The 55,711-nt window shown below is 69.7% G+C and carries 54 protein-coding genes and 2 rRNA genes (2 of these 56 cut by a window edge); 25 read left to right on the forward strand and 31 right to left on the reverse strand.

Features of this window, described 5'->3' with window-relative positions; genetic code table 11:
* From OG584_RS18350 to OG584_RS18360, 3 genes are all read left to right on the forward strand, one after another.
* Nucleotides 1-1,796, forward strand: a 23S ribosomal RNA gene (locus OG584_RS18350) (it extends 1,329 nt beyond the left edge of the window).
* 78 nt (nt 1,797-1,874) lie between these two features.
* Nucleotides 1,875-1,991 (forward strand): 5S ribosomal RNA (rrf, locus tag OG584_RS18355).
* Between the two features lie 145 nt (nt 1,992-2,136).
* Nucleotides 2,137-2,691 (forward strand): GNAT family N-acetyltransferase, encoded by a 555-nt coding sequence (locus OG584_RS18360; RefSeq protein WP_405779159.1) that lies wholly within the window; start codon nt 2,137-2,139, stop codon nt 2,689-2,691.
* Here OG584_RS18360 and OG584_RS18365 read toward each other — a convergent pair.
* Nucleotides 2,622-3,584, reverse strand: coding sequence for a hypothetical protein (locus OG584_RS18365; RefSeq protein WP_405779160.1), 963 nt, complete (start codon nt 3,582-3,584; stop codon nt 2,622-2,624). The two genes, OG584_RS18360 and OG584_RS18365, sit on opposite strands and share 70 nt — an antisense overlap.
* Nucleotides 3,585-3,589: 5 nt before the next feature.
* Complete coding sequence (locus tag OG584_RS18370) at nt 3,590-4,207, reverse strand: papain-like cysteine protease family protein (RefSeq protein WP_405779162.1); 618 nt, start codon at nt 4,205-4,207, stop codon at nt 3,590-3,592.
* Nucleotides 4,208-4,438: 231 nt separating this feature from the next.
* Here OG584_RS18370 and OG584_RS18375 point away from each other — a divergent pair, with 231 nt between their 5' ends.
* Nucleotides 4,439-5,410 (forward strand): hypothetical protein, encoded by a 972-nt coding sequence (locus OG584_RS18375; RefSeq protein WP_405779164.1) that lies wholly within the window; start codon nt 4,439-4,441, stop codon nt 5,408-5,410.
* A gap of 112 nt (nt 5,411-5,522) precedes the next feature.
* On the opposite strand, the gene OG584_RS18380 is transcribed toward OG584_RS18375, so the two are convergent.
* From OG584_RS18380 to OG584_RS18420, 9 genes are all read right to left on the reverse strand, one after another.
* Nucleotides 5,523-5,927, reverse strand: coding sequence for a hypothetical protein (locus OG584_RS18380; protein WP_405779166.1), 405 nt, complete (start codon nt 5,925-5,927; stop codon nt 5,523-5,525).
* Between the two features lie 133 nt (nt 5,928-6,060).
* Nucleotides 6,061-7,311 carry an MFS transporter gene (locus OG584_RS18385; RefSeq protein ID WP_405779168.1) on the reverse strand — a complete coding sequence of 417 codons (1,251 nt, stop codon included), beginning with the start codon at nt 7,309-7,311 and terminating at the stop codon, nt 6,061-6,063.
* A 217-nt stretch (nt 7,312-7,528) separates the two neighbouring features.
* Nucleotides 7,529-7,927: a hypothetical protein gene (locus OG584_RS18390; RefSeq protein ID WP_405779170.1), complete on the reverse strand. Its 399-nt coding sequence runs from the start codon at nt 7,925-7,927 to the stop codon at nt 7,529-7,531.
* 288 nt (nt 7,928-8,215) lie between these two features.
* Complete coding sequence (locus tag OG584_RS18395) at nt 8,216-9,991, reverse strand: type VI secretion protein (RefSeq protein ID WP_405779172.1); 1,776 nt, start codon at nt 9,989-9,991, stop codon at nt 8,216-8,218.
* Between the two features lies 1 nt (nt 9,992).
* Nucleotides 9,993-11,405, reverse strand: a complete 1,413-nt coding sequence (locus tag OG584_RS18400; protein ID WP_405779174.1) for an ATP-binding protein — start codon at nt 11,403-11,405, stop codon at nt 9,993-9,995.
* Nucleotides 11,406-11,415: 10 nt separating this feature from the next.
* Nucleotides 11,416-12,966: an SCO6880 family protein gene (locus OG584_RS18405; protein WP_405779176.1), complete on the reverse strand. Its 1,551-nt coding sequence runs from the start codon at nt 12,964-12,966 to the stop codon at nt 11,416-11,418.
* On the reverse strand, nt 12,963-14,315 hold the full coding sequence (locus OG584_RS18410) for a hypothetical protein (protein ID WP_405779178.1): 1,353 nt from the start codon (nt 14,313-14,315) through the stop codon (nt 12,963-12,965). The genes OG584_RS18405 and OG584_RS18410 overlap by 4 nt, the downstream gene beginning before the upstream one ends.
* On the reverse strand, nt 14,305-15,156 hold the full coding sequence (locus OG584_RS18415; protein WP_405779180.1) for a hypothetical protein: 852 nt from the start codon (nt 15,154-15,156) through the stop codon (nt 14,305-14,307). Before OG584_RS18415 ends, OG584_RS18410 begins: the two co-directional genes overlap by 11 nt.
* A gap of 155 nt (nt 15,157-15,311) precedes the next feature.
* Nucleotides 15,312-15,620, reverse strand: coding sequence for a hypothetical protein (locus OG584_RS18420; RefSeq protein ID WP_164265700.1), 309 nt, complete (start codon nt 15,618-15,620; stop codon nt 15,312-15,314).
* 474 nt (nt 15,621-16,094) lie between these two features.
* On the opposite strand from OG584_RS18420, the gene OG584_RS18425 reads away from it, so the two are divergent.
* The 5 genes from OG584_RS18425 to OG584_RS18445 all read left to right on the forward strand — a co-directional run bounded on the left by OG584_RS18425 (nt 16,095) and on the right by OG584_RS18445 (nt 21,758).
* Nucleotides 16,095-17,291, forward strand: coding sequence for a hypothetical protein (locus OG584_RS18425; protein ID WP_405779181.1), 1,197 nt, complete (start codon nt 16,095-16,097; stop codon nt 17,289-17,291).
* Between the two features lie 126 nt (nt 17,292-17,417).
* Entirely contained in the window at nt 17,418-17,768 is a 351-nt protein-coding gene (locus OG584_RS18430) for a TetR-like C-terminal domain-containing protein (protein ID WP_405779182.1), read from the forward strand.
* Between the two features lie 331 nt (nt 17,769-18,099).
* Nucleotides 18,100-19,779 carry a serine/threonine-protein kinase gene (locus OG584_RS18435; RefSeq protein ID WP_405779184.1) on the forward strand — a complete coding sequence of 560 codons (1,680 nt, stop codon included), beginning with the start codon at nt 18,100-18,102 and terminating at the stop codon, nt 19,777-19,779.
* 33 nt (nt 19,780-19,812) lie between these two features.
* The gene (locus OG584_RS18440) at nt 19,813-20,811 is read left to right on the forward strand and encodes an NlpC/P60 family protein (RefSeq protein WP_405779186.1); all 999 of its coding nucleotides are present in this window, start codon (nt 19,813-19,815) and stop codon (nt 20,809-20,811) included.
* A 242-nt stretch (nt 20,812-21,053) separates the two neighbouring features.
* A complete protein-coding gene (locus OG584_RS18445; RefSeq protein WP_405779188.1) occupies nt 21,054-21,758 on the forward strand; it encodes a phosphatase PAP2 family protein in 705 nt (234 codons plus the stop codon).
* Nucleotides 21,759-21,812: 54 nt separating this feature from the next.
* Here the strand turns inward: OG584_RS18445 and OG584_RS18450 are convergent, their stop codons facing one another.
* The 3 genes from OG584_RS18450 to OG584_RS18460 all read right to left on the reverse strand — a co-directional run bounded on the left by OG584_RS18450 (nt 21,813) and on the right by OG584_RS18460 (nt 25,187).
* Nucleotides 21,813-22,781 (reverse strand): YihY/virulence factor BrkB family protein, encoded by a 969-nt coding sequence (locus OG584_RS18450; RefSeq protein WP_405784134.1) that lies wholly within the window; start codon nt 22,779-22,781, stop codon nt 21,813-21,815.
* A 543-nt stretch (nt 22,782-23,324) separates the two neighbouring features.
* Nucleotides 23,325-24,923, reverse strand: a complete 1,599-nt coding sequence (locus tag OG584_RS18455) for an FAD-binding oxidoreductase (protein ID WP_405779190.1) — start codon at nt 24,921-24,923, stop codon at nt 23,325-23,327.
* A 99-nt stretch (nt 24,924-25,022) separates the two neighbouring features.
* Entirely contained in the window at nt 25,023-25,187 is a 165-nt protein-coding gene (locus OG584_RS18460) for a hypothetical protein (RefSeq protein ID WP_405779192.1), read from the reverse strand.
* Nucleotides 25,188-25,287: 100 nt separating this feature from the next.
* On the opposite strand from OG584_RS18460, the gene OG584_RS18465 reads away from it, so the two are divergent.
* Both OG584_RS18465 and OG584_RS18470 read left to right on the forward strand, forming a co-directional pair.
* Complete coding sequence (locus OG584_RS18465; protein WP_405779194.1) at nt 25,288-26,109, forward strand: hypothetical protein; 822 nt, start codon at nt 25,288-25,290, stop codon at nt 26,107-26,109.
* A 140-nt stretch (nt 26,110-26,249) separates the two neighbouring features.
* Nucleotides 26,250-26,435 carry a hypothetical protein gene (locus OG584_RS18470; protein ID WP_405779196.1) on the forward strand — a complete coding sequence of 62 codons (186 nt, stop codon included), beginning with the start codon at nt 26,250-26,252 and terminating at the stop codon, nt 26,433-26,435.
* Nucleotides 26,436-26,514: 79 nt separating this feature from the next.
* On the opposite strand, the gene OG584_RS18475 is transcribed toward OG584_RS18470, so the two are convergent.
* The gene (locus OG584_RS18475; RefSeq protein ID WP_405779198.1) at nt 26,515-26,862 is read right to left on the reverse strand and encodes a metal-sensitive transcriptional regulator; all 348 of its coding nucleotides are present in this window, start codon (nt 26,860-26,862) and stop codon (nt 26,515-26,517) included.
* A 222-nt stretch (nt 26,863-27,084) separates the two neighbouring features.
* Between OG584_RS18475 and OG584_RS18480 the strand changes: the two genes are divergently transcribed.
* Both OG584_RS18480 and OG584_RS18485 read left to right on the forward strand, forming a co-directional pair.
* Complete coding sequence (locus OG584_RS18480) at nt 27,085-27,705, forward strand: DUF47 domain-containing protein (RefSeq protein ID WP_164266361.1); 621 nt, start codon at nt 27,085-27,087, stop codon at nt 27,703-27,705.
* Nucleotides 27,706-27,710: 5 nt separating this feature from the next.
* Nucleotides 27,711-28,706 (forward strand): anion permease, encoded by a 996-nt coding sequence (locus OG584_RS18485; RefSeq protein WP_405779200.1) that lies wholly within the window; start codon nt 27,711-27,713, stop codon nt 28,704-28,706.
* A 113-nt stretch (nt 28,707-28,819) separates the two neighbouring features.
* Here OG584_RS18485 and pstB read toward each other — a convergent pair whose 3' ends face one another.
* From pstB to pstS, 4 genes are all read right to left on the reverse strand, one after another.
* Complete coding sequence (gene pstB, locus OG584_RS18490) at nt 28,820-29,596, reverse strand: phosphate ABC transporter ATP-binding protein PstB (RefSeq protein ID WP_405779201.1); 777 nt, start codon at nt 29,594-29,596, stop codon at nt 28,820-28,822.
* 24 nt (nt 29,597-29,620) lie between these two features.
* Nucleotides 29,621-30,685 carry a phosphate ABC transporter permease PstA gene (gene pstA, locus OG584_RS18495; protein WP_405784135.1) on the reverse strand — a complete coding sequence of 355 codons (1,065 nt, stop codon included), beginning with the start codon at nt 30,683-30,685 and terminating at the stop codon, nt 29,621-29,623.
* 11 nt (nt 30,686-30,696) lie between these two features.
* Nucleotides 30,697-31,692 (reverse strand): phosphate ABC transporter permease subunit PstC, encoded by a 996-nt coding sequence (gene pstC / locus OG584_RS18500; RefSeq protein WP_405779203.1) that lies wholly within the window; start codon nt 31,690-31,692, stop codon nt 30,697-30,699.
* A gap of 156 nt (nt 31,693-31,848) precedes the next feature.
* Entirely contained in the window at nt 31,849-32,985 is a 1,137-nt protein-coding gene (gene pstS / locus OG584_RS18505; protein ID WP_405779205.1) for a phosphate ABC transporter substrate-binding protein PstS, read from the reverse strand.
* 135 nt (nt 32,986-33,120) lie between these two features.
* On the opposite strand from pstS, the gene OG584_RS18510 reads away from it, so the two are divergent.
* Nucleotides 33,121-33,462, forward strand: coding sequence for a VapC toxin family PIN domain ribonuclease (locus tag OG584_RS18510; protein ID WP_405779206.1), 342 nt, complete (start codon nt 33,121-33,123; stop codon nt 33,460-33,462).
* A 34-nt stretch (nt 33,463-33,496) separates the two neighbouring features.
* On the opposite strand, the gene OG584_RS18515 is transcribed toward OG584_RS18510, so the two are convergent.
* Genes OG584_RS18515 through OG584_RS18525 form a run of 3 tightly spaced genes read right to left on the reverse strand, consistent with a single transcriptional unit; the run spans nt 33,497 to nt 37,154 of the window.
* On the reverse strand, nt 33,497-33,943 hold the full coding sequence (locus OG584_RS18515; protein WP_405779208.1) for an NUDIX hydrolase: 447 nt from the start codon (nt 33,941-33,943) through the stop codon (nt 33,497-33,499).
* Nucleotides 33,940-34,929 carry a CHAD domain-containing protein gene (locus OG584_RS18520; protein WP_405779209.1) on the reverse strand — a complete coding sequence of 330 codons (990 nt, stop codon included), beginning with the start codon at nt 34,927-34,929 and terminating at the stop codon, nt 33,940-33,942. The genes OG584_RS18515 and OG584_RS18520 overlap by 4 nt, the downstream gene beginning before the upstream one ends.
* On the reverse strand, nt 34,929-37,154 hold the full coding sequence (locus tag OG584_RS18525) for an RNA degradosome polyphosphate kinase (protein ID WP_405779211.1): 2,226 nt from the start codon (nt 37,152-37,154) through the stop codon (nt 34,929-34,931). The genes OG584_RS18520 and OG584_RS18525 overlap by 1 nt, the downstream gene beginning before the upstream one ends.
* Before the next feature lie 408 nt (nt 37,155-37,562).
* Here OG584_RS18525 and OG584_RS18530 point away from each other — a divergent pair, with 408 nt between their 5' ends.
* Nucleotides 37,563-38,126 carry a dihydrofolate reductase family protein gene (locus tag OG584_RS18530; protein WP_405779213.1) on the forward strand — a complete coding sequence of 188 codons (564 nt, stop codon included), beginning with the start codon at nt 37,563-37,565 and terminating at the stop codon, nt 38,124-38,126.
* A 64-nt stretch (nt 38,127-38,190) separates the two neighbouring features.
* On the opposite strand, the gene OG584_RS18535 is transcribed toward OG584_RS18530, so the two are convergent.
* The 4 genes from OG584_RS18535 to mshD form a co-directional block, all read right to left on the reverse strand.
* Entirely contained in the window at nt 38,191-39,132 is a 942-nt protein-coding gene (locus tag OG584_RS18535; protein ID WP_405779214.1) for a hypothetical protein, read from the reverse strand.
* Nucleotides 39,129-40,022, reverse strand: coding sequence for an ABC transporter ATP-binding protein (locus OG584_RS18540; RefSeq protein WP_405779216.1), 894 nt, complete (start codon nt 40,020-40,022; stop codon nt 39,129-39,131). Before OG584_RS18540 ends, OG584_RS18535 begins: the two co-directional genes overlap by 4 nt.
* Nucleotides 40,019-40,426 carry a GntR family transcriptional regulator gene (locus OG584_RS18545; RefSeq protein ID WP_405779218.1) on the reverse strand — a complete coding sequence of 136 codons (408 nt, stop codon included), beginning with the start codon at nt 40,424-40,426 and terminating at the stop codon, nt 40,019-40,021. Before OG584_RS18545 ends, OG584_RS18540 begins: the two co-directional genes overlap by 4 nt.
* Before the next feature lie 130 nt (nt 40,427-40,556).
* Nucleotides 40,557-41,504 (reverse strand): mycothiol synthase, encoded by a 948-nt coding sequence (gene mshD, locus OG584_RS18550; protein ID WP_405779219.1) that lies wholly within the window; start codon nt 41,502-41,504, stop codon nt 40,557-40,559.
* Between the two features lie 279 nt (nt 41,505-41,783).
* On the opposite strand from mshD, the gene OG584_RS18555 reads away from it, so the two are divergent.
* The 4 genes from OG584_RS18555 (at nt 41,784) to OG584_RS18570 (ending at nt 48,284) form a co-directional block, all read left to right on the forward strand.
* Nucleotides 41,784-43,694 carry a bifunctional metallophosphatase/5'-nucleotidase gene (locus OG584_RS18555; RefSeq protein WP_405779221.1) on the forward strand — a complete coding sequence of 637 codons (1,911 nt, stop codon included), beginning with the start codon at nt 41,784-41,786 and terminating at the stop codon, nt 43,692-43,694.
* Nucleotides 43,695-43,917: 223 nt separating this feature from the next.
* Nucleotides 43,918-44,655 carry a hypothetical protein gene (locus OG584_RS18560; RefSeq protein ID WP_405779223.1) on the forward strand — a complete coding sequence of 246 codons (738 nt, stop codon included), beginning with the start codon at nt 43,918-43,920 and terminating at the stop codon, nt 44,653-44,655.
* Complete coding sequence (locus tag OG584_RS18565; protein ID WP_405779225.1) at nt 44,655-45,380, forward strand: hypothetical protein; 726 nt, start codon at nt 44,655-44,657, stop codon at nt 45,378-45,380. The genes OG584_RS18560 and OG584_RS18565 overlap by 1 nt, the downstream gene beginning before the upstream one ends.
* Before the next feature lie 30 nt (nt 45,381-45,410).
* A complete protein-coding gene (locus OG584_RS18570) occupies nt 45,411-48,284 on the forward strand; it encodes a CHAT domain-containing protein (protein WP_405779227.1) in 2,874 nt (957 codons plus the stop codon).
* On the opposite strand, the gene OG584_RS18575 is transcribed toward OG584_RS18570, so the two are convergent.
* The 4 genes from OG584_RS18575 to OG584_RS18590 form a co-directional block, all read right to left on the reverse strand.
* Nucleotides 48,285-48,485, reverse strand: a complete 201-nt coding sequence (locus tag OG584_RS18575) for a hypothetical protein (RefSeq protein ID WP_405779228.1) — start codon at nt 48,483-48,485, stop codon at nt 48,285-48,287.
* Nucleotides 48,482-49,219: a DUF6338 family protein gene (locus tag OG584_RS18580; protein WP_405779230.1), complete on the reverse strand. Its 738-nt coding sequence runs from the start codon at nt 49,217-49,219 to the stop codon at nt 48,482-48,484. The genes OG584_RS18575 and OG584_RS18580 overlap by 4 nt, the downstream gene beginning before the upstream one ends.
* 4 nt (nt 49,220-49,223) lie before the next feature.
* Entirely contained in the window at nt 49,224-49,646 is a 423-nt protein-coding gene (locus OG584_RS18585; RefSeq protein WP_405779232.1) for a hypothetical protein, read from the reverse strand.
* A 78-nt stretch (nt 49,647-49,724) separates the two neighbouring features.
* On the reverse strand, nt 49,725-50,183 hold the full coding sequence (locus OG584_RS18590; protein ID WP_405779233.1) for an ATP-binding protein: 459 nt from the start codon (nt 50,181-50,183) through the stop codon (nt 49,725-49,727).
* A gap of 238 nt (nt 50,184-50,421) precedes the next feature.
* Between OG584_RS18590 and OG584_RS18595 the strand changes: the two genes are divergently transcribed.
* The 5 genes from OG584_RS18595 (at nt 50,422) to OG584_RS18615 (ending at nt 53,565) form a co-directional block, all read left to right on the forward strand.
* Nucleotides 50,422-51,273 (forward strand): helix-turn-helix domain-containing protein, encoded by an 852-nt coding sequence (locus tag OG584_RS18595; RefSeq protein ID WP_405779235.1) that lies wholly within the window; start codon nt 50,422-50,424, stop codon nt 51,271-51,273.
* 13 nt (nt 51,274-51,286) lie between these two features.
* Nucleotides 51,287-51,481 carry a DUF397 domain-containing protein gene (locus OG584_RS18600; RefSeq protein ID WP_405779237.1) on the forward strand — a complete coding sequence of 65 codons (195 nt, stop codon included), beginning with the start codon at nt 51,287-51,289 and terminating at the stop codon, nt 51,479-51,481.
* A 308-nt stretch (nt 51,482-51,789) separates the two neighbouring features.
* Nucleotides 51,790-52,161, forward strand: a complete 372-nt coding sequence (locus tag OG584_RS18605) for a hypothetical protein (RefSeq protein WP_405779239.1) — start codon at nt 51,790-51,792, stop codon at nt 52,159-52,161.
* 148 nt (nt 52,162-52,309) lie between these two features.
* Nucleotides 52,310-53,062, forward strand: a complete 753-nt coding sequence (locus OG584_RS18610; protein ID WP_405779240.1) for a hypothetical protein — start codon at nt 52,310-52,312, stop codon at nt 53,060-53,062.
* A 92-nt stretch (nt 53,063-53,154) separates the two neighbouring features.
* Nucleotides 53,155-53,565, forward strand: a complete 411-nt coding sequence (locus OG584_RS18615; RefSeq protein ID WP_405779241.1) for a DUF4190 domain-containing protein — start codon at nt 53,155-53,157, stop codon at nt 53,563-53,565.
* A gap of 148 nt (nt 53,566-53,713) precedes the next feature.
* Here OG584_RS18615 and OG584_RS18620 read toward each other — a convergent pair whose 3' ends face one another.
* Nucleotides 53,714-54,598, reverse strand: coding sequence for an RNA polymerase sigma factor SigF (locus tag OG584_RS18620; RefSeq protein WP_405779243.1), 885 nt, complete (start codon nt 54,596-54,598; stop codon nt 53,714-53,716).
* 313 nt (nt 54,599-54,911) lie between these two features.
* Between OG584_RS18620 and OG584_RS18625 the strand changes: the two genes are divergently transcribed.
* Nucleotides 54,912-55,711, forward strand: partial view of a PP2C family protein-serine/threonine phosphatase gene (locus OG584_RS18625; protein ID WP_405779245.1) — the 5' portion only. 553 nt of this gene lie beyond the right edge of the window; 800 of the gene's 1,353 nt are visible here — the first part of the coding sequence; its start codon is at nt 54,912-54,914; the stop codon falls past the right edge of the window.

Below are 55,711 nucleotides of genomic sequence, written 5' to 3' on the forward strand. Positions count from 1 at the left end.
AAGCAGCCGCGGAAGCGAGTTGTGGACGGTTCACGAGTGAGAATGCAGGCATGAGTAGCGATACACACGTGAGAAACGTGTGCGCCGATTGACTAAGGGTTCCTGGGTCAAGCTGATCTGCCCAGGGTAAGTCGGGACCTAAGGCGAGGCCGACAGGCGTAGTCGATGGACAACCGGTTGATATTCCGGTACCCGCTTTGAAACGCCCAATACTGAATCCTCTGATGCTAAGGCCGTGAAGCCGTCCTGGACCCTTCGGGGAAAGGGAAGTGGTGGAGCCGTCGAACCAAGGTGGTAGTAGGTAAGCGATGGGGTGACGCAGGAAGGTAGTCCAACCCGGGCGGTGGTTGTCCCGGGGTAAGGGTGTAGCCCGTTGTCCAGGTAAATCCGGATGACATTAAGGGTGAGACCTGATGCCGAGCCGATTGTGGTGAAGTGGATGATCCTATGCTGTCGAGAAAAGCCTCTAGCGAGTTTCATGGCGGCCCGTACCCTAAACCGACTCAGGTGGTCAGGTAGAGAATACCGAGGCGTTCGGGTGAACTATGGTTAAGGAACTCGGCAAAATGCCCCCGTAACTTCGGGAGAAGGGGGGCCATTTCTGGTGATCCGATTTACTCGGTGAGCTGGGGGTGGCCGCAGAGACCAGCGAGAAGCGACTGTTTACTAAAAACACAGGTCCGTGCGAAGCCGTAAGGCGATGTATACGGACTGACGCCTGCCCGGTGCTGGAACGTTAAGGGGACCGGTTAGTCACATTTCGGTGTGGCGAAGCTGAGAACTTAAGCGCCAGTAAACGGCGGTGGTAACTATAACCATCCTAAGGTAGCGAAATTCCTTGTCGGGTAAGTTCCGACCTGCACGAATGGCGTAACGACTTCTCGACTGTCTCAACCATAGGCCCGGTGAAATTGCACTACGAGTAAAGATGCTCGTTTCGCGCAGAAGGACGGAAAGACCCCGGGACCTTTACTACAGTTTGATATTGGTGTTCGGTTCGGCTTGTGTAGGATAGGTGGGAGACTTTGAAGCGGCCACGCCAGTGGTTGTGGAGTCGTCGTTGAAATACCACTCTGGTCGTGCTGGATGTCTAACCTCGGTCCGTGATCCGGATCAGGGACAGTGTCTGATGGGTAGTTTAACTGGGGCGGTTGCCTCCTAAAGAGTAACGGAGGCGCCCAAAGGTTCCCTCAGCCTGGTTGGCAATCAGGTGTTGAGTGTAAGTGCACAAGGGAGCTTGACTGTGAGACCGACGGGTCGAGCAGGGACGAAAGTCGGGACTAGTGATCCGGCAGTGGCTTGTGGAAGCGCTGTCGCTCAACGGATAAAAGGTACCCCGGGGATAACAGGCTGATCTTCCCCAAGAGTCCATATCGACGGGATGGTTTGGCACCTCGATGTCGGCTCGTCGCATCCTGGGGCTGGAGTCGGTCCCAAGGGTTGGGCTGTTCGCCCATTAAAGCGGTACGCGAGCTGGGTTTAGAACGTCGTGAGACAGTTCGGTCCCTATCCTCTGCGCGCGTAGGAATATTGAGAAGGGCTGTCCCTAGTACGAGAGGACCGGGACGGACGAACCTCTGGTGTGCCAGTTGTCCTGCCAAGGGCATGGCTGGTTGGCTACGTTCGGAAAGGATAACCGCTGAAAGCATCTAAGCGGGAAGCCTGCTTCGAGATGAGTATTCCCACCCCCTTTGAGGGGTTAAGGCTCCCAGTAGACGACTGGGTTGATAGGCCAGATGTGGAAGCCCGGTAACGGGTGGAGCTGACTGGTACTAATAGGCCGAGGGCTTGTCCTCAGTTGCTCGCGTCCACTGTGTTAGTTCTGAAATAACGAACGACCGTGTTGTATCCGGTGTTGGTTAATTTCATAGTGTTTCGGTGGTCATTGCGTTAGGGAAACGCCCGGTTACATTCCGAACCCGGAAGCTAAGCCTTTCAGCGCCGATGGTACTGCAGGGGGGACCCTGTGGGAGAGTAGGACGCCGCCGAACAATTTTTAGCCTCAGTCCCGGACCGTTATGGTCCGGGACTGAGGCATTTTTGCGTTCACGTGCGGTTCAAGTTCAAGCGGTGTGAGCGTCTGAAGCGGTGGAAATCGATGTGCGGGCCGGGTGGGCCGTCTGGCAGGATCCGCGCATGGATCACGTCATACGAGTGGTGCGCGCCGACGAGTGGCTCAAGGCCAAGGAGCTGCGTCTGATTTCTCTGCAGGACCCTGCGGCCCCTGTGGCGTTTCTGGAGACCTATGAGAACGCTGTCGCGCGCCCCGATTCCTACTGGCAGGACCGTGTGACCGGAGCCTCTGAAGGGGGCCCCGCACGGCAGTTCGTGGCGGAGGGCCCCGACGGGGAGTGGGCCGGCACGGTGGTCGTGCTGGTCGAACCGGTCGGGGCCGAGGGCATCTTCGGCGAAGTGAGCTCCGTATCGCAGGCGCATCTCGTCGCGGTGTTCGTGCGGCCGGAGTTCAGGGGGACCGGCCTCACCGAGGAGCTCTTCCGTGCGGCGATCGAGTGGGCCTGGTCGCTCGCCGAGCCGCGGCTGGATCGGGTACGGCTCTTTGTGCACCAGGGCAATGGCAGGGCTGCCGGTTTCTACCGCAAGTTCGGTTTCGTGCCGACTGGTTACGCCGTCCCGGGTCCCGGCGGCACGGTGGGGCGCGAGCTGGAGATGGCGGTTGAACGACCCGTGTGACGGGCCCTGCGGCGCACGGACAGGGCGCCGAGACCCAGCACCAGCGCCCCTGCCCCGCCTGCCAGCAGCGACGTTCTGTTCGGGCCGGGTGCTGCGGCGGCGCTCCGGGATGCCGCGGAGGCGGACCTCGTGGCCGGGCGCGTGGCGGTCCGCTGCGGGCCGGCGCTCTCGGCGTAGCCTCCCGCCTCGCCCTTCGTGGCGTACGCCGAACCGGGCAGCTTGTCGCCGTACGCCTGGTGCACCCGGTGCTGGTAGGCGGGGAGGGTCGTTCCGCGGGCACCGACAGCGCGTACGGCCTCGGCGTCCAGGGGGAGGACACGGGCGCCCTTCACCACGTACCAGCCGTTGATCTGCGGTTCACGGAAGACGGTGCCTCCGGGCAGCGCGGCGGCGCCTCTGGCCGCGTAGCGCGCCTCGTCGTCGCCGGTGGCGATGTTGACGACCTGCCAGGAGGAGCCGTGGGGGACTGTCCACACCGAGGCCTTCCGGCCGTCGGAGGCGACCGCGGTACTGGCGAGGAAGTCCAGCCGGGCAATGGGGGCGCCGGGCCGCCCGGCGACGAAAGCGGCGGAGAGCGTGTAGACGGGCACGGCCGGGCCCTCGATCCCCGGGGTTGCTCCGGCGGTTGACGCCGCTGGGCCGGGGTGAGCGCCGGAGGTGGCGAAGAAGTGTGCCAGCGTGTGGAGGGTGCCGGAGGTTTTCGCAGCGCGTTGCGCGGCGCTGCGCCCCGCCGGTGAGTCGGTGAGGCGCGGGGCGGGCCCGGTGGGGTGGTCGGCTGCGGACGCGCCGGGGGCGAGGGCGAGTACCGCTGTGGCCGCGGCTCCGGCGATGAGCGCTCGCAGGACGGTGCGGCTGTCAGGTGCGGGGGGTGTCTGCGGGAGGCGTCTGCGCATGGTGCTCAGGCCCCGATCCGGTAGAGCGAGTGGGTCCAGGAGAATTCGTTGTTGTTGACGTACCAGTCGTGCGCCGCCCAGTTGTAACGGTTGTCGGAGGGCCATGGGTCGCCCCAGTAGACCCAGTCGCTGCTCGTGTCATAGCCGTAGATCACGTTCATATGGCCGCCGCCGGAAGCCCACTGGATGCGGTCGGCGATGGGGCGTCCCGCGTTGATCTCGGTCTGCACGGTGGAGTACTGGAGCCAGCCGGTCACATATGAACCCGGAGTGATTCCAGCCCAGTTGAGGCCGTCCTGGACGTTGCCGAGCGTGGCTTGGCCGTTCGGGCAGGTGCCGTTCTGGCTGCGGCCGAAAGCCGCGTTGCAGAACTGGTTCTGGCTGTAGTTCCGCCCGTACCAGCTTGCGATGGTGTTTCCGCTCGCGGCCCAGCACCAGTTGGTCTGCTGCTGCTCCTGCATGGTGATGTTCAGACGCTTGGCGCCCGGGGCCGCGGTGGTCGCCGTGGCGAGGGCCCGGCCGTGGGCCGCGGGGACGGCGGCCGCCGCCGCGGTGGGCAGGGCGAACAGGGCTGCCATGGTGCCGATGGCGGCCAGTGACAGCCGTCTCCTGAGGGTGCGCATCGCGTTCCTCCCGTTGTGGGGGTCGGGTTGGAGGAGTGCGTCCGGACGCTGTGGTGAGCATCGGGTGTTGTTGAGTACGGGTCAACGCGGTTGAATACGCGGGGATACGGCACTGTGAATGGCGCGTGGCCGGTTGTGAACGGCCCCCCTCTCCACCTGCACGGGTCTGCTCCGCCGGCTGCGCTGCTGCGCCGTCCGCCGTGAATGTTCACCGGAACCGGAGGGGTGCTGATGGAGCGGATCACGGGGCCGGGTCCGGTGGCCGCGGGGAGCGAACTGGCCAGGGTGCTCCGTACTGGGCCGTTCCACCTCGCGCTGCGCGCCGCGTTGGCCGGACGAGGGCTGCCGTTGCACCGGGTCCAGCATCATCTGGCGAGCCGGGGGATCAAGGTCGGTGTGACGAGCCTGAGTTACTGGCAGCAGGGGGTGCGCAGGCCTCGGCGGGCCGAGTCGCTGCGGGCGGTCGGCGCGCTGGAGGAGGTGCTGTGGCTGCCCGCCGGTTCGCTGGTGCGGCTGCTGGCCCAGGAGGGCGAAGGCGCGGAGGGCGGCGGTCCGCGCGGGGTGGCGGACAGGCCCGCCACTCGTTCGTACCGTTCTCTGGTGACGGGTGCGGCCGTCCTTGAGGGGCTGCTGGCCGAGATGGAGAACCCGGCGGACGGTGGGCTGCATACGGTGGCCCACCACGAGTCCGTACGGATCGGGGCGGACCGGTGCCTCGTCGGGCGCTCCTCGCAGCATGTCGTCCGGGCGCACCGTGACGGGGTGGACCGCTATGTGGCCATCCACCACGGGGACGCCGGGTGCGACCCGGGGCAGGTGACGGTGGTGGCCGGGGAGAACTGCCGTACGGGGCGGGTGCGCTGGCGGCGGGAGACCGGGGTGGTCGTGGCTGAGCTGCTGTTCGACGCCCGGCTGCGGGTGGGGGACACGTACGTCTTCGGGTACGGGTTCGAGGACGGCACCGGCGGGCCGAGCAGTGAGCATGTGCGCGGCTTCAGCTTCGCGGGGGGCCAGTACGTCCTTCAGGTGCGCTTCGACGAGCAGGCGCTCCCCGTGCGCTGCCGGCGCTTCGTGCAGGCCACTGCGGGGGCGGTACGCGGGGCCCGCCGGGATCTGACGCTCAGCGGGCCGCACCATTGCGTGCACATCGTGGAGCAGGGGGTGGGGCCCGGTCTGGTCGGGATCGACTGGGACTGGGAATGAGGGGGCGGTCACGGGTCGGCTCAGGGTGCGTCGATGGCCGCCCGGAGCGGGCGGTCACGGGTCGGCTCAGGGTGCGTCGATGGCCGCCCGGAGCGGGCGGTCACGGGTCGGCTCAGGGTGCGTCGATGGCCGCCCGGAGCGCTTCTGCCGTCGGGGCCACGACAAGCGCCTCGCCCTGGAGGCCGGCCGGCAGGTGGCGGCGATCGTTCTCGTGGAAGATCAGGGCGCCTCCGCCCTGGGGAAGGACCGAGGCCCCGAGGGCTGCCGCCAGCCGGGCGAGTACGCCGTACATCGTGCCGCGGGCGAAGTGAGTCGCCGTGACACACGGCATTCCGTTCTCGCGGCTGGACTCGTGGTAGAGGTCCGCCTCGCCCCCGTCCGCCGCACGGAGCTGGGAGAAAGCCTCCTCCGGGCCGCCCGCCACCACGTACGGCTCGATCACCTGCCGGAGCCGTTCGGCATCCAGGGCGACGGTTTCACCGTCCACGAACCGGAGCATGAAAATGCTGTAACTCATGGGCGTAATCTGCCCTGTCGGCACCGCGGTCTTCAGGGCAGCCCCGGTCCCGCGTTCAGGAGCCCGCGACGGCCTCGGGAGCTCGTCCCGGCCTCGTGAGTGCGCCACCGGCCCCGTGAGCCCGGACCTTGGCTCAGGCGCGGTCGAGGGCTCCGGCTCCGGCGAGCCTGTTGTGAGGCGTGTGCTCGCGGCGGGGGAGGAGCAGCGGGGTGGCGAGGAGGAGGATCCCGGCGACTGCGATCGCGGTGCGCGGGCCGGTGAGAGCGGCGAGCAGTCCCCACAGGGCGGTCAGGGCCGCGATGGCGGCGCTGCTGCTGACCGACCACGCGGACAGGGTGCGGGCGATCCGGGTGGGGTCGGTGTGGTCGAGACGGTGGGTGGCGAGCACCGGGTTGAACACGCCGCAGCAGGTGACCAGGCCGAGCTGGACGACGATGATGAGTACGAGTCCTGGGATGCCGGGCTGGACGAACGCCAGGCCGACGGGCCAGCACGCACGGAGCGCCCCGACGGTGCGCATGACCGTGTGGTGCCCGAACCGGGCGACGAGCCGGCCTGCGAGGCGTGAGCCGACGAGTCCGCCGACGCAGGGTGCCGCGAACGCGAGGCCGTACTGCCAGGGCGCGAACCCGAGGTGGCCCAGCAGGAGTACGGCGAGCAGTGGCTGAGTGGCCATGATCAGACCGTTGACCGTGATCGCGTTGAAGAACAGCGGGCGCAGCGCCGGGTGAGCGAGGATGTAGCGCCATCCTTCGAGCAGGTCTCCTGCCCGCAGGCGTGGTGTACCGGTCCGGGCGGGGAGCGGTTCCGTTCCGCCGATGGCGCGGATGCCCAGTGCGGAGAGCAGGTAACTGACCGCGTCCGCCACGACGGTCGCCACCGGGCCGAACAGGCCGATCGCGGCCCCGCCGAGCGGTGGCCCGACCACCGTCGCGGTCCATGTGGTGGACTCGAAGCGGCTGTTCGCGACGAGCAGGTCCTCCGGTGGCACGAGCGCTTTCATATAGGCACCGCTCGCCGCTTTGAAGGCGATGTCGGCTGCTGCGATGACGACGGATACGACGAGGAGTTGGGCGAAGCTGAGCAGGCCCAGTGCGAACGTGACCGGGATGCTCATCAGCGCCGCGAAGCGGACCAGGTCCATCGCCACCATGACGGGACGCTTGCGGCGGAACTCGACCCACGGCCCGAGGGGTACCGCGATCAGCGCTCCCACTGCCCGACCGGTGGCGGCCAGCGCCGCGACCTGGGTCGGTCCGGAGTGCAGTACGAGGATCGCGACCAGGGGAAACGCGCCGAAGCCCAGCCCGGTACCGTACGAACTGACCGCGAACGCCGCCCACAGCCACCCGAACCGCCTGCCCAGTGCCCGCCTGCCCGTCATGTCTCATTCACCTCTCGCCGCCCCGGACCGTCACATGCCGCACCCCGTGCATCAAAGCGGGTGGCGGAGGAGGCGGGCAAACAACTGAGTCACGGGACAGACAGCGATTGGTTGTGTGAGGGGCGCGCCCGGTGTGGCTCTGGATGCTGTCGGGTGTCCGACGCCGGTCCTACGCGGTCGGGCTCCGCGCTCCCGGGCCTGCTTCCCCGGCCGGACGTCAGCTTGAGGGCGCGCGGGGAAAGCGGTCGCCGATGACGAAGGCTGCGGGCCAGGTCTCGGTCAGCACCTTGCCGAGCAGGGGGTCGCTGGACTCCAGAACGTCGCTGCGGCGGACCGAGCCGTCCTCGTTGGTCCGTTGGCCGCCGAGGATGACGGGGGCGCGCAGGACGTCCTCGCCCCAGGGGCCGATGGCGTTGCACAGCAGGCCCTCGAAGCGGTGGCCGGCCAGGTTGTCGTTGTGGACCCGCCGTACGAAGTCGTCGATCACGGCTGCCCGGAGGTGGACCCAGGCGAGGCAGACCACCGTGCGTCCATCGTCCAGACGGATGGGGAGGCGGACCTTGAGGAAGTTGCCGACGCCCTCCGCGACGATGATCGCGCCCGTGTGGGACGTCACGCGGCGCCTGCGCTCCTCCTCCGGGAGCTTGGCGACCAGCCCTTATTGCCGGCGATGTGCCGCAGGCCCTCCTGCGGGCCGGCGCCTCTGGTGGCGCACCTGGGAGGAGGGCACGGTCTCAGGTGCGCGGCGGCGGGACCTCGATCACGGTGGCCGTTCCGGTTCGGACAAGCAGGCGTTCTGATGCCGGAGGGATGTTCCGCACGCCGGTCGCGGCCGGCCTCGACGCGGTCGGTCGGCCTCTCGCCACGGGTCGCCGTAGGCCAGGACCATGGGGCAGGACACCGGTCAGAACGGCGTGGCGTCCGGGAGTTCCTGGTGCGGCCAGCGGCTGCGTGCCTGTTCGCGGGAGCGGAGGAGTGCCAGGGGGTGCAGGCCCTGCTCGTGGCCGGATGCCAGCAGTTCGGGCAGCTGCGGGAGGGGGGCCACGGCGGCGATGTCGTCGAGGACGAGTGTCATTGGTGGGTCGAGCCGACCGTCAGTTGACCTTGCGGCCAAGCGGCGGCCGTGCTCGACCACGCTTGATGCGAGTGCGGTGAGCAACGGCATCGCGCCGGGGTGCGTGCGCGGGTCCTCGATTGCTTCACCCACCACATAGAGAGTGCCCCCCTCGTGGATGAATGATTCCAGGGTGAGGGTGTCGGTTCGGTTCGGTGTGCAGGCTTCGCGGATGTGGACCGACGAGAGTACGGCGAGGGCGCGGACGGTCAGCTCCCGTGCGATGTCCCGGCGTTCGGGGTGGGCCGTGAGCGCCGATTCCAGGAGCCCGGCCGATCCTGCGGCTGCTCCGGCGTGCGTCCGCAGGATGCGTACGGGCTCATGGGCCGAACCGGCCCCCTGGGCCCAGCGGTGCACCTGACGGAACGGGCGGCCGTCCACCGCCGCCGCGTGCAGCCAGCTGCGCAGGAGGGTTTCGGCGGTCTCGGCCATGGTCGTGTCGATGCGGGCGGACGGCCTTACCGGCGCGAGCAGGGCGATGGCCCGCGCTGCCGCGGTGTCGGCGTTTTCGCAGCCGCTGGTGGGCGACCAGTGGAGGCGGGCCGGGGTGTCGCAGAGATGCCCGGGGTCGTGGACGAGTACGGGACCCAGCTTGGCCCGTGCGTCCTTCGTCTCCGACCAGACCGCGGGTGATGAGGTGACGACGAGGACGGGGCCTGCGGCGTCGCTCACGGCCTGGACAGCGGCGGCCCGGCGGGCGGGTGCGGGCCCGAAGCGGACCAGGGGCGCGGGCAGAAGGACTTCGGCGGCGGCCGGGACGGGGGCGATCGCGCCCGGGGCGGCGGTGGCCGGGGAAGCGGGGACGGTGGGAGCCGCCCCGGTGGTCCGGCCGGCGGCTGCCAGGGCGGCGGCCTCGCTCGGCTGCTCGTGCCGCTCGGGTTCGTACGGCTTCGCGTGGGCCGCCGGGCCCTCCGCTGAGGCACTCGGGGCGTGGGGCACCGCGGGGGACCGTGGTGGGGCGATATGGGGTGCGGTGGCGGGCTGCGGGGCCATGCCGGGGTCGGCGCCGCGCTGTTCCGTGCCGGGCTGCTCGGTGCCGTGTCCGGTGCCGGGGGCCGTGCCGTGTCCCGTGCCGCTGGGGTCGGCCGGCATCTCCGCGTGCTGTGCGCCCGGTCCGTACGGCGAGGCGGTCCCGGCCGTGGCCAGGGCTGCCCGCCGTGCGGTGCGTACGGCGCGCCAGCGGGTCACCGTGCCCAGGACGAAGACGGTCAGCACCAGCAGTACCAGGAGTTCGCTGATGAGCAGTCCCCAGAACAGCCCGTACCCCGAGAGCTGGGCGGGTGGGGTGTCCGGCCAGGCGGCCGCGAGATCGTGGGGTGAGGCGACCAGTTGGCGGATGGCCTCGGGGGTGTGCGGGACGCTCACCGCGTCCGGCCAGGCGCCGTGGGCGAACGTCGCGGAGAGACCAGTCGCCAGCCAGACCAGGAAGGTCAGGCCCAGCAGGAAGACGATCAGCGCGATCAGCAGCCCGTCCGGGATGCCGCGTGACGGCGGCTGGGGACGCTGCTGGTGCGGCGGTTGGTGCGGGTGGGGTTGAGGGGGCCCCGGGTGCTGGGCGTCGCGCATTTCAGGCCACCGTCGACTCTGAGGACTCGTTCAGTTTCCTCTCGATCCTGGCCGCCCGCTCCTCCGCCTCCGTCTCCAGCTGGAGGCTCAGCGCGTCGTCGGCGTCCGGTGTGGACGACTCGGTCATCGCGCGGTCGGTGAAGACCAGCGGGCGTTCGGCCTCGGTGATCAGGTGTTTGACCACCTGGACATTGCCGTTGACGTCCCAGACCGCGATGCCCGGGGTGAGGGTGGGGATGATCTCGACGGCCCAGCGGGGCAGGCCCAGGACGCGGCCCGTCGCCCGTGCCTCGTCGGCCTTCTGGGCGTAGATCGTCCGCGTCGACGCCATCTTGAGGATGGCCGCGGCTTCCCGGGCCGCCGCGCCGTCCACCACGTCCGAGAGGTGGTGGACCACGGCCACGAACGACAGGCCGAGACGCCGGCCGAACTTCAGCAGGCGCTGGAAGAGCTGCGCCACGAAGGGGCTGTTGATGATGTGCCAGGCCTCTTCGACGAGGAAGATGCGCTTCTTGCGGTCGGGGCGGATCCAGGTGTGTTCCAGCCAGACGCCGACGATCGCCATCAGGATGGGCATGGCGATGGAGTTGCGGTCGATGTGGGACAGGTCGAAGACGATCAGCGGGGCGTCCAGGTCGATACCGACCGAGGTGGGGCCGTCGAACATGCCGCGCAGGTCACCGTCCACCAGGCGGTCGAGGACGAGGGCGACGTCCAGGCCCCAGGCCCGTACATCGTCTATGCCGACGTTCATCGCTTCCGCCGACTCCGGTTCGGGGTGGCGGAGCTGTTCGACGATGTCGGTGAGGACGGGCTGGCGGTCGACGATCGTCTCGTTGACGTAGGCGTGCGCGACCTTGAGCGCGAAGCCGGAGCGTTCGTCGAGGCCGTGCCCCATGGCGACTTCGATGATGGTGCGGAGCAGCGCGAGCTGGCCCGTGGTGGCGATGGCCGGATCCAGCGGGTTGAGGCGGATGCCGTGGTCGAGGGCTGCCATCGCGTCAAGACGGATGGGGGTTATACCCAGCTGCTGGGCGATGAGGGCCCATTCGCCCGCGCCGTCCTCGCCCTGGGCGTCCAGGACGACCACCTGGCGGTCCTTGAAGCGCAGCTGGCGCAGGACGTAGGTCTTCTCCAGGGAGGACTTTCCGTTGCCGGACTCGCCGAGCACCAGCCAGTGGGGTGCGGGCAGCTGCTGTCCGTACAGCTGGAAGGGGTCGTAGATGTACCCCTTGCCGGAGTAGACCTCGCGGCCGATGATCACGCCGGAGTCGCCGAGCCCGGGGGCGGCTGTCGGCAGGTAGACCGCCTGGGCCTGGCCTGTCGACGTACGGACGGGGAGTCGGGTCGTCTCGACCTTGCCGAAGAGGAACGCGGCGAAGGCGTCGGTGACGGCTGACATCGGGTCTCGCATCACAGGGCCCCTATCGGCGGATGCCGGTCGCGAACGGCAGCGTATTCACAAAGGCGCGGTGGTGCTCGCGGTCGCACCATTCGAGCTTGAGATACGACTTGCCGGCCGATGCGCGGATGGTCCGCTTGTCGCGGGCCAGTGCTTCGGGTGAGCGGGAGGAGACCGTGATGTACCCGACCAGGTTGACGCCGGCCGCGCCGCTCGCGAGGTCTTCGCCGCGCTGGTCGAGGCGGCCGTGGGTGGCGACGTCGCGCGGGTCGACGGTCCGGTTCATCTTGGCGGCGCGGGAGGCCTCGGCCTCGTCGTTGGTCTTCTCGGTGAGCATGCGCTCGATGGCGACCTCGGTCGGTTCGAGGTCCATGCAGACCGCGACCGTGCGGATTACGTCCGGGGTGTGGACGAGCAGCGGGGCGAGGAAGTTGACGCCGACGGGTGTCATCGGCCACTCCTTGACCCAGGCGGTGGCGTGGCACCAGGGCGCTCGGGTGGAGGACTCGCGGGTCTTCGCCTGGAGGTAGGTGGGCTCCATGGCGTCGAGCTCGGCGGGCCAGGCGTTGCGTTTGGTCATCGCCTGGATGTGGTCGATGGGGTGGTCCGGGTCGTACATGGAGTGGACGAGCGAGGAGAGCCGTCCCTGGCCGAGCGGCTGGCGTACCCGGATGTCGGCCTCGGCGAGCCGGGCGCAGATGTCGGTGAGCTCGCGGGCCATGACGACCGCCAGGCCGGCGTCCTTGTCGAGGCGCCGGCCCGCGGTGGGCCGGGCCGCTCGCGCCATGGTGTGGGCCTCGGACGCCAGTTCGCGGGTGAAGTGCATGCAGGCCACGAGGTAGGCGCGGTGCTGCTCGCTGGAGGTGGAGACCATGGAGGCGAGCTGGTCGTACGAGTCCTGGAGCCAGCCGGGTGCGCGGGGGTCGCCACGCTGGGCGACGTCCTTGGCGTGCGCGTCCGGGTCGGCGGGCAGGGTGCGGGCGAGGATCTGCAGGCGGGTGACGAACCCGTCGCCGTTGGCCACGTGCTTGAGCAGCGTGCCGAACCGGTCCACCAGGGCTTCCTGGTCCTCCGAGTCGCGCAGGCCGACGCCGGGGCCCTCGATCTCGATGGCGGCGGTGACGGTGCGGCGGTCGGCGTGCAGGAGTACGGCGATCTCGTCGGGTCCGAAGGGGGCTGCCAGCCAGTTGATGTGCCCGATGCCCGGGGGCGGGCCGATCTCGACCTCGCGGCCGTCCAGCGCGATGCCCGCCTCCATGGTGGGGGAGCGGTAGGCGGTGCCGCGGCGCAGGGAGCGCTTGTAACTGCGGTTGATCTCGAACCACTTGTAGAACGTGCGGTGCTTGTACGGGACGTACACCGCTGCGAGTGCCAGCATCGGGAAGCCGGTCAGGGTCACGATGCGCAGGGGCAGGACGGGGACGAGGAGTCCGCACATCATGCCGACGAAGGCGCCCGCGATGATCAGTGCGATCTCGCCCGTCTCGCGGTTCTTGCCGACGATCGCCGATGGCCGGGCGCGGCCGATCAGGTACGTACGGCGGGGCGCGACCGGCTGGGACTGGGTCGTCAACGCCCTCCTCCTCCTGTGCCGTTGTTGCGTGTGCTGTGGGTTCCGGTGCTGCTCGGCTTGTTACGGGGCGGGGAAGCGGCGTTGGGGATCTTTCCGCCGGTTCCGCCTCCTCCGCCGCCCTGGCCACCGCCGGAGCCGCCGCGGCTGCTGTGGGCCGCCACGCCCCCGGAGACGGGGTTGGACGGGCGGCTGCCGCCTCCGCCACCGCCTCCGCTCCCGCTGTCGTTTCCGCCCCCGCCGCGGCTGCTGTGGGTCTTGATGCCCTGGGACACGAGGGCGGCGGGCGAGCTGATCATGGCGGCGGCCTGGGCGCCGTCGGTGGCGGACTTGCGGTTGGTGCGGGAGGCGGCGACCTCGTCGCCGAAGCCGGGGACGAATCGGTAGATCATGCCGCTGGCGAAGATGGCGAGGAGGATGATCGCGAGGCCGGAGACCACGGCCGAGAACGAGTTGGGGCCCTTGCCGGAGGAGAGGGCGCCGGCGAGGCCGAGCACGATGACGATGACCGGTTTGATCATGATCACCGCGATCATGATGCCGGCCCAGCGGCGGACGTGGCCCCACATGTTCTTGTCGACGAGCCCCGCGTAGACGACGGTGCCGAGGAGGGCACCCGCGTACAGGAGGGCGGCCCGGATGACGAGTTCCAGCCAGAGGACGCCTGCGGCGAGGATCGACACCAGTGAGGTGACGATCAGCATGATCGGACCGCCGCCGATGTCGGAGCCCTTCTTGAGCGCTTCGGCGAAGGCCCCGAAGAAGACGTCGTTCTTGCCGCCGGTGGCGGACGCGATGACCTCGGTGACGCTGTCGGTCGCCGATACCAGTGTGTAGAGGATCAGCGGTGTGAAGGCGGAGGCGATGACGGTCAGCCAGAGGAAGCCGATCGCCTCGGACAGCGCGGTGGTGAGCGGGACACCGCGGACGGCGCGCTTGGCCACGGCGAGGAGCCAGAGGACGAGCGTGAGGATGGTGGAAGCGGCGAAGACGACGGCGTACTGGCGCAGGAACGAGCTGTTGGTGAAGTCGACGTTGGCCGTGCCCTTCACCGCGTCGGACAGCTTGCCGACGATCCAGGCGGCGGCGTCGGCGCAGCCCTTGGCCAGGGAGGAGAGGGGGTCGAGGGTGTCGGCCGCGGGGGTGTTGTTGGGGTGGGAGCTGCCTGCGTCGCCTTCGCAGTAGTCGCGGGCGCGGCCGCGGATCAGGTCGCAGGCGTCGTTGCTCGCGCCGGGGCTCGGGCTCGGTGACGGAGCGGCGGCTGCACGGGTCGCCATCAGGATGGCGGCTGTCTGGACGGCTGCGGCCATGGAGGCCAGCGAGAGGGCACGGCGTGAGCGCTTACCTGGCATACGTGAACCCTCCGAACTGTTTCACGGCGTCAGTCATGTCCTTGGCGCTGGAGGCGGTCTGGTCGCGGCCGACCGGGACGGGACCGTCCTTCTGACTGAAGTCCGTGACTCTCCAGTCGCCATTGATCCACTTCAGCTCGAAGGTGTTCGTGTACCAGCTCTCGGAGACGGGGTTGGTGGACCCTGCGCCCGCCAGTCCGAACAGTGCGGAGTACCAGACGGAAACGCTGGCCGTGTCCGCGGCGGTCTTGACGGTCTTGGCACCCGCGGGGTTGGTACGGGAGACGAAGGTCATGCCCGTGGGAGCTGAGCCGTCTGCCTTGAGCCCGATGCTCGTCAGGAACTTCCGGCCCGAGTAGACCTTGTCCAGTGCGCTCAGCTGGGCGGACGCCACGTCGGGCGCGTACACCGCGTTCACGATTCGGTGGCGGGAGTCCTTCTTGAACATGCCGTCAGAACCGAGCGCCACCGCGTAATTCGCCGCCGCGCTCTGCGCACCCTGGTCGGTGTGGGCGAAGCCGGACGCGATGCCTTCGTTGCTGCCCGCGACTGGTTTGACGCCGGAGGCCGCCGTGGCGTTCGGGCCCGGTTTCTTCCCGTCGGTGCTGTCCGCCGCCGTGTCGCTGCCGCCGCCGCGGTTGGCGAAGGCGATGGCTGCGATGAGGAGCACCACGACGCCGACGACGGTGACGAGGGAGCGTGAGGTGCGTACGGGCCGCCGGGCGCCGCCGTACGGGCCGCCGTCGCCCTCTGGCAGGCGGGTGCGGGTCTGGCCGGAGCCGCCGATGCTGTCGGAGCGGCCCGCGTCGCTGCCGTAGTCGTTCTCGTCTCCGGTGCTCATGCCGCGGACGCCCCCTCAACCGTTTGCCGTGTCGTGCAGTACGACGGTAACTGTGCTGGTTCCCGCGCGGGCGGGCTGTGGTGACTCGACATCAGGGATGCGCAACCTCTGGGTGGGCCGGGCACGCCCGGGGACGGCGGGTCAGCTGGTGCGGGTCAGACGGCCATCCCGTACACGATGGTGAAGACCGTGCCCAGTGAACCGATGATGAAGACGCCGGTGAGGCCCGCCACGATCAGGCCCTTGCCCTGTTCCGCGCTGAAGGTGTCCCGGAGTGCGGTGGCGCCGATTCGCTGCTTGGCCGCACCCCAGATCGCGATGCCGAGGCAGAGCAGGATGGCGACCGCCATCACGACCTCCACCATGATCCGCGCCTCGTTGCCGAGGCTGCCGAACGGCCCCCAGTTGGGGGCGATTCCGCCGATGATGGTGCTGATGTCGCCCTTGTCGGCTGCCAGGTTCATGTAACTCACCGCCCCTATCGGGTAGTTCGTGCCCGCACTCCAGTGCGCGGGTCACGCCCTATCTTCGCTGATGAAACAGCCCCCGTGTGTAACCCGGCGGCTCTCTTTACCCACATCCCGCACATTTGTCCGAACGTGCTGCTCTGACCTGCGGCGCGGACTCGTGTTCGGTCGAACACGCATGGTTACTCTGTGTATCACGGGGGGTGACGCCGGGCAATGACGCCGCTGCGAGGGGAACGGGCTCATACGGTTTGCTGCCGGCGGCCGGGGCGGGCTTCGAGTCGAACACCGGGCCGGGTGGCCGGGGCGGCGGAGGCCGCCGGGCGCCAGTCCTTCGGCCGTGCGGGTGCAGGCGCCGGGGCCCGGCCGTGTGCCTCGCCCTGCACCGCACCGGGGTGTGCTGAGGTGCCCGGGGCTGCCACCTCTGACCGGTCCGGCGGCTCTGCCACCGCGAGACTCGGAGGACATCCCATGGCTGATCAGTCCCGGCGCACCTTTCTGAGGCAGGTGTCCGCGGGTGGCGCGGTGGCGGGAGCCGCCGCCCTGGCCCCTGCTCTGCTGGGAGGGTTGGACGGTCACGCGTCCGCCCGGCCCGTGCGCGGCGGAGCGCACCGGATCGCCGCTCCCGGTGTGCCGTACGCGGTCCGGGTCAACATGCCAGCCGAGACCGTGGACCAGCTGTCCGGGGCCGGCTACCGGCTGCTGATGTTCAAGGCGGTGCAGAGCGAGGAGAGCGCCGGTGGGCTGCCCGTCCTGTGGCACTCCACCGGCTCCTACTCGACCCGGACCGAACTGGCGTGGACGGAGCAGTACTACGCCTACGCCACCACGGGTGACGCGTCGGCCGTCGTGGCGCCGCGCGACGCGGACTTCACCCGGGTCTCGCCGGGGCAGACCCTCGATGTCGGCCCCGCCGCCCGGGGCGCCCTCGTCGTCGGCGGTACGCCCGGGGCGATCACCTTCTCGGACACGACCGCGACGCCGTTCACCTGCGGTCTGGCGCAACCCGCGCCGGGCGGCGGCCCGGTGACGCCGATCTGTGCGCTTCCGCTGGCAGGGCAGGGGCAGGACGTCGTCTACCCGCTGGGGCAGGTGGTCCTGGCCTTCGCGACGGATGCGCCGGCCGTGGGATCCGTGGTGCGGTCGGCTCCCGGCCCCGCGATCCAGGTCGACCTGAACCTGACGAACCCGGCCGACCTGTCGTACGACGTCGACTCCGGCTGGTCGTGGGACGGTGCCTTCGCCGCGGTGGTCCCCGGCGGCGGATTCGTCGGCGCACTCGTCCGTCCCGCTCCGGGTGGCCGGCTGGGCGGCGGCGCAGGTGTCGGTACGCAGGTCAGTGGCATCACGGTCCGGACCGCGCCCGAGCCCGGCTCGGGTCCCGGCACCCAGGCGGGCGCGGCGGCGGGCCCCGCCGCGGACAGCGTCGCGTCCGGCCCCCCGGCCGCGGCGGCGACGAGCGGCACCGAGACCCGTACGACGATCACCTGCACCCTGGCCCCGGAGGGGCATGTGGTGCTGCACGGGAGGTACGTCATCGAGTACCAGCGGCCCGGCCGGAGTCATGGCCGTACGGGCGGCCGGCGGCAGCTGGTGGAGTGCACGTCCGTACCGGCCGAGCGCGGCGGCGTGTACACCTTCAAGAAGCTGGCGGACGACGGGCGGTGACGGGGCGGTTGTGACGTCCACGGGCCCTTGATGGGCGTGGGGTGGCGGTCAGCGGCCCGTCGGCAGATTCGCGCCGCCCGTGCAATCCAGTACTACGCCGGTGACGAACCCGCTGAGGGCGAACATGTGGATGGCGCGGGCAACGTCCTACACGCGTTCATCGCCGCCGTGTTCGCGGGCAGCCGGCACCCGGAGACCGCTCCGGTCCTGCTCGCTCTGGTCCGCGAGGCCGGCACGGACCCCGAACTCGCTCAGTTGGTGAAGACGTTCACCGAAGAGCGTCGTGTCCTTCTCCGCAAGGTCCTCACTCGTGGCCTGGAGCGGGGGGAACTGCGAGCCGACCCGGACCTCGACTTGATGGTGGATCAGGTCTACGGGGTTTTCTGGTATCGCTTCCTGCTCGGACACGCACCGTTGAACGACGAGGCCGCCGACCGGCTCGCGGATTCTCTCGTGGGCAGCACCCGGCGGCCTTGAATCCGGCGGGCGACCTCGCGTCCACGGGCGCCGGGGAGGTCTTACAGCTGGGGGATCCGGACGTTCGGCGCCAGTACTCCGCCGATCGGGCCGCCCGGCGCAGGACGCGGCCGGGCCGACGTCCCCCGGCCGTCGGGCTCGGCGAAGTGATCGGACTTTCGGGCCCGAACGCCGAGGACGGATGCGTTCCGCTTCTTCCGGGTGGTGATGACGACGTTCTCCGAGCCGATGGTCTCGCGGAGGAAGACGGGATCGCCGGATCCGGAAGCGCTCCCCTGGAACTGTGGGTTACCTCTTGAACGTACTGAGCCACACTGAAACAGTTGGGCCAGTGGAAGCCCTCCGGTCCCAGGACCCCGCATACATCGGTGCGCACGCACTTCTTGCCCGGCTCGGGGCGGGCGGGATGGGGCAGGTCTATCTGGGGCGTTCACCCGGGGGGCGGCTGGTTGCGATCAAGGTCGTCCGCGACGAGATCGTCGACCATCCGGAGGCGCTGAGCCGTTTCCGGCGGGAGGTCGGGACCGCGCGGGAAGTTCGGAGCGCGTACGTCGCGAACCTGGTCGACGCCTCGCTCGACAGGCCGCCGTACTGGCTGGCCACCGAGTACGCGGATGGCCCGACGCTGGCCCATGCGGTACGGGAGCGGCAGGCCTTTCCGGCTGCGATCTGCAGGGGTGTCTTCGCGGCGCTCGCCGAGGGGCTGGCCACGGTGCACGCGTTCAACGTGACGCACCGGGACCTCAAGCCGCAGAACATCATCCTGTCCGGGCGGGGACCACTGCTGATCGACTTCGGGATCGCGCGTGGGGCGGGGGATACGGCGCTGACCGCGACCGGACTGGCCCCCGGCACGCCTGGCTTCACTGCGCCCGAGGTGCTGATGAGCAATCAGGTGGGCCCCGAGGCCGACATTTTCGCCCTGGGCGCGACGATGGCGTACACGGCAACCGGCCGGGCGCCGTTCGGCGGCGGTCAGCCGGCGGCGATCGGTTACCGGACCGTCCACGAGCAGATCGATCTGGCGGGTGTCGAGCCGGGGCTGGCCGGGCTGATCGGGGGGTGCGTGGCGAAGGATCCGGCGGCCCGCCCTTCGCTCGTGGAGATCCTTGCGCGGTGCGCGGTCCGGACTCCGCTGGTGGAAGGCCCGTTCTACCGGGCTCTGGCGGAGCTGGGTACGACGGTCCCGCCGTTGCTCACTCCTCCGGTGGAGCCGTTTCCCGGGCCTTACGGGCTGCCTACCGTGACCTCGCCCGCCCGCCTTGCCTTAGCTTCCGGATACACCCCGACGGAGCTGGTGGCGCCGGCGCCCACGCGGCGTGGAAGGCCGTGGCTCGTGGCTGGTGCGGTGGGGCTGGCGCTGGCCGTGGGGTCTGTGGTCGCCGTCCAACTGGTGCCGGACAAGGGGGATACCGCTTCCCATCCCCCCTCTCCGAAGGTCTCGAACAAGAGCAGACCCGCAACCCCGCCGGTGGCCGAGACCCCGGGCGGGACGCCCCAGTACATCGACATGAACAAGATCTCCCGCGACTTCTGGGGGCACACCACCCCGGGTGGGAAGTGCAATCTCCCGGCTGAAGAGCGAGTGATGGACGGGTTCATGACGAGCGTGGGGGAAGGCACCGGAGACCCGGCCAAGCGGATACTGAGGGGCAAGGTGCGGATCGGCTGGCGCAATGAGTACCCCACGGCTCACACGCCTTACTACGTGTCGGTCAGTGTCAAGCCGCCCCACGAGATCGACTCCGATACAGGCAAGCCCATCGCCGGCCTGACACAGCAGAATCTCTCCCCCGGGTACGCGAGCAAGCCTGTGGACATCAACACCGGCAACGCATCGGACTGGCACTATCTGACCTATCCCGATGACTTCACCAGCCATTTCGAGAACCACACAAGCCCCGCCATTGCCATCACGAACGACCCGGGTGACTGGACGGTGCTCTTCCAGCACGTCGAAACTCCCCATGAGTACGCCAGCGTCATGTGTTCAGGGTTCCAGGCGAAGTAAATTGAGCTTGCCCAGATTCTGGAGGGTTGAGGCGTGCGCAAAGCGTGGATCGTAGGAGGGGTCGGTGTCGGGTCCTGTGCGTGCTTCGTGGGGTTGCTGGTTGTCGGCACGTACTCGGCGGCTGCTGGGCTCGGAGGGGCCACCCAGGGGTCAGTAGGGCTGGCCAAGGGAGCCGTGCCTGCCGCCTACCAGTCCCTGGTGCAGAAGTGGGGCGACCTCTGCCCGGCTCTCAACCCGGCGATGCTGGCTGCGCAGTTGTACCAGGAGAGCGGCTGGAATCCGAAGATCTCCAGCAACGCCCATGCCCAGGGCATCGCCCAGTTCATCCCAGGCACCTGGGCGACCCACGGGGTCGACGGGAACGGCGACGGCAAGAAGGATGTGTGGGACCCGGCCGACGCGATTCCGTCAGCAGCCTCCTACGACTGCGAGCTGGCCAAATACGTCAAGAATGTCCCGGGCGACCAGAGCGACAACATGCTTGCCGCGTACAACGCGGGTTCGTACGCGGTCATCCAGCACGGTGGTGTTCCCCCCTACCGGGAAACCCAGAACTACGTGAAGGTCATCCGCACCCTGGAGAAGAGTTTCGCCAGGCCGGTCAACGGGGTGGCGCCCTCGCAGCAGGCCGCCGCGGCCATCTACTACGCGCAGCAGAAGCTCGGCACGCCGTATCTCTGGGGCGGGACCGGCACGGCGGGGCAGGGCGGGCGTTTCGACTGTTCGGGGCTCACTCAGGCCGCGTACCACAGCGTCGGGATCACGCTGCCGCGCGTGGCCAACGACCAGTACAACGCCGGGGCGCACCCGTCGCGCGACGAGCTGCTGCCGGGGGACCTGGTGTTCTTCTCGAACGACCTCTCCAACTCCCGTGCCATCCACCACGTGGGGCTGTACGTGGGCGGCGGTTACATGATCGACGCGCCGTACACGGGGTCGGTGATCCGGTTCGACAAGATCGACTCGCCGGACTACTTCGGGGCCACGCGCGTCACCAAGGATGGCGCGAAAGCGCTCCCCCATAACGCCTAGAAAGCCTGAGACGGTCCGTCGCCTGGCTTGAACCCACTGTGACTCCGGCTCCTCTGAGCTGCGACGATGAGTCACTCTTCGATAACGTCCTGGTGATCTTTCGGTAGAGAGCGGAACGACGTGGGTGCGCCGGGCGTTCCCTTGTCCGGGAGACCGACAAGAGTGCGCACTGACCGCGGGGGTTGGTACGGCGGCTTGCAGGGACGCAAGCCGCACAGTGGAGCGAAGGCAAGGGGCAGCGAATGGCTGGGCTCGCAAGTGATGGGTCGAACCCTGATGTCCGGCTGCTCTACGACATCAACGGCATCGCGAAGTCGGCCCCCGGCTGGGCGGACCGGGCCATGGAGTTCATCGGCGAGTACGGGATTCTGCTCGCGGTGGTGCTGCTGGTGCTGGGGTGCTGGTGGAGTGTGCGCAAGCGGCCGGACACCGAGTCGGCCGTGACGGCCTTCGCCGGGATCGTCTGGGCGCCGCTGGCCGCCGGCATCGCGGTCCTGGTGAACGTCCCGATCCGGGGATTCGTCGGGCGGGCACGGCCGTTCGTCGAACACCAGGGGATCGATGTCCTCGTCAAGGGCAAGACCGACTTCTCCTTCGTGAGCGATCACGCGACGCTGACGATGGCGATCGCGGCCGGACTCTTCGTCGCGCACCGGAAGTTCGGGCTCGCCGCGATCGGGCTCGCGCTGGCCGAGGGGTTCTGCCGGGTCTTCATGGGTGTGCACTATCCGACCGATGTGGTGGGCGGGTTCGCGCTGGGCACGGCAGTGGCGCTGCTGCTCTCGCCGCTCGCGATGGCGCTGCTGACGCCTGTGGTGCGGGCTGTCGCGCGTTCCGAGCGCGGGCGGGTGCTGGTGCGTTCGCGGCGGGTACGGATGGTGGCGGCCGCCGCGATGGATATTCCTGAGGCGCGGTCGGAGTCCGGGCGGAACGATCTGGCTGCGTGACGGAGCGTCGGGCTGCGGGCTGCGGGCGTCGGGCTCTGCCCAGGACCCCGGCCATCAATCGCCGGACGGGCTCGATTTTGCTGCGCCCGGATGGGGCAGGCTCGGATGGGTCAGGTCCGGATGGGTCGGGTCCGGGTCGCTGGGGGATTCGCGTGCGCCCCGGGTCAGTTCCGCGTTGAACTGGGCTCCGGCGAGCAGGGCCAGGTTGGACACCCAGAGCCAGACCAGGAACACGACGACGCCCGCCAGCGATCCGTACAGCTTGCTGTAGGTACCGAATCCCGCTGCGTAGACCGTGAAGCCCGCCGACGCCATCAGCCAGAGCAGCGCCGCGAGTACGCCGCCGGGCAGCCCGCGGTGGGCGGCCCGCGCCACGGGCGGGCCGGAACGGAAGAGCAGCAGCACGAGCAGGGCCACGCAGCAGAGCAGCGCCGGCCACTTGAGCAGGTTCCAGACATCGGCCCCCGCGTTGCCGAGGCCCAGTGCGTGCCCCAGTGAGGTGGCCAGGGAGCCGCTGAGGACCAGGACGAGCGCGCTCACCGCCAGCAGTCCGAGCAGGGCCACGGCCGTCAGCAGGATGCGGTGTGCCTTGCGCAGGGCGGGACGTTCGTCCTTGATCGCGTACATGGAGTGCAGGGCGCGCCGGAAGACCGCGAGGTAGCTGGAGGCGGACCACAGGGCGCTGAAGGCGCCGCCGATCAGGACGGTCAGGGCGGCGGAGCGCTGCCCCGCCACGTGGTTGAGCGCCTGGTGCAGCGCGGCACCGGACTCGGCGGGGGCCCAGGCGCTGACGTCGGCGATGAGCTCGTCGGTCGTCGCGGGGGCGACCAGGCCGATGACCGAAATGGTGACCAGGAGAGCGGGTACCAGCGCGAGGATCGAGTAGTAGGTGAGGGCGGCGGCCCAGTCGGACACGTCGTCGTTCCACATGGAGAGCGGCGTGCGGCGCAGTGCCGCGCCTCCTCGCGACCAGACGTCCGGTTCCGCCGGGGAGTACGGTGCGCGGCGGCCGGGGCGGGGCATCAACGGCAGCGCGGGGCTCTCGCCGGGCTCCGGCACGGTCCGTCGCTCCCTGCCCATGCGTACCTCTCTGTCGTCCGGTGTGGGGCCGGTACTGGTGGTGGTCCTGAGGCCCGAGTTGGCACCGGTGGCCGTCCTGGCACTCCTGCGGGTGGCGGGGTACGTCTGTCTGGTGCGTGGTGCGTGGTGCGTGGTGCGTGGTGCGTGGTGCGTGGTGCGTGGTGCGTGGTGCGTGGTGCGTGGTGCGTGGTGCGTGGTGCGTGGTGCGGGCCCGTGCCCACCCCGTGACTTCGCGCGGGGTGCGTACTGCTTGCTGGCTCCTGCCCCCGGCCTGCGCGTTTACCCCGATCCGGACTGTTCCGTACCGTCGCCCGCTCTGGCCGGGGGCGACGGCAGCTCAAGGGCGGTCGGCCGACGCGCCGGGTGCGGTGTGCCGGAACGCCCAGCCGTCTCGGCTGCGGCGGTCCGGGGCGCGGACCTGAGGCGCGCGCCTGAGGCGTTCGTCCGGGGTGGACGTTCGCCGCCGCCGCCGTGCGCTGGGGCCGGTCAGAGTGCCTGGGGGAAGTCGAACAGCCGCTGCGGGTCGTACTGCTTCTTCAGCGCGGCCAGCTTCGGTGCCCCCGCCCCGTAGTACGCCGTCCGCCAGTCCGTCAGCTTCGGGTCGATGTAGTTCTGGTAGGCGCCGCCCGACGCGTACGGGCCCATCGCCCGGTGGGTGTCCTTGAGCCAGGCCTGCTGGGCCGTGCCCGCGGTACCGGGCTGCCAGGACGCGATGTACTGGGCCAGTACCCGTGAGCGCCGGTGCACGAAAGCGGTGGCCGAAGGCGAGACCCGGTTGATGGCACCGCCCAGCGCGGTGAGCGCGACCGAGCCGCTGCCCTTGGCGGCGCTCAGGGCAGTGAAGGCCTGCGTCCTGGACAGCAGCGAGCTGATGCCGGCCGCGGAGAGCGTCCGGTCGTAGAAGTCCGATGCCGCGGCGTACGTTTCGCGCTGGAGCGTTCCGATACTCCTGCGGCCGGGGGTCGGGCCGGGCAGATGGCACTGGTCCTCGCTGACGCTCGCGCAGCCCGCGTAGACGAGCATCGCGTCCTCGTAGCCGCGCCTGCGCAGCGAGACGGAATGCGCCGGGGCGCCCACCTTGTCGGCGAGCCGGTCGACCGCGTTCTGGAGGTCTCCGTACGTGCCCAGCGAGAACGCCGCGACGGACACGCTCGGGGTGCCTCCGCCCGACGCGGCTTCCAGGTGGGCCGACGACCAGATCTCGTCGGCCTGTTCGGGGCCCCACTTCTGCCAGGCGTCGATGACCGCGTGCGCCTTCGACCAGGGCCAGGACATATAGGCCGAAACGGTCTGCGGTGCGGCATGTGTACGGAAGGTCATGCCGGTGACGACGCCGAAGTTGCCGTTGCCCGCGCCGCGCAGCGCCCAGAACAGGTCCTTGTTCTCCTTCGCGCCGGCCGTCAGGCGCTTGCCGTCGGCCGTGATCAGGGTGACGGAGGTGAGGCTGTCACAGGTCAGGCCGTACGCACGGGACGCGACTCCGTGACCGCCTCCGAGGGTCAGCCCGGAGATCCCGACCGTGGGGCAGGAGCCGCCGGGGATGGCGCGGGAGCTCCTGCCGAGGGTTTCGTAGACGTCGACCAGTTTGGCGCCCGCGCCGATGGTGCCGTCGGCGGATACGTGCGAGAGCTTCGACACGTCGATGACGAGCCGGCCGTTGCCCGACGACCACCCGGCGTAGGAGTGGCCGCCGTTGCGTATGGAGACGGGTATGTGGTGGGCGCGCGCGTAGGCGAGGCACTCGCGGATGTCGTCGTCGCCCGCGATGTACGCGACAGCTGCGGGCTTCAGGCCGTCGTACCGGGTGTTGTAGAGCTGACGGGCCGTCGCGTAGTCGGCGTCGCCGGGGCGGACGAGTTTGCCGTCGAGGCCGTGGGCCAGGGCGGTCCAGTCGGCCGCGGCCCTGGTGCCGGTGCCGGACCGGCCGGTGGTCGCGGTCCCGCCGGCGGGACCGGTCGGGGAACCGGTGGCGGAGCCCGGCGGCTTCTGGTCGGTACTGTCGGAATTGTCCGAACTGCCGTTGCTGCGGCAGGCGGCGGCGGTGGCCAGAACGGGTACGGCGGTGAGCAGGGTGCGGCGTTGCATGTGTGGACCTCCACGCGTGAGACGAGCCACCGGGGCGTGGGGGTTCCCTGACGGGCCGCCGCGTTTTACCGCCCGCCCGTTCCCGCGCGCCGGGTCCGGTCAGCCCGCGGCCGTGTGCTCCGCCGCGTCCGCACGGGCGCGTTCGCGTGAGCGGCGGGCCGGTCCCTTCCAGCCGCAGACACAGCCGGCGGTGCAGAAGGAGCCGCGCTCGGAGGTCGTGGTGGCGTGGTGCCTGGCGTTCCGGTGGGGGTCGTCGTCGCGCACCCGTCCACGGTACTGGGGCGTGACGGCCCTCGACGGGAGTCGTTATGCGAAGCGGGCGGGCACGGACGATGACTGGCCAGGCGTTGGGGGTTGGCAGGCGATGGTGCGGCAGTACAGAGGCAGGGCCGGGGCGCTGGCCGGTGCCGCGTTCGCTCTGGCGGGGGTGGTGGGGGCCGGCGGCTGTACGGCACGGGCCGGGGCGTCGGCCGATGACCGGAACGGCGGCCCCGACACGGTGCGGCAGGCCGCGCATGTCCTGGCGGGCGCGGGGAGTTCGAAGGCCAGTACGTCCATGACGATGGCGACGGGCGGGACGCGGGTGACCATCCGGGGTACCGGCGGCTTCGACTTCGTACGGCGGAGCGGCCGGCTCCGGGTCGTCCTGCCCCCGGACGCCGCCGGGGCCGAGGAGCATCCGCCGATCACCGAACTCCTGACGCCCACCGCGCTGTACATGAAGAACCGGGGCGCCAACGTGCCCAAGGGGCAGTGGGTCCGGGTCGAGCCCGCGAAGCTCCCGGACGGCAATCTGGTGACCAACGGCGCGACCGATCCGCTGGTCGCGGCCGAGCTGCTGAGCGGGGCGCGCGGGGTGGTGTACGCCGGGGCGGACGAGCTGGCCGGCACCCGGGTGCGGCATTACAAGGGCACTGCCGACCTCTCGGTGGCCGCCCGGAACGCGGCGCCGCAGGCGAGGTCCGTGCTGGCCGCGGCGGCGAAGGGGTTCGCCGGACCCGATGTGCCCTTCGACGCCTACTTCGATGGTCAGGGGCGGCTGCGCAAGGTGAGCGAGACGTTCAGCTTCGCCAACAAGGGGCACACCGTCCAGGTGGCGTCGACGATCCTGCTGTACGACTTCGGGTCGCCGGTGACGGTGTCGCTGCCGCCCGGCCATGAGATCTACGCCGGGACCGTCGAGTAGCGGGGGCGGCCGGGCGGAGCGGCGAGCGGCGAAGCGACCAGGCGCAGTAACCAGCAGGAACCAGTGGGAAATGGTCCGTCCGTGCCATGCGCGGGGCGTATGCGCTTCCCTACGCTGGGAAGGCAGCTCAGAAAGGGGTGATGGCCGTGGTCGGAGTACTGACCGTTCAGGACCGCGTCGCCCTCGTCGAGATCGAACTGTGCGGAGAGCTGATGATCGCGGCCGCCGCCTCGTTGGATGAGCGGCTCAGCCAGGGCCGTATCGACGAGGTGCTCCTGGTGCGGCCGCTGGCGCCGCACCCCGCGTGTCCGGACCGCGAACGCTGAGCGCTCCTGCCGGGTGCGCAGTGCGCAGTCCGGCCGGACACCGGCGACGCTTTTCAGCCATCGGCCGGCCGCGGTGCTCTCAGGTGCGCAGCAGCCGGGCGATGGCCTTGGTGGCTTCCTCGACCTTCGCGTCGATCTCCGCGCCGCCGCGGACCGCGGCGTCCGCCACGCAGTGCCGCAGGTGCTCCTCCAGGAGCTGGAGCGCGAAGGACTGGAGGGCCTTGGTCGAGGCCGAGACCTGGGTGAGTATGTCGATGCAGTAGACGTCCTCGTCGACGAGGCGCTGGAGTCCCCGGATCTGGCCCTCGATCCGGCGCAGCCGCTTGAGGTGTTCGTCCTTCTGCTTGTGGTAGCCGTGCACGACGGGCTCGGCGCCCGGCTCCTGGCCTGTGCGGTCGGGCGCGCCCGCCGCCTCGGTGGTTGTCATCGCGTCCTCCCGTTGTGGAACCGTTGTGAATGGTGGTGACCGGCTGTCCAGAAAGGTCTTGATACCCCTCGTGGGTATATAGTACCGATCCTTCCGAAAATCGGGGCGGGCCCCGTGCTGATCACTGTGCCCCATGGGCGACACTGAAGAATGCCGGTTAGCCGTGGCCGGATGATGCGCCTAGCATCAGCCTGACCGAATCCAGAGCCCCGAGGACCCCACGTGCGCTTTCGTCTGACCCCCAGGGAGACGAGCTTCTACGACATGTTCGCCGCATCCGCGGACAACATCGTCACGGGCTCGAAGCTCCTCATGGAACTGCTCGGCGCGGACGCATCCGGCCGGGTCGAGATCGCGGAGCGGATGCGGGCAGCGGAGCACGCGGGGGACGACGCGACTCACGCGATCTTCCACCAGCTCAACTCCTCCTTCATCACGCCGTTCGACCGCGAGGACATCTACAACCTCGCATCGTGTCTCGACGACATCATGGACTTCATGGAGGAGGCCGTCGACCTTGTCGTGCTGTACCAGGTCGAGGAGCTGCCCAAGGGCGTCGAGCAGCAGATCGAGGTCCTGGCCAGGGCGGCCGTACTGACCGCTGAGGCCATGCCGAGTCTGCGGACCATGAACAACCTCACCGAGTACTGGATCGAGGTCAACCGTCTGGAGAACCAGGCCGACCAGATCCACCGCAAGCTGCTCGCCCATCTCTTCAATGGCAAGTACGACGCCATGGAGGTCCTGAAGCTCAAGCAGATCGTGGATGTGCTGGAAGAGGCGGCCGACGCGTTCGAGCACGTCGCCAACACGGTGGAGACCATCGCGGTCAAGGAGTCCTGAACCTCGTGGACACCTTCACTCTGATCGTGACCATTGCTGTCGCGCTCGGATTCACCTACACGAATGGCTTCCACGACTCCGCCAATGCCATCGCGACATCGGTGTCCACCCGGGCGCTGACGCCGCGTGCGGCTCTGGCCATGGCCGCTGTGATGAACCTCGCGGGCGCCTTCCTGGGCAGCGGGGTCGCCAAGACCGTCAGTGAAGGCCTGATCGCCACACCGGTGGGGCAGAAGGGGATGGGTATCCTCTTCGCCGCGCTCGTCGGCGCGATCGTCTGGAACCTGATCACCTGGTACTTCGGTCTGCCGTCGTCGTCCTCGCATGCCCTGTTCGGCGGACTGGTCGGCGCGGCGCTGGCAGGCGGAACGATGGTGCACTGGAGCGGGGTGGTCGAGAAGATCGTCATCCCGATGTTCCTGTCGCCCGTCGTCGGCCTGGTCGTCGGCTATCTGGTGATGGTCGCGATCCTGTGGTTGTTCCGTAAGTCCAACCCGCACAAGGCGAAGCGGGGATTCCGTATCGCCCAGACGGTCTCCGCCGCGGGCATGGCGCTCGGCCACGGTCTCCAGGACGCGCAGAAGACCATGGGTGTGGTCATGATGGCCCTGGTCATCTCGGGTCACGAGACCTTCAACGACGCGATCCCCGTCTGGGTCAAGCTCGTCTGTGCGCTGATGCTCTCGCTGGGTACGTACGCGGGCGGCTGGCGCATCATGCGGACCCTCGGCCGGAAGATCATCGAGCTGGACCCGCCGCAGGGTTTCGCTGCGGAGACCACCGGCGCGGCGATCATGTTCGGCTCGTCGTACCTCTTCCAGGCGCCCATCTCGACCACCCACGTCATCACCTCGGCGATCATGGGTGTGGGCGCCACCAAGCGCCCGCGCGCGGTGCGCTGGGGCGTGGCCAAGAACATCGTGCTCGGCTGGTTCATCACCATGCCGGCGGCCGCTGTCGTCGCGGCCCTCAGCTACTGGATCATCGTGCTGATCTTCTGACCTCGTGTGCGGCCGACGGCCGTACGGAAGTGGGCCCGCCCCCTGAATCCAAGGGGGCGGGCCCTTTTCTGCCTTGCGGTGGCACCGCCATGCAGCACCGCAAGCCGTGTCGTCTATCCGAAGCGCCCCGAGATGTAGTCCTCGGTCGCCTGGACGGACGGGTTCGAGAAGATCCGTTCCGTCTCGTCGATCTCGATGAGCCGGCCCGGCTTGCCGACCGCCGAGAGGTTGAAGAAGGCCGTGCGGTCCGAGACGCGCGCCGCCTGCTGCATGTTGTGCGTCACGATGACGATCGTGAAGCGCTCCTTGAGCTTGCCGACCAGGTCCTCGATGGCGAGGGTGGATATCGGGTCGAGTGCGGAGCACGGCTCGTCCATCAGCAGGACCTGCGGTTCGACCGCGATGGCTCGGGCGATGCAGAGCCGCTGCTGCTGGCCGCCGGAGAGCCCGGATCCCGGCTTGTTCAGACGGTCCTTGACCTCGTTCCAGAGGTTGGCGCCCCGGAGCGACTTCTCGACGATGTCGGTCAGCTCGCTCTTCTTGTACGAGCCGTTCAGGCGCAGGCCCGCCGCGACGTTGTCGAAGATCGACATCGTCGGGAAGGGATTCGGGCGCTGGAAGACCATCCCGACCGTGCGGCGTACGGCCACCGGGTCGACGTGGGTCCCGTACAGGTTCTCGTCGTCCAGCATCACCTTGCCCTCGACGCGGCCGCCGGGGGTGACCTCGTGCATCCGGTTCAGGGTGCGCAGGAAGGTCGACTTGCCGCAGCCGGACGGGCCGATGAAGGCGGTCACCGAGCGGGGTTCCACGGTCATCGAGATGTCCTCGATGGCCTTGTGGGAGCTGTAGTAGGCGGTCAGGCCGCTGATGTCGATTCGCTTGGCCATGGAAATCAGCTTCTTCTCTCGGCCTCAGCGGCCGGTCTTCGGGGCCTTCCAGCGGGCGATGCCGCGGGCGACGAGGTTCAGGATCATGACGAAGGCGATCAGCACCAGTGCCGCTGCCCAGGCCCGGTCGATCGCGGGCGGCTCGCCGAGCTTGTACTGCTCGAAGATGTAGTACGGCAGGGAGGACTGGCCGTCCTTGAAGGGGTTCGTGTTGATCATCTGGCTGCCGAACACCAGCAGCATGATCGGCGCGGTCTCGCCCGCGATGCGCGCAATGGCCAGCATCACACCCGTGGTGATACCGCCGATCGCGGTCGGCAGGACGACCTTGAGGATCATGCGCCACTTCGGTACGCCGAGGGCCAGCGCGGCCTCGCGCAGCTCGTTCGGGACGAGCTTGAGCATCTCCTCGGTGGACCGGACCACGACGGGCATCATCAGGATCGTCAGCGCGAGCGCGCCCATCAGGCCCGACGGCTCGATGCCGGTCATCAGCATGATCGACAGGATGAAGAGGCCGGCGACGATGGACGGGATGCCGGTCATGACGTCGACGAAGAAGGTCACGGCCCTGGCCAGCGAGCCCTTGCCGTACTCGACCAGGTAGACGGCGGTCAGCAGGCCGACCGGGACGGCGATCACGGTGGCGATACCGACCTGCTCCAGGGTGCCGATCAGCGCGTGGTAGACGCCGCCGCCCTGATCGGACGAGAGGACGCCGACCATCGAGTGGGTGAGGAAGTTGACGCTGAGGTCCTTCACGCCGTGGCCGACGGTGGTCCAGAGCAGCGAGAAGAGCGGGATGACGGCCAGGATGAAGCAGACCCAGATGATGCTGGTGGCGAGGCGGTCCTTGGCCTGGCGCTTGTTCTCGACCGCCGCGGTGGTGACGTAGGAGAGCGCGAGGAAGGCGGCGACGGCGATCAGGCCCCACTGGACCCTGCTGCTGAGGCCGGCGGCGAGTCCCGTGCCCACGCCGATCACGACCGCGGCGGCGGCGAAGCCGGCCGGCGCCCAGCGGGGGAGGCTGCGCCCGCTGAGGCTCCCGGCTCCGACCACGCGCGGGGTCTGCTCCTGCCCGGTCTCCATGACGGTGTCGCTCATGCGTTGGCCCCCGAGTACTCCTTGCGGCGGGCGATGATGAGCCGGGCCGCGCCGTTCACGAGCAGGGTGAGGACGAAGAGGACCAGGCCGGACGCGATCAGGGCGTCACGCCCGAGCGGGTTGGCCTCGTCGAACTTCGCCGCGATGTTCTGGGCGAACGTGCCGCCGCCCGGGTTGAGCAGATGCAGCGACATCACGTAGCTGGGCGAGAGGACCGTGGCGACGGCCATCGTCTCGCCGAGCGCGCGGCCCAGGCCCAGCATCGAGGCCGAGATGATGCCGGAGCGCCCGAAGGGCAGCACGGACAGCCGGACGACCTCCCAGCGGGTGGCGCCCAGGGCGAGCGCCGCTTCCTCGTTCATCCGCGGGACCTGGAGGAAGACTTCCCGGCTGACGCTGGTGACGATCGGCAGGATCATGATCGCCAGCAGGATGCCGACGGTCAGCATGTTCCGGGCGACGCCGGGCTGCGTCTGGTCGAAGAGGTACGTCCAGCCGAAGTACTGGTCGAGCCAGACGTTCAGTCCGCCGAGGTGGGGCACCAGGATCAGGGCGCCCCAGATGCCGTAGATGATGCTCGGCACCGCGGCCAGCAGGTCCACCACGTAGGAGAGCGGAGTGGCGAGCCTGCGCGGCGCGTAGTGCGAGATGAAGAGTGCGATGCCGACGGCGACCGGGACGGCGATGACCATCGCGATCACCGAACTGATGACGGTGCCGACGAGCAGGACCGCGATACCGAAGACCGGCGGTGTCTGCGAGGGCAGCCAGTCGAACGTCGTGAAGAAGTTGCCGTGGTCCTTCGAGATGGCGATGGAGGCGCGGTAGGTGAGGAACCCCGCGATCGCTGCCATCACCACGAGGAGCAGGACGCCCGAGCCTCTGGTGAGGCCCATGAAGACCCGGTCGCCCAGACGGCCGGTGGAGGGGCCGGACGGGCTGTGGAGGGGGGGTTCCGGTGGAGGGGTGTCTATTCGTGTGGTGGTAGCCATGGTCTTTCCGGTCTGTGTGGGGGAGCGGTGGCTCCCCTGGCGGCGGTGCACCGGATGGGGGTGGTGGGCCGGCCCGGAGAAGTGCGCCGGGCCGGTCACCGTCACTGCTGTGGAGCGGGTGGAGCGGGTGGCGTCCGTGGAGCGTGCGGCGCCGGGTTACGAGATCGCGGCGAGGGCCGTGCGGACCTTGGCGTTGATCTCGGCCGGGATCGGTGCGTAACCAGCGGTCGAGAGCTGCTTCTGGCCGTCGTCGCTCGCGGTGTAGTTCAGGAAGGACTTGACGGTGCCGAGCGTGTCGGCCTTGTTGCCCTTGTCGCAGACGATCTCGTACGTCACCAGGACGATCGGGTAGGCACCCTCGGACTTGGTGGTGTAGTCGAGCTTGAGCGACAGGTCGGAGCCGGTGCCGACGACCTTGGCGGCGGCGATGGCCTTGGAGGCGTTGTCGGACGTCGCCTCGACGGGCGCGCTCGCTCCCGTGTCGATCTTGACCGTGGAGATCTTCTGCGAGGTGGCGTACGAGAGCTCGAAGTAACCGATCGAGCCGTCGACCTGCTTCACCTGCTGCGAGACACCGGCCGAGCCCGCTGCCGCCTGGCCGCCGGGGGCGGGCCACGACTTGCCGACCGGGTACTTCCAGTCGTCGGGGGCCGACGCGGTCAGGTACTTGCTCAGGTTCTCCGTGGTGCCGGAGTCCTCGGAGCGGTGGAAGGGCTGGATCGCCTTGGACGGCAGCTTCGCGTCCGGGTTGAGCTTCTTGATCGCCGGGTCGTCCCAGGTCTTGATCTTCGTGGAGAAGATCTTCGCCAGGGTGGGGCCGTCGAGCACCAGGTTGTCGACGCCCTCCAGGTGGTAACCGATCGCGATCGGACCGCCGACCATCGGGAGGTCGATGCCCCGGCCGCCGCTGCAGACCTTCTTGGAGTCCGCGACCTCGGCCGGCTTCAGGGGCGAGTCCGAACCGGCGTAGCCGACGGTGCCCTGGTTGAAGGCGACGATGCCTTCACCGGACGAGGACGACTTGTAGTTGATCTCGACGCCGGAGCAGGCGGCCATGTAGCCCTTGGCCCACAGGTCCATCGCGTTCTTCTGCGCACTGGAACCGGAGGCGCGCAGCTGGCCCTTCGCGCTGCCGCACTTGACGTCGGATGCGGCGTTCGTCTTGGTGCCGGTGCCTCCGGTCGAGCCGCTGTTGTTGTCCGAACCGCACGCCGTGAGGACCAGGGCGCCGGATACGGCGAGGGCGCCGAGCGCGGCGGCGCGAAGCCGGGTCTTGCGCTGCTGAAGCTTCACTTCGGGTGTTCCTTCCAGAAGCCGCCGGGTTTCGGTTCGTTGTACGGCGGCGTGCGAAGAGGTGACCGGTGCGGCGGGCCGCCGTGCACCGTGTAAGGCCGAAATTAGGCAGATCAGGTGAAGCGGCCGACGGGGGTGAGTGAACGGAGAGTGAACCTCGGCGTACGACCGGGTGCGGGGCTGTACGCGTGGTCGCGGGGTGACCCGCTGTGCGAAGCAGCCTGGAAGGCACTCGCACATATCCGGGACCGCACTGCCGTACGCCGGTATGCCGTCCCGGAGATCGAGGCCCATCTGAGTACCGCGCTCCAGGTCATGCACCGCTATCCGCAGATCGGCCTCACCGACGCCATGAACGTCACGCTTGCCGCCGTGTACACCACGGACGAGGTCGCCACGCTGGACCGCGAACACATGCGGGCGGTACGGCCGCTCACCGGGCACACCGCGTTCCGTCTGCTTCCCGACGGCCTCTGACCTGCGGGCAGCGGCGGTCACACGGGCTGGTCCGTCACGCGGACTGGTCCCCTCTCAGGCCGAGCACGTCCAGCGAAGCCGTGACCAGTTCCCGATCGCGCTGCTGGGTCAGCTGATCCCGAGCGGCGGCCGGGGAGAGCCAGCGCACCCGGTCCACCTCGCTGTTCGCCGCGAATTCGCCGCCCGTCGCCTCGGCGGTCCAGTAACTGACTTCCTTGGGACGCCCGTTCGCCTCGTACCGCACGGTGGGGAGCCGGGCGCCGGGGGCGCAGTGGTGGCCGGTTTCCTCGCGGACCTCGCGCAGGGCGGCGGCCAGCGTGTCCTCGCCGCGCTTCAGCTTGCCTTTCGGGTGTGACCAGTCGTCGTATTTCGGCCGGTGCACGAGGCAGATCTCCAGGCCGCCGGACGGCGCGCGCCGCCACAGCACACATCCCGCCGCCCGTACGGTGCTGTCTGCGCCGTCCGCTCCGTCGCCGGTCATGGGGCGGCGCTCACCGCCGTCCGCTGCCAGGTCTGCTGGAAGGCGTAGCGGGCGGCTTCGACCTCGTGGCGCTGGTCCGCGTGGAGCACGCCCAGCGCGTACGCGGTGGCCGGGGCGATCCGGGGCGTACGGGCCGCCGAGGCGGCCGCACCCGCGGCTTCGGCGGCCTCGCGGTGCTGGTCGAGCGCCCGGCCCGCGCCGAAGAGCACCGGGTCGGGATCGGGCCGGCCGCCGGGCCCGGCGTGCAGGGCCTCCTGCGCGTAGCGGTGCAGCCGCAGCAGCAGCCTGACCTGGTGCCAGGGGGCGTCCTGGGCGTCGCTCAGCCCCTCCGCGTTGTACGGGTGCGCGGCCCGGTGCAGCGGCAGAGCGGCCACCGCGTCCGCGAGTCTGCGGCCCGCCGTCCCGGCCGCGGGCGGCAGCGTCTCGGCGGCGTACGTGGTGGCGGCCGGCGCGAAGGGTACTTCGGACGCCAGCAGGGCGACGGCGTCCGCGACCGCGTGGAAGCGTGAGGAGCCCAGCGCCTGGAGCGCCGCCGAGTGGGCGCGCGTCCTGGCCAGGGTCAGCTGCCGCTCCAGGAGCGCGCCGGCGCGTGCGGCGCCCACGGCGGGAGCGGGGCGCGGGGCCGCCCCGTCGCGCGGGGCGGGCAGCGAGGCCGTATCGTCCGAGAGCCTGCTGAGTGCTTCGAGCAGCCGGGCCAGTCGCGCGGCGTACGTGTGCTCACGGGCCAGCGTGCCGGAAAGCCAGGCCAGTTCGGAGCGCAGCTGGTCGGCCCAGGCCGCGTCGAGGTGGCCGCGGAAGGTGTGCAGCGTGGCGCCGATGCGGCGGGCCGACCGGCGCAGGGCGCGGGCCGCCACCTCGTCCCCTTCCGCGTACGTACGCAGGCTGCGCAGGAACTCCGCCGCCTGGTCGTGCAGGTAGCGGGAGAGCAGCTCGCCCGCGGTCGCCGTCGGGTCAGGGCGTGGCACGGCGGCGCCTCCGGGGAGCATCAAGGGGTCGCACGGCGGCGCCTCCTGGCGTCTATCAGCATTTCCTGCACGTGGCGCAGCGGCTGGCCCTCGGCGTCGGTCGCGTGGCGCGTCCAGTTGCCGTCGGCCCCCAGGTGCCAGGAGGACGTGGTGTCGGACATGCCGGTCTCCAGGAGCCGGCTGAGCGCGGCGCGGTGGGCCGGGTCGGTGACGCGGACCAGCGCTTCGATCCTGCGGTCGAGGTTGCGGTGCATCATGTCGGCGCTCCCGAGCCAGACTTCGGGCTCGCCGCCGTTGCCGAAGGCGAAGACCCGGGAGTGTTCCAGGAAGCGGCCCAGAATCGAGCGGACCCGGATGGTCTCGGAGAGGCCGGTGACGCCGGGGCGTATCGCGCAGATGCCGCGCACCCAGACGTCGACGGGCACCCCGGCCTGCGCCGCCCGGTAGCAGGCGTCGATGACCGCTTCGTCGACCATCGAGTTCACCTTGATGCGGACGTAGGCGGGCCGGCCCGCGCGCTGGTGCGCGATCTCCTTGTCGATCCGGACGATCAGGCCGTCGCGCAGCGACTTGGGGGCGACGAGCAGCCGCCGGTAGGTCTCGCGCCGTGAGTAGCCGGAGAGCCGGTTGAACAGGTCGGAGAGGTCCGCGCCGACCTGCGGGTCGGCGGTCAGCAGCCCGAGGTCCTCGTAGAGCCTGGCGGTCTTCGGGTGGTAGTTGCCGGTGCCGACGTGGGAGTAGCGGCGCAGCGTGTCGCCCTCCTGCCGTACGACGAGGGAGAGCTTGCAGTGCGTCTTCAGCCCCACCAGGCCGTAGACGACATGGCAGCCGGCCTCCTCCAGTTTCCTGGCCCATTTGATGTTGGCCTGCTCGTCGAAGCGGGCCTTGATCTCGACCAGGACGAGGACCTGTTTGCCGGATTCGGCGGCGTCGATGAGGGCGTCCACTATCGGTGAGTCCCCGGACGTCCGGTACAGCGTCTGCTTGATGGCGAGCACGTCCGGGTCGCTCGCCGCCTGCTCCAGGAAGGCCTGGACGGAGGTGGAGAAGGAGTCGTACGGGTGGTGCAGCAGCACGTCCCGTTCGCGCAGCGCGGCGAAGATGTCGGGCGCCGACGCGGACTCGACCTCGGCGAGGTCACGGTGGGTGCCTGCGATGAACGGCGGGTACTTCAGCTCGGGGCGTTCCAGCGCCGAGACGCCGAAGAGACCGGTGAGGTCGAGTGGGCCGGGCAGCGGGTAGACCTCGGCGTCGGAGACCTTCAGCTCGCGGACCAGCAGGTCGAGGATGTAGGGGTCGATGGACTCCTCGACCTCCAGACGGACGGGCGGCCCGAAGCGGCGCCGCATCAGTTCCTTCTCCAGGGCCTTGAGGAGGTTCTCGGCGTCGTCCTCCTCGACCTCCAGGTCCTCGTTCCTGGTGACCCGGAACATGTGGTGCGCCAGCACCTCCATCCCCGGGAAGAGCTCCTCCAGGTGCGCCGCGATGATGTCCTCGACGGGCACGTACCGCTGGGGGGATGCCTCCAGGAAGCGGGTGAGCAGCGGCGGCACCTTGACCCGGGCGAAGTGGCGGTGGCCGCTGACGGGGTTGCGGACGACCACGGCGAGGTTGAGCGAGAGCCCCGAGATGTACGGGAAGGGGTGCGCGGGGTCGACGGCCAGCGGGGTCAGTACGGGGAAGATCCGCTGCCGGAAGAAGGTGAAGAGCCGGGCCTTCTCCTTGTCGGTCAGGTCGTCCCAGCGGATCAGGTGGATGTTCTCGTCGGCCAGCGCGGGCGAGACGTCCTGCTGGTAGCAGGCGGCGTGCCGGGCCATGAGCTCGCGGGATCTGGTCCAGATCTGTTCCAGCACCTCGCGGGGCTGGTAGCCGGACGCGGAGCGGGTGGCGACCCCGGTCGCTATGCGGCGTTTGAGCCCGGCCACCCGGACCATGAAGAACTCGTCGAGGTTGCTCGCGAAGATGGCGAGGAAATTAGCCCGTTCGAGGAGGGGGGTCGCCGGATCCTCGGCCAGTTCGAGGACCCGCTCGTTGAAGGCGAGCCAGCTCTGCTCCCGGTCGAGGAAGCGGCCCGACGGCAGCTCGGTGCCCGCGCTGTCCTCCTCGTACGCGTCGACGTCGGCGTCGATGCCCGGATCCAGGTCGGGAACGGCTGCAGCGACGGTGTGCGGACGGTGGGCCGCGATGGAACCGACTGAGGGCTGAAGGTGCTTGACCGGGACCTCTGCACTGGGCTGCTGGCTCATATGCCCATTGTTCCGCGCGGGAGGGCCGGGGGGCGCGGTGGCGGGTTGCATTCCGTGAGGGTCGCAAGCGCGTCTGAATGACGGGTAACGAGGACATGACGTCCGGGAAGCGGGCCATGACGTCCGGGAAGCGGGCCATGACGTCCGGGAAGCGCGCCATGACATCCGTGGAGCACGTTGTGCCGTCCGGGAAGCGGGCCATCACGTCCGGGAGCGCGTTGTGCCGTCCGGAAAGGTGTGTGGTGTGCGGGAAGCGCTCCGTGCCGTCGGGGAGGGCGCGTCTGCCGCTCCGGGGAGCCCCGCGCCCGCCGCCGATGATTCTTCCCGTGCGGCCAGGTCATGACGTGGAAGGCCGTGGCAGGCGTACCGCGCGCGTTCGCGGGAGGATCGGTTTCACAGGAGGTCGGTATGCGCACACTCGCGATCACCCAGAACGTCACCGTCGACGGCTCGGTCGAGATGCTCACGGACTGGTTCGACCCGCAGGGCCAGGGCGGCGCCGGCATGAGCGACGTCCTGGAGGAGAGCCACCGGCAGGACCGCCGGGCCGACGCCCTGCTGGTCGGCCGGCGGACCTTCGAAGACTTCCGCGGTTACTGGCCGAAGCAGACCGACGACACCACGGGCATCACCGCATACCTGAATCAGGTGCAGAAATACGTCGTGTCCGCCTCGCTCACGGAGCCGCAGTGGGAGAACTCCACGGTGCTGCGGAGTGACCCGGTCGGGGAGGTGGCCGCGCTCAAGGCGCGGGAGGGCGGCAAGGACATCGTGCTCACCGGCAGCATCACCCTGGCCCGCACGCTGATCGCCGCCGGGCTGGTCGACGAGTACCGCTTCTTCGTCCACCCCGTCGTCCAGGGCCGCGGGCGCCGTCTCTTCCCCGACGGGTACGAGATCCCGAGGCTGCGGCTCCTGGAGTCGAAGGGCTTCCGCAGCGGGATCACCCTGCAGCGGTACGCCCCGGCCTGACCCGGTGCCGGGGCGCTCAGGGGTCCTTGCGCTATGGGCGACCCGGGCATAGTGCGAGGATTCCTCAGACCGACATCCGCCTCACGAGGCGGAAGACGACGACGGTCACGACGGCGGCCAGGGCCAGCAGGATGCCGGTCTCGACGAGCTGCAGCGGCCAGAAGTCGGACACCGGGTGGGAGGAGCGGTAGTACCCCACCAGGTGGTGGGCGGCCTGGCACTTCCTGTCGTCCACGCAGATCGGGTCGGCCACGTGGGCGCCGCTGGTCGTGACGGCGCCCTCGCCGACGAACAGGCCGTCCGCCGCCGGGTACCCCTCGGCGAGGCTGGTGTAGATGGTGCGGACGGGCCAGATGCGGGTGCTCAGGGACTCGACCACACTGGCCACGACAGCAGTGGCGACCACACCCACCACCATGGCGGCCACCGTACGGCGGAGCAGCAGGCCGGTCAGGGCGCCGAGCGGGACCGCGAGGAGCGCGGTGGCGACGCCGATGGGGCCGATCGTGTCGTAGACACCACTGGAGTACCAGTGCAGCTCGGGGTTCTCATGGGGGCGGACTGTCCAGACCCAGCGGTAGACACCGCTCAGGACGACCGAGCCGGCGACGGCCAGTGCGGTCGGCACCGCGAGCTTCACCGCGAACCAGCGGACCGGGGAGACGGACTGGGTCCACAGCAGCTGGTGGCTGCCGGACTCCAGTTCCCGGCCGACGACCGGCCCTGCCACGAAGGCGGCGATGAGGTAGGGCAGCAGCTGGATGACCGCTGCGGCGTGCTCCACCAGCCGGGCGTCCGTCCAGTAGTGTCCCGCGATTCCCCCGCCCCAGATCCGGATCGCGATCAGCAGGACCACGGCCAGTGCGAGGAGCCCCGCGGCGCCCTGAAGGGTGTTGCGGTGCATGCGCGCGGCGACCCAGTACGGGCCGCTGAGCCGCCGGGTGCCGGGGAGGGTGCCGGGGCGTGCCGCCGGTGTGCCGAATGTGCTGTGGTTCAAGGTGCTCATGACAGGGACTCCGTACGGTGTGCGGCACTCGGTGTCAGCAGGGCGGGCGCGTCGGGGGACCGCAGATGGGCGAGGAGCAGCTCCTCCAGGGAGGGCTCCGCGCTCTGCCAGTCGCCCGTGACGGGCCCTTCCCGGCGCACCAGTGCGGTCATCTGGCGTCCTGTGGTGCGCGATTCGATCACGGTGTGCGGGTCGAGGCCGGCCACCGGGCCGGTCACCAGTGCGTGGACGGACAGCAGGTCGTCGGTCTCGCCGCCCAGCCGGACCCGGCCGCCGTCGACGAGCAGCAAGTAGTCGCAGGAGCCCTCCAGTTCGGACAGGACGTGCGAGGACATCACGATGGTCGTGCCGTGCTGGGCGGCCTCGGACATCAGGGTGCCCATCAGCTCGTGCCGGGCGAGCGGGTCGAGATCGGCCATCGGCTCGTCGAGCAGCATCAGTTCGGGCCGCTTGCCGAGGGCGAGCGCGAGGGCGACGCGGGTGCGCTGGCCGCCGGAGAGCGACCGGACGACGGCGTCCCCCGCCAGCTTCCCCTCGGCGACGATCCGATCGGCGGTCGCCGCGTCCCAGCGGCCCGGGTTCAGCTCGTACCCCATCCGCAGCGTCTCGGCGACGGTCAACTGGCCGATCAGCGGCTTGCTCTGGGCGACGAAGGCGATGCGCTCGCGGGCGGCGGCCGGGGTCGTCCCGAGCACCTCGATGCTGCCTTCGGTGGGCCGCAGCAGCCCAGCGGCGTGGGCGAGCAGCGTGGACTTGCCGGCGCCGTTGGGCCCCACGAGGGCGCAGATCCGTCCGGCGGGCAGGCGGAACGTGCAGCCCCGCAGCGCCCGGCCGCGCCGCTTCCCGTATGTCTTGCCGAGCCCGGAGGCTTCGATGGCGGTGTCGGTCATGGGCGGGTGTCCCCCTTGGAGCGGTCGTCCTTGAAACAGTCGTCGAGTACGGAGGAGCAGAGCGCTGCGGCGTCGTCCTTGTCGAGGCCGGCCGTACGGGCGCGAGCGGCCCACTCGGTCAGCTCGGCGCGCAGAGCCGAGTCCGCGGGCGGGGTCCGCCCGAGGGATTTGCGGATGAAGGTGCCCATGCCGCGGCGGGCCTCGACGAGGCCCTCGCGTTCCAGTTCGCGGTAGGCCTTCAGGACCGTGTTGGGGTTGATGGCGGTGGATTCGACGACCGCGCGTGCGGTGGGCAGCTGGTCGCCGGGCTGCAACAGGCCCAGGCGCAGGGCCTGTTTGGCCTGCTGGACGATCTGGAGGTACGTCGAGACGCCGCTGCGCCGGTCGATGCGGAACTCGATCACCGCCCACCCCCCTTTCACTAATTGAGTAGTGAAAGGGTGCTCCCAGGATGCGGCGATGTCAACTCCGTGATCACGAAAGCCCTCCCCGGACGGGCCGGGGAGGGCGTGGTGGTACTGCTGTTCTGCCTGTTCAGGACTCCGAGCGGTACATCAGGTCGACCTCGTGCGTGGCGAAGCCGAGGCGCTCGTACACCGTGACGGCGGCCGTGTTGTCGGCGTCCACGTACAGCATCGCCGTGGGCAGCCCCTCGGCCGCGAGGTGACGCAGCCCGGTCGCGGTCAGCGCCTTGCCGAGGCCGCCGCCCTGGGCGTCGGGGCGGATACCGACCACGTACACCTCGCCCAGCTGCTCATCGGCGTGGACCTTCGTCCAGTGGAAGCCGACGATCTCCCCGTCGGGCCCGCCGTCCGCTCCGGTGTCCCGTACCGCCAGGAAGAAGCCCTTCGGATCGAACCAGGGCTCCGCCATCCGGTCGTCCAGGTCGCGCCGGCTCATCGACCCCTGCTCGGGGTGGTGGGCGAAGGCGGCGGCGTTCACGGCGAGCCAGGCGGCCTCGTCCTGGCCGGGTACGAAGGTCCGTACGGTGATGCCGGCCGGGTACACCGGCTCGGCGATGGCCAGTGGTACCAACGGGCGCCGCAGCTGACGCAGTTCACGGAACATGGCGAGCCCGAGCACCTGGGCGAGGTGGCGGGCCGCCGCGTGTCCGCCGTGCGCCCAGACGCGCAGCCGCCGCCCGGAGGCGGCCATCAGCGCGGAGCCGAGCGCACGGCCGTGGCCCTGCCCCCGGTGAGAGGGGTGGACGACCAGCTCGGCGGCGGGCGCCTCGACGGGGTCGGTGGCCTCCAGCTGGGCGTATCCGGTGAGCGTGTCCCCGATGCTGACCAGGAAGTGCTGAACCCCCTCGCGCCGCTCGCCGTGCAGCTGGAGCCGTCCCTGCTCGGAGACGGCCTGCTGCCCGTCGGTCCGCGCGGCCTCGGCGAGCAGCGCGCGTACGGCTTGCTCCTGGTCGGCGGTGAGCGTGTCGAGGGTCTGGATCTGCCGGCCGGACGAGGCGGCTGCGGGCGCATTGGTCATGCGGACGAGCGTACGGGGGCGACGCGGCGGGTGGCGGAGTGTGGGCCGGGAGTCGGCGATTGCGCGGCGGCCTGCCGCGCGATGCGCAGGCCCGCTCGGGCCTGGCTTGCCGCCCGCCGGGGCCCAGCCCGTCCGGGCCCTGACGGCGTGTCCGACGCTGCGCCACATCCCCGGCGGACATCACATCGTCATCCCATTACCCTGTCGCGCTACGCGCGTTGACTCTAGGCTGCCGATCGCTACCCCCACAGCGTTCACACAGAAATCACAAGGGGACAAATGGGAGCCACAACACCTGGAACCGTCCGCCGGCGGGACGACCGCGCGGTCCGGCGGATGCTCGCCGCCGCTGCCGGGCTCGCGACGGCCGGAGCGCTGGTCGCCGCGATGCCGGCACAGGCGCAGGGGCACGGCGGTCACGGGCACGGGAGCCATACCGGTCACGGCCACGGGTCGCACGGGGCGCGCCACCCGAAGCCCGACCCCACCGTCGACGTGCAGATGCTGTCCTTCAACGACCTGCACGGGAACCTGGAGCCGCCGGCCGGGTCGTCGGGCACCGTCGCCGAGACGCAGCCCGACGGCACGGTGAAGTCGATACCGGCCGGCGGCGCGGAGTATCTGGCGAGTTCGCTGCGGGCCGCCCGCAAGGGGCACCCGTACTCGGTCACCGCTGCGGGCGGCGACATGATCGGCGCCAGCCCGATGCTGTCGGGGCTCTTCCACGACGAGCCGACCATCGAGGCGCTCAACGACATCAAGCTGGACGTCACGTCCGTCGGCAACCACGAGTTCGACGAGGGCGCGACCGAGCTGGCCCGGATGCAGAACGGCGGCTGCCACCCGACCGACGGCTGTTTCGAGAAGGGCAAGAAGTTCAAGGGCGCGGACTTCCCCTACCTGGCCGCCAATGTGACCAGCGAGAAGACCGGCAAGCCGATCCTCAAGCCGTACACGGTCTGGAAGAAGAACGGCGTCAGGATCGGCTTCATCGGGGTGACGCTGGAGGGCACGCCCGACGTCGTCACCGCGAACGGAGTCAAGGGCCTCAAGTTCCACGACGAGATCGAGACGGTCAACAAGTACGCCAGGGAACTGGACCGCCAGGGCGTCAAGTCGATCGTGGCCCTGATCCACGAGGGCGGTATGCCGGCCGGCACTTCGTACAACTACGACTGCGACTCGCCGGGCGCGGGCGACGGCATCTCCGGCCCCATCGTCGACATCGCCAAGGGCATCTCACCAAAGGTGGACGCGCTGGTCACCGGCCACACCCACCAGTCGTACGTGTGCGACATCCCGGACCCGGCGGGCAACCCGCGCATGGTGACGTCGGCCGCGTCCTTCGGGCGGCTGTACACGGACAGCACCCTGACGTACGACCTCAGGACCAAGGACATCGTGCGGACGGCGGCCGAGGCGGCCGGCGGGCACGGCAGGCCCGGTGCGGCGGTGCGGCCCGTCAACCACGTCGTCAGCCGTGACCAGCCCAAGGCGCAGGACATCACCTCCCTGATCACCCGCTGGAACACGCTGGCCGCTCCCATCGCCAACAAGCCGCAGGGCTTCATCTCCTCCGACATCAACGGGCGCGGCGACGCATCGCCGGAGACCGCGCTCGGCGACCTGATCGCCGACGCGCAGCTCACCGGGCTCGCCCCGGCGGACAAGGGCGGCGCCCAGCTGGCCCTCATGAACCCGGGCGGCATCAGGTCCGACCTGGTGTACAAGGCGAGCGGCAGTGAGGGCGACGGGGTGGTGACGTACGGCGAGGCGTTCACCGTGCAGCCGTTCACCAACATGATGAACGTCGTCGATCTGACGGGCGCCCAGCTCGTGACCGCACTCCAGCAGCAGGTCAGCGGGGCAAACGAGGCGTCCCCGAAGATCCTTCAGGTGTCCAAGGGGCTGACGTACACGCTCGACCTGACGAAGTCCGGCGCGGACCGTGTGGTCGCGGACACGGTCAGGCTGAACGGCACGGCCATCGACCCGGCCGCGACCTACCGGGTGGCGATGAACGAGTTCCTCGCGGGCGGCGGCGACGGCTTCGCGGCCCTGGGCCAGGGCACGAACAAGCTGGTCGGCGCGTCCGACCTGGACGTGTTCAACACCTACCTGGCGGCGAACTCCTCGGCCTCGGCGCCGATCCCGACGCCGAAGGCGGACCGGATCACGGTCGTCGAGTAAGGACACTCCCACCAGGGACTCCGGTCCGGCCCTCGGGCGGCGCGGGGCGGCGGTCCGGGCGGAGAGCGGCTCTCCTGCGCCCGGACCGCGTTCGCGTTCCTGTCCCTGCGCCACGTCGTCCCCGCGGCTTTCCCCAATGTGGTTGCCGGTTCTCTCCGGCGTGCTGCAAGGTTGAAATGAGCTGCTGCTCCCCTCAGTTGGCGCATCAGGGCCGAAGGTACCGATGGGGTGGAAGGACGGGGAGAGGGTGTTCGACGCCGAGACGCTCGTACGGGCCGCACTGGCCGCCTGGGACGAGGCGCGCGCGCACGAAGCCGCCGGACGCCCGATCAAAGCGATCAGCGCCTACCGCCGCGGGCTGACCAGATTTCTCGGATACCGCAGATCGTCGCATTCCTCCGACACCGCGGCCGTCTATTACGCCTTCGGCGCCATGGCCCGGGAGATGACACACCAACTCGACAGGGCCGGCGCGGGACGAAAGGCGCTGGAGTACGGCCGGATGGCCCTCGTCGCCTCCCACTTGGGCGACCCGGCAGCGGGCGACCCCCGGCGCGTCCGGGACGTGCTGGATGCTTCCCGCGCCGCGCCGGTCCACCAGCTCGTCGTGGGTCGGGAACGGGGGCCGCTCCTCGCGCCCGCCCTCCGGGTCGCAGGAGGCGCCGAGGCCCGCTCGCTCCTCTCGGAGCTGCTGCGGAAGTACCCGGAGGTCAAGGCGAGGAAGAGGGCGGGCTGGCCGGTCGGCCCCGGTCCCTGGCAGCGTGGGTTTCACGCGGTGGAGCCGTATTTGCAGGCGGTGTCGCCCAGTTGCGCCGGCCTGGACGAGAACGCCGAGATGCGGCAGTTGGCCGTCGAGAGCGCCCGCCTCTACCGAGCGCTGTGCCGGTGCGCGCCGGAGTACGCGGCGGACGCGCGGCGCGCGGAGAACACCCTCGCCCGTGTGCAGTCCGGAAACCTTTAGTGGGCCGGGCGGACGAGCGGCTCCAGGCCGGGCTCTCCTGCTGGGAGGAGGCGCGCAATTACGTGAGGACGGGGCGGCCGGTTCAGGCGGGTCTGTCCTATCAGCGAGGTGTCAGCCATCTGCTCCTCTACATCCAGCTCATGCGGTGGACTTCGGTGGGATCGGCGGAGAGCATCCGGGCTTTCCACGCCGTGGGCACCGCGGCACGGGAGGCGGTGCCGGTGATCGAGGGGGTGCGGACGCCGCTCCATGCGATGAACCACGCCCGGGTCGCTCTGGTCGCCTCGCACCTGGCGGATCCCGCTTGCGGCGATCCGGAGCTGGCCGGGGCCGCGCTGCGCGGCGTGCCGGGCGCCGCCGCCGCGTTCGATCTCATCGGGGACGGGCCGCTGACGGCGGAGGTCAGGATCGCAGGGGCCGCGGAGGCGCGGCTGACGCTCGCGCGGCTGATGTGGCGGCATCCGGGCGTCGCCGACAGGAACAGGAGGGGGGCGTGGCCGGTCGGAAGCGGCGCGCGCGAGGGGTTCCTCCAGTTCCGGAGAAAGTACCGCCGTGGGGTGCTGCCCAGCTGCGTCGGACTGGACCGTGACGCCGAGGTGCGGAAGCTGGCGCACGAAGGCGTCCTGCTCTACTCGGCTCTGCACGACGCGACGTCCGGTCATGAGGCGGCCCTCCGCTCCGCCCTGGCGGCCCGGGACGAAGTCCGCACGCCCCGGCCGGTCTGACCCGTGGCGTTGTGGCAGGAAGCGGTGGGTGTGTCCGGCGCGCTCCTCGCCTTCCTCTTCTGGGGAAGCAACGTGCGCCTGCCGTTCCTCGTCAGGTACCGCACGCTGGGGTTCGGTGTCGGCCTGCTGCTCTGGGCGCTGATGTCGGGACCGGTCGGCGGGCCGGGAGGCGCTCACTCCCCGTGGTTCACCGCCATCGGCGGCTCCGCGCTGACAGCGGCCGGTCTCGGCCGTCTGCTGGGCCTCGCCGACCAGAGACGGCGGCAGCGCACCGACCCGGCGTACGCCCCCGACAGCGCCGCAGAACGGTCGGCGACGGCGGCGGGGCTGCTGCGCCGCTATCTGCGGCAGGGCGATGTGGCCGCGCTGGACCGGTCGGTCGAGGAGCTGAGGAGCGCCGCGGGGGAGACGGTGGGCGACCCCAGGCACGCCGGTCATGTCATCGCCCTGATCAGGGGGTTGCGACTGCGCTACGAGCGGACGCGCCGGGTGACAGACCTGGACGAGGCGGTCACCGCCGGGCGGCGGGCCGTAGCCATGGCGCTGCCCCGGGGCGGGTGGCGGCGTGGGCGACGCGGCCGGCTGTTGTCCCTGCTGAGCGGGTGTCTTCGCCTGCGGTACGACCATCTCGGCGCCGTGGCCGATCTGGACGAAGCGGCGGAGCTGGGCGGGGAGGCGGTCCCGCTGATCCGGGAAACGAGTGTGCACTTCCCGCTCTGCGCAGCCGAGTTCGCGGCCGTGCTGCACAGTCAGTACGAGCGTACTCAGGACACGCGGTACCTCGATCGCGCGGTCACACAGCTGAGCGGGGCCATGGCGGTCGCCCGGCGCCGTGGCTACGAACGCGCGGTGGACCTGGCCGGCCTCTGCTACCTCCTGTCCCGGCGGGGCGAGTCGACCGGCAGTACGGCCGACCTGGCGGCGGCTGTCGAGGCCGGACGCTCGGCCCTGGCGCGGACCACCCCGGGCCGGGGGGCCTTCGAGCTGTGCCAGAACAATCTCGCCCTGGCACTGCGCACCCGCTGGGAGCTGGTACGCCGTGAACAGGAGCGCACCAGGGGGCTCCAGGACGCCGGTCCACGCCTGTACGACCTCCGCGCCCCGACGGCCGATCTGGACGAAGCGATCGGGCTGGCTCACCGGGCCGCGGGCGCGGTTCGCGCCGACGCCCCGGAACGGGCGGGCTATCAGCTCGGTCTCGCCCTCGCCCTGCACTGCCGCTACCGGCACGACCGGCATCAGTACGCGGCGGACATCGACCGGGCGCTCACCGCGCTCAACGAGGCGGCCCTTCACCCCACGGCCGATCTGCCGACCCGCGTCAGGGCAGGGCTGGCCGGGAGCGACATGGCGGCCGGAGCCGGCCGCTACGCGCAGGCCGTGCGGTCCTTCGAGAATGTGATCGGGCTGCTGCCGCAGCTCGCCGCCCGCGAACTGCGCCGGGGAGACCAGGAGTTCCGGCTCGGGCGCTGGACCGGCATCGCGGTGGACGCCGCCGCGTGCGCCCTCGCGGCAGGAGACCCGGAGAAGGCGGTGACCTTGCTGGAGCAAGGGCGCGGAGTGCTTCTGTCACGGGCGCTCGACGTACGGACGGACCTCACCGCACTGCGGGCCGGACACCCGTCGATGGCCGCAGAGTTCGAGGAACTGCGCGAGGCCCTCGACGGGCCGCCCGCCACACCGACAGGCATCGCCGCGGACAGCCCGGCTGCCACCCGGGTCGACGAGGACCGGCAGCGTGCCGTCAGACGTGCGCGCAGTACGCGCTGGGAGGAGCTGCTGGCGGAGATCCGGGCGCAGGACGGATTCGCCGGATTCGGCGGCGCGCTGCCACCCGATCCGATGTCGGGCCAGGGGGACCAGGGGCCCGTCGTGTTCCTCAATGTCAGCGAGCTCCGCTCGGACGCGATCATCCTGGATGCGGGCCGGATCCGCACGGTCCCGCTCGATGTCCGGCCGCACGAAGCCACTCGGCAGACCCGGAAGATGCTCGACGCGCTGAGCCCGGAACGCATCCTCGATCCGGCCCGGCAAAAACCTGTCCATCAGGTCCTGGCCTGGCTCTGGGACGCCCTCGTCGAGCCGGTGGCGGACTGCCTCGATCTGCGCGTCCCGGCCCCTGGAAAGGCCTTGCCCCGCATCTGGTGGGTGCCCACAGGGCCGTTGGCCCTGCTGCCGGTTCATGCCGCCGGGCACTACGGCCCCGGCGTCCGCACCGGATCCCGCTCGCTGCTGGACCGGGCCGTCCCGTCGTACGCCCCGACCGTCCGGGCGCTCACCGCCGCCCGCGCGCGGCGGGAACCGGCCGCCCCGCCGAACCCCCTGGTCGTCGCGATGTCGCGGACACCGGGCGCCGGACCGTTGCCGCAGGCCGGAGCCGAGGCCGAGGCGGTGCGGGAGCTGTTCCCCGGTTCGCTGGTCCTGGCCGACGAGGGGGCGACGAGGGAGCGGATCGTGGAGGAGCTGCCGCGCCACACCTGGGCGCATTTCGCCTGCCATGCCGTGACCGACCGGGAGACGCCGTCGCGGGGGCGGCTGCTGCTTCACGACCACCGGCTGCACCCGTTGACCGTCGCGGATGTCTCCGGGCTCGATCTGGGCCGTCTCGAACTCGCCTATCTGGCCGCCTGCGGTTCCGCGCAGACGGGTCTCCGCCACGCGGACGAAGCGATCCACCTCGCCTCGTCCTTCCAGCTCGCGGGGTTCTCCCAGGTGATCGCCACCCTCTGGCCTGTCGCCGACCGTTTCGCCCAGACCTTCGCCACCGATGTCTACCGGCAGCTCGCGAAGGACGGTGGCGGCAGGGCATCGGCCAGGGCCGTGCACCGGGCGACGCTGAACGCCCGTGATCTGTACCCGAATCTGCCCGGACTCTGGGCGAGCCATGTGCACTTCGGGCCCTGATCATTCGTCGGCCGCGGCCTCCGGGGTCTCTCTCACCGGGGTACTGGGGGCAGCCGAAGCGGCGGCCGGCTCGGAGGGGCCCTGCGCGGGTTCGGGGATCCCGTCGTGCGGCATGTAGCCGCTCCTGAAGTCCTCCGGTGATACCTGCAGGGCCAGTTCGGCGGGCGTCGGTTCGGGCTGGGTCCTGCGCGGTTTCTTCATGACGGGTCCCTGGGATTGGTCGGCGGGCCGTGGGTGTGCGGGGGCGAGGGCTGGGCGCCCGGTTCGCCGGGCTCCGTGTCCCGGACGGGGACGGGGACGGGGACGGGGGGTGGAAGGAGCAGTTCGAGCAGGTCGGTCTCTTCCGCGCGGACGTGCAGGCCGGCGCTGCCCGCGACCGGGCGGATGAAGCTGCCGTCGGGGCGCATCAGCCACGCCGACTCCAGGTAGACCTCAGGGGGCTGGGGATAGGCGGTCACGAAGGAGCGGGATCCGTACCAGCCGCCGACCCAGGCCCCGTCCCGCATCCGCATCCGTACGAAGCAGGAGCCCCGGTCCTGGAACATCCGGTCCCACGCCGTGGGCGTGCCGCTGTAACGGGCGGCGGGCCGCCGCCTGCGTTCCCACCAGGACACCGCTGCCGCAGCCGCCGCCGGTACCCCGATCAGCAGCACGAGGCCCAGCAGGGCCGCGAGCCTGGGCTGATGGCTGAACCCGTCCAGGCCGCCCGACACGGACGCCTTCACGACACGGACCAGTTGGGGGCCGGCGATGATCAGGTACAGCGCGTCGAGGAGGAGTGAGGCCCCCACGGCTCGCAACACCCTTTCCCCGAGGTCGCGTTCACCGGGCACGGGGCCGCGTCGGCGTTCGCGGAGCAACTGGTAGGTGATGCCTGGAAGTACCACGAGGACGACCAGCAGCAACTGCATGACGGTCGACGGCGCATGCCCCACCGGATCACACCCCCATCCCGCCGTACCGGTCCTGCGCGGTGAGCGCGGTGCGCCGGGCCAGCCCCCACAGGACGACCGCCGCGAGGAACGCCGCGGTCACCAGCCAGAGCCGCTCGGCCGCTATCCACCGCGCTACTTCGCCGTGGAACAAGTTGAGCACACCGATCAGGGCGCCGCAGCTGATCCAGGCGGCCCCGAGCGCCGTGCGGGAGGCGAAGGTCATCTCGGTCAGCAGAAGCAGCCCGCCCGCGAGGGACGTCACGGCGAACAGCAGCACTGCGGGCGTGTCACCGATGAGCAGGGAGAGGAAACCCGTCACCAGCAGGGCGAGCGTGACGAGTACCTTGGCTCTTCCCCGCCCCTGCCTGGGCGCGAAGATCACGACCGGCGCGAGGGCTGTACCGGCGAGAGTCGCGTACCCGCTCATGCCCGCCCCCGCCCGACGTGTTCCGTTCCGTGTCCCGTTCCGTCCGTGTGCTCCGCCGACTCGACGATACGGGCCCGGTCACCTCGGAACATGAACGCCGGGAATTCCGACCCGGCTCAGCGTGAACCAGACAGCCTTTCGGTCAGGGGCGCAGCCGCCCAGGAGAGTCCAGCCCCAGGCGGACGCGAGCCGGTCGAGCAGTAACAGCCCCCGCCCGCACTCCAGTTCACCGTCTGCCCGCGCGTGGGTGAGTACGGGCAGGAACCAGGGCGCGTTGTCCGCGACGGAGACGGTGACCTGTTTGCGGTTGATGGTCGCGTACAGCTGGATCAGGGGCGTACGGGTGTGGCGGTGGGCGTTGGTCACCACCTCCGCGACGCAGAGGCGTGCGTCGTCGGCGAGGTCGCGATGGTGGCTGACGGCGAGCAGGGATGACACGAAGTCCCGCGCGATACGCGGGGCGTTGGCGGTGTTGGGCAGGGTCGCGCGGTAGAGCTCGCCTCCCTGTGGGGGGCGCGGAGTGCGAGTGGGGGGCATGGCGTTTCTCCCTGTGGGATGTGATCCGAAATGAGGGCGCCGGTCGTTGTCCGTGGCAATGGCCGTGTCGGGGCGTGCTTGAACACCGCCCTAAACGGCTGCACTTCGGGCTTACCGGCGTGCGGTGACGACGTTAGCGCCTTGGTATCAATTGTTGTATCTACTTCGATAAACTCTTACGGAAGTGGACCCCTTCGAGGGATGCGGGTCACACTGGACCTGACACAGGGAGGGTGCGATGCCACCGAGGAAGCCGCCCACGGCGCGGCAGCGCCGATTGGGTGCCGAGCTGCGCAAGATGCGGGAGCGCGCCGGCTTTGCGCCCGCTGAGGCCGCGTCTCTGCTCGGCACGGACCGCACCACCATCAGCAATACCGAATCGGGCCGGTTCGGTGTGAGTGGCACGCGAGTACGCACCTGGGCCGACTCCTACGCCTGCCCCGACCAGGCGTACGTCGACGCCCTGGCCGATATGGCCGAGGACCGGACGAAGGGATGGTGGGAGGACTACCGGGGCGAGCTGTCCGTCGGCGCCCTCGACCTGGCCGAGCTGGAGCATCACGCGCTGGGTTTCCGGGCCGTCCAGATCATGCACATGCCTGGCCTGCTCCAGACCGAGGACTACGCACGCGCGGTATATGGGGAGGCCCTGCCTGCGCCGACTCCGGCGAACCTCCGCCGTCGGCTGTCGCATCGGCTGAGGCGGCGGGACGTACTTGACCGGCCGTCTCCGCCCACTTGCGTTTTCCTGATTCACGAAGCCGCTCTGCGGATGCAGTACGGCGGACGCAAGGTCGCGGTCAGGCAGCTCGACCACATCTTGAAGGAGTCCGAGCGTGACAACGTCACGGTGCGGGTGATCCCGTTCGCTGTGGGTGGCTTCCCGAACGCCGGTAGTTCGACGCACTATGTGTACGGCCCTGTTCCGCAGCTCGACACCGTGCAGACGGACACCCCGACGGGCTCAGGTTTCGTGGATGCCGAGACGCGTCTCCTGAATTTTCGAGCCGTCCTTGACCGGACCGAGGGGCGGTCGCTCGATCCCCAGAGTTCAAGGGATTTCATCAGCGAGGTCGCACAACAAGTATGAAGGCGTGAGAAGTATGGACATCAAATGGCGAAAGTCGTCCAAGTCGGCAGATGCCGACGGGGACAACTGCCTGGAACTCGCCGTCCACGGTGGTGAGATCCTCCTCCGTGAGAGCGACAACCCGGACGTGGTCATCCACACGTCCCGCAGCAAGCTCCGTGCCTTCCTCGGTGGTGCCAAGGAAGGCGAGTTCGACGACTTGGCGTGAAGTCGCCACGTTCGTTCCTCGGGCGGCCCTCCACCGGCGCAGGTGGAGGGCCGCCCGTTTGTCGCGTACTACCGGCGGGCGGGAGTCCTCACTCGTTAGAGTTCAAACACTTGATACGCGATTACATATAACGCTAGCTTCGTGATGCGTCGCCGGGGAGGTGGCCCTCGGCAGGGCCCCTGTTCGTCGATGCGACCCCGCCTCACCCTGCGCCGGTTGAGGCGGGAAGAAAGGCGCCGCCCCCACCCACCGCTCGTCACGCCGGCGTGGGCAGGGGCGGCGCCGACGCAGCGTCAGGAGGCCACATCATGCGTGCCGCGCACCCCGACCGGGCCTTTTGGTGCGAACGGATCACGTACCGGACGCTGGACGCCGACGATCCGGCGGATGCGGAGCGGTACGCGGTTCGCGCCCCGGCTGATGCCGTCCGCCGCATCCGTGCCGACGTGCGTGAGCTGGCGAGCACGCTGCCTCACGTCGAGCGGCACCGCGCACTGAGCTGGGTGGACGGTGGCGGCTGCGTCGGTGCGATGGGGGCGCTGCACCGCGGTGAGCCGTGCGGGTTCTCGCTGAGCCACGAGCGCGGATGGACCGAGTGGACCGTACGCCCGTATCTGGATTTCTCTGTCGAAGGCGGGTTGCTGCTCCCGATTCCGCGACCCGGGTGCGGACCGTTCTGAATCGCTGCGTCGCCCGGAACCAGCCATCGGGGAGACCGGGGAGAGCAGGCGTGAGCATGTGCGGATATTCGGGGTACCCGGTGGAGCATCGATCGCCTGGGACACCAGGCACCGTGGCACTGCCCACGGGACGAGGGGGGTATTTCTCATGGCAGTTGTACGCAGAACCGTGACGGTGGCCGCGCTGTGTGCGCTCGGAGCGGCGGGCCTGACGGCCTGTTCCGGCGGTGATGGTCCGTCGTCGTCCGACGCGTTCAAGGGGATGAGCGCGGACAAGATCGCGGACAAGGGGGTGGCGGCGACGAAGTCCGCCGACTCGCTGCGGGTGAGCGGGCACATGTCCGGTCAGGGGAAGGTCACCGACCTCGATTTCGCTGTGGACAACAGCGGTACCTGCACGGGGCGGATCACGGCCAAGGACGCCCGCGCCGACATCGTGCAGGCTCACAAGGTCATCTACCTCAAGGGCAACGGCCCCTACTGGCAGTCCGCCGCCAAGGCCCAGCCGGGTGCCGACGCCGACAAGACGGCCAAGGCCTTCCAGGGGCACTGGGTGAAGGTGCCCGCCCAGGACAGCAGCGTGCAGAACATCTGCAACAAGCAGGCCTTCATGGCGGGCATGGACCAGGACAAGTCCGAGCGGAAGAACATGACCCGGCAGGGCACCGCCGAGGTCGACGGGCAGGAAGCCGTCGTCCTCCGGAACAAGTCCGGCAAGGGCGAGACGAACACGCTGTACGTCGCCACGCACGGCAAGCCGTACATCCTCAAGGCGGTTCAGAGCGGGGGCGGAGCTCCGTCCACCGTGAGTTTCTCCGACTACAACAAGCGCGTGAAGGCCACCGCGCCGCCTGCCGACGAAGTCGTCGACCCCAAGAAGATCTCGGCGAAGGCCTCCTGAGCCGGTCGGCTTCCTGTATCGAATGCTCTGAACAGGCTTACTGTTCAGGCTCCTTGAACGGACAGTCCGCTCTACCCAACGGAGGTCGTCACATGGCAACGTCGGACAGTTATCCCTCGCAGGGCTGGCAGCAGGGCCGGCAGGATCCGAACTACGTACAGCCCAGCAACGGCGTCGCTGTTGCCGCGCTGGTGCTCGGGATCCTGGCCGTCGTCTTCTTCTGGACCGTGATCGGGGGAATCCTGCTCGGCCTGATCGGTCTGATTCTGGGCATTGTCGGAATCCGCAAGGCGCGGGCGGGAAGGGCCCCCAGGCGGGCCATGGCGATCATCGGCACGGTGCTTTCGGCGCTGGGGATCATCGGGGGCGCCGGGATTCTGATAGCCGGAGTCTCCATCCTGAACTCCGATTCGTTCAAGAGTTACTCGGACTGCGTGCAGCACGCGCACTCACAGTCCGCGAAGGACAAGTGCACACGTGACTTCAAGGACCGCAGCAACTGAGGCTGCTGTTCGGCGTCGCGGTCGCTGGAGAAGGAACTGATCCGCTGCCCCGGGATGTTTTCCCGGGGCAGCGGATCAGGTGTTCAAGGCCCTCCGGCAAGGGGGGTGAGCGCCGCAGGGGCGGGGCTGCGGGCCCGGCCGGCGCAGGTCAGTTCTCGGAGAGCATGCCCGTACGGAGCTTGACCAGCGTGCGGTTCAGCAGGCGTGAGATATGCATCTGGGAGAGGCCCAGCTCCTTGCCGATCTCCGACTGGGAAAGCTCCGACCCGAATCGCAGCGTCAGGATCGTACGCTCGCGGTCATCGAGGGTGTGCAGGAGCGGCGCGAGGGTCTGGAAGTCCTCGACGAGCTCCATGGCCGGATCGCAGCCGCCCACGACCTCGGCGTAGTTACGGGTGTGTCCGTGGGAGCCTTCGCTGTCCTGGCTGTTGTTCTGGGGCATGTCGAGGGAGCCGGCGGTGTAGCCGTTGGACGCGATGATGCCTTCGAGGATCTCGTCCTCGGTGAGGCCCAGGTGTGCGGCGAGTTCGGCGACGCTGGGCTTCCTGTCCAGGTCGACCGACAGGCTCTCCTGCGCCTTCGCGAGATCGACGCGCAGCTCCTGAAGGCGGCGCGGGACGTGTACGGCCCATGTGGTGTCGCGGAAGAACCGCTTGATCTCACCCACGATGTACGGGATCGCGAACGTGGTGAACTCGACCTCGCGGGAGAGGTCGAAGCGGTCGATGGCCTTGATGAGGCCAATGGTGCCGACCTGGACGACGTCCTCCATGTCGCCGCTGCCGCGATTGCGGAAGCGCGAGGCGGCGAATCGCACCAGCGAGAGGTTCATCTCGATCAGTGTGTTCCGGGCGTACTGGTACTCGGGGGTTCCCTCTTCGAGGACGTTCAGCCGGTCGAAGAAGGTCCTGCCCAGCGCGCGGGCGTCCTTCGGAGCGACCTTCGCCGGGTTCTTGATCCGGGGCAGGGCGGCGCCCACGACGGTTCGGGAACGGGAGGTATCGGCCGGAGATCCTGCGTCGTGCTCGGACATGGGCCCGGGGGCCATCGTTGCGGTCGGCGCGGAGATCGGCAGAAAGATCACTCCCAGAAGCAGGTGTACGGGATTGTCGTGTGCCCGCACTTCTCTCCTGTATGTCCCTGAGGGCATCTCAATTCCCTCCGGCCCTCCTGCTGCCTCCTTCGCGTATTCACTCTCCGTCGCTCGTCCGCCCCGCTCCGCCGCCGCTTTACCGACCCCGGCTCCGGTTGGTCCGGCTGGGCTAATCTGAGCCGCTGATTACGTGTACGAATTGACGCGACCGCCCGCGCCCCCGCCTGGGGCGGGCTGACCCGAGGGGGTGCGTATGACTGCTGAACTGGAATTCAGGGGTGGCCTGCGCGAGGACGGCCTGCCGGCCGCGCTCTCCGATCCCGTACGCCTTGCAGCGGTGAAGGCGACGGGACTTCTCGATACCGGTCCTGAGCGCGAGTTCGACGATCTGGCCGGGGTCGCGGCCTCACTGACCGGTTGTTCGCGGGCCTTCATCACTCTCGTCGACGAGCGGCGTTCGTTCTGGAAGGCGTGTGTCGGTGTCGATGCCGTGGGGGTGGAGGCGCGGCAGAACCCGGTGCGCGAGAGCTTCTGCTACTACCTGGTCGGTCTGGCCGGTGAGCCCTTCGTCGTCGGGGACGCGGCGGCCGACCCCCGGACCAGGGAGCACCCTTCGGTAGTGCCCCTGAAGATCGGGGCCTGGGCCGGCTATCCGCTCATCGGGCCCGGCGGCGAGGTGCTGGGCAGTATGTGCGTGATCGACGAGAACCCGCACGACTGGCAGCCTGCGGAGCTCGCCACGCTCGCCACGATGGCCCGCGCGGTCGCCAACGAGATCAATCTGCGGACGTCCCTGTCCAGTGCCGAGGACGCGCTGGTCGTGGCGCAGGACGCACTGGAGACCACCCGCGACCTCGCCAGGAGCCTCCAGAACAGCCTGCTGCCCCCGTCGCTCCGTCCCGTACCCGGACTGGAGGCCGCCGCTTCCTACCTGCCCGCCGCCGGGGGGACCACGGTGGTCGGCGATTTCTACGACCTCTTCCACGCGAAGGGGCCCTGGTGGTGCACGGTCATGGGCGACGTGTGCGGCAAGGGCACCGAAGCGGCCAAGGT

The organism is Streptomyces sp. NBC_00859, from assembly GCF_045161865.1.
Lineage (GTDB): Bacteria > Actinomycetota > Actinomycetes > Streptomycetales > Streptomycetaceae > Streptomyces.

Coding starts and splice junctions, on each gene's coding strand:
- OG584_RS18360 (WP_405779159.1), top strand. CDS start 2,137: ATGGATCACGTCATACGAGTGGTGCGCGCCGACGAGTGGCTCAAGGCC.
- OG584_RS18365 (WP_405779160.1), bottom strand. CDS start 3,584: ATGCGCAGACGCCTCCCGCAGACACCCCCCGCACCTGACAGCCGCACC.
- OG584_RS18370 (WP_405779162.1), bottom strand. CDS start 4,207: ATGCGCACCCTCAGGAGACGGCTGTCACTGGCCGCCATCGGCACCATG.
- OG584_RS18375 (WP_405779164.1), top strand. CDS start 4,439: ATGGAGCGGATCACGGGGCCGGGTCCGGTGGCCGCGGGGAGCGAACTG.
- OG584_RS18380 (WP_405779166.1), bottom strand. CDS start 5,927: ATGAGTTACAGCATTTTCATGCTCCGGTTCGTGGACGGTGAAACCGTC.
- OG584_RS18385 (WP_405779168.1), bottom strand. CDS start 7,311: ATGACGGGCAGGCGGGCACTGGGCAGGCGGTTCGGGTGGCTGTGGGCG.
- OG584_RS18395 (WP_405779172.1), bottom strand. CDS start 9,991: ATGCGCGACGCCCAGCACCCGGGGCCCCCTCAACCCCACCCGCACCAA.
- OG584_RS18400 (WP_405779174.1), bottom strand. CDS start 11,405: ATGCGAGACCCGATGTCAGCCGTCACCGACGCCTTCGCCGCGTTCCTC.
- OG584_RS18410 (WP_405779178.1), bottom strand. CDS start 14,315: ATGCCAGGTAAGCGCTCACGCCGTGCCCTCTCGCTGGCCTCCATGGCC.
- OG584_RS18415 (WP_405779180.1), bottom strand. CDS start 15,156: ATGAGCACCGGAGACGAGAACGACTACGGCAGCGACGCGGGCCGCTCC.
- OG584_RS18420 (WP_164265700.1), bottom strand. CDS start 15,620: ATGAACCTGGCAGCCGACAAGGGCGACATCAGCACCATCATCGGCGGA.
- OG584_RS18425 (WP_405779181.1), top strand. CDS start 16,095: ATGGCTGATCAGTCCCGGCGCACCTTTCTGAGGCAGGTGTCCGCGGGT.
- OG584_RS18445 (WP_405779188.1), top strand. CDS start 21,054: ATGGCTGGGCTCGCAAGTGATGGGTCGAACCCTGATGTCCGGCTGCTC.
- OG584_RS18450 (WP_405784134.1), bottom strand. CDS start 22,781: ATGCCCCGCCCCGGCCGCCGCGCACCGTACTCCCCGGCGGAACCGGAC.
- OG584_RS18455 (WP_405779190.1), bottom strand. CDS start 24,923: ATGCAACGCCGCACCCTGCTCACCGCCGTACCCGTTCTGGCCACCGCC.
- OG584_RS18465 (WP_405779194.1), top strand. CDS start 25,288: ATGGTGCGGCAGTACAGAGGCAGGGCCGGGGCGCTGGCCGGTGCCGCG.
- OG584_RS18470 (WP_405779196.1), top strand. CDS start 26,250: ATGGCCGTGGTCGGAGTACTGACCGTTCAGGACCGCGTCGCCCTCGTC.
- OG584_RS18475 (WP_405779198.1), bottom strand. CDS start 26,862: ATGACAACCACCGAGGCGGCGGGCGCGCCCGACCGCACAGGCCAGGAG.
- pstB (WP_405779201.1), bottom strand. CDS start 29,596: ATGGCCAAGCGAATCGACATCAGCGGCCTGACCGCCTACTACAGCTCC.
- pstA (WP_405784135.1), bottom strand. CDS start 30,685: ATGGAGACCGGGCAGGAGCAGACCCCGCGCGTGGTCGGAGCCGGGAGC.
- pstC (WP_405779203.1), bottom strand. CDS start 31,692: ATGGCTACCACCACACGAATAGACACCCCTCCACCGGAACCCCCCCTC.
- OG584_RS18515 (WP_405779208.1), bottom strand. CDS start 33,943: ATGACCGGCGACGGAGCGGACGGCGCAGACAGCACCGTACGGGCGGCG.
- OG584_RS18520 (WP_405779209.1), bottom strand. CDS start 34,929: ATGCTCCCCGGAGGCGCCGCCGTGCCACGCCCTGACCCGACGGCGACC.
- OG584_RS18525 (WP_405779211.1), bottom strand. CDS start 37,154: ATGAGCCAGCAGCCCAGTGCAGAGGTCCCGGTCAAGCACCTTCAGCCC.
- OG584_RS18530 (WP_405779213.1), top strand. CDS start 37,563: ATGCGCACACTCGCGATCACCCAGAACGTCACCGTCGACGGCTCGGTC.
- OG584_RS18535 (WP_405779214.1), bottom strand. CDS start 39,132: ATGAGCACCTTGAACCACAGCACATTCGGCACACCGGCGGCACGCCCC.
- OG584_RS18540 (WP_405779216.1), bottom strand. CDS start 40,022: ATGACCGACACCGCCATCGAAGCCTCCGGGCTCGGCAAGACATACGGG.
- mshD (WP_405779219.1), bottom strand. CDS start 41,504: ATGACCAATGCGCCCGCAGCCGCCTCGTCCGGCCGGCAGATCCAGACC.
- OG584_RS18555 (WP_405779221.1), top strand. CDS start 41,784: ATGGGAGCCACAACACCTGGAACCGTCCGCCGGCGGGACGACCGCGCG.
- OG584_RS18560 (WP_405779223.1), top strand. CDS start 43,918: ATGGGGTGGAAGGACGGGGAGAGGGTGTTCGACGCCGAGACGCTCGTA.
- OG584_RS18575 (WP_405779228.1), bottom strand. CDS start 48,485: ATGAAGAAACCGCGCAGGACCCAGCCCGAACCGACGCCCGCCGAACTG.
- OG584_RS18585 (WP_405779232.1), bottom strand. CDS start 49,646: ATGAGCGGGTACGCGACTCTCGCCGGTACAGCCCTCGCGCCGGTCGTG.
- OG584_RS18590 (WP_405779233.1), bottom strand. CDS start 50,183: ATGCCCCCCACTCGCACTCCGCGCCCCCCACAGGGAGGCGAGCTCTAC.
- OG584_RS18595 (WP_405779235.1), top strand. CDS start 50,422: ATGCCACCGAGGAAGCCGCCCACGGCGCGGCAGCGCCGATTGGGTGCC.
- OG584_RS18600 (WP_405779237.1), top strand. CDS start 51,287: ATGGACATCAAATGGCGAAAGTCGTCCAAGTCGGCAGATGCCGACGGG.
- OG584_RS18605 (WP_405779239.1), top strand. CDS start 51,790: ATGCGTGCCGCGCACCCCGACCGGGCCTTTTGGTGCGAACGGATCACG.
- OG584_RS18610 (WP_405779240.1), top strand. CDS start 52,310: ATGGCAGTTGTACGCAGAACCGTGACGGTGGCCGCGCTGTGTGCGCTC.
- OG584_RS18615 (WP_405779241.1), top strand. CDS start 53,155: ATGGCAACGTCGGACAGTTATCCCTCGCAGGGCTGGCAGCAGGGCCGG.
- OG584_RS18620 (WP_405779243.1), bottom strand. CDS start 54,598: ATGTCCGAGCACGACGCAGGATCTCCGGCCGATACCTCCCGTTCCCGA.